Annotated in this window: 60 protein-coding genes (2 of these 60 cut by a window edge); all 60 read left to right on the top strand. The window is 38.8% G+C overall.

Features of this window, described 5'->3' with window-relative positions:
- Positions 1-2,058 carry the 3' portion of a type I DNA topoisomerase gene (gene topA, locus ACGLXV_RS20895; protein WP_119707527.1) on the top strand. It extends 18 nt beyond the left edge of the window, so 2,058 of the gene's 2,076 nt are visible here — the last part of the coding sequence; its start codon lies beyond the left edge, outside the window; it ends in the stop codon at positions 2,056-2,058.
- A gap of 155 nt (positions 2,059-2,213) precedes the next feature.
- Positions 2,214-3,521, top strand: a complete 1,308-nt coding sequence (trmFO, locus tag ACGLXV_RS20890) for an FADH(2)-oxidizing methylenetetrahydrofolate--tRNA-(uracil(54)-C(5))-methyltransferase TrmFO (protein ID WP_119707528.1) — start codon at positions 2,214-2,216, stop codon at positions 3,519-3,521.
- A gap of 61 nt (positions 3,522-3,582) precedes the next feature.
- Positions 3,583-4,485: a tyrosine recombinase XerC gene (gene xerC, locus ACGLXV_RS20885; protein WP_119707529.1), complete on the top strand. Its 903-nt coding sequence runs from the start codon at positions 3,583-3,585 to the stop codon at positions 4,483-4,485.
- A gap of 17 nt (positions 4,486-4,502) precedes the next feature.
- Entirely contained in the window at positions 4,503-5,045 is a 543-nt protein-coding gene (hslV, locus tag ACGLXV_RS20880; RefSeq protein ID WP_119707530.1) for an ATP-dependent protease subunit HslV, read from the top strand.
- Positions 5,046-5,055: 10 nt separating this feature from the next.
- On the top strand, positions 5,056-6,462 hold the full coding sequence (hslU, locus tag ACGLXV_RS20875) for an ATP-dependent protease ATPase subunit HslU (protein ID WP_391560168.1): 1,407 nt from the start codon (positions 5,056-5,058) through the stop codon (positions 6,460-6,462).
- 130 nt (positions 6,463-6,592) lie between these two features.
- Positions 6,593-7,372 (top strand): GTP-sensing pleiotropic transcriptional regulator CodY, encoded by a 780-nt coding sequence (gene codY / locus ACGLXV_RS20870; RefSeq protein ID WP_119707532.1) that lies wholly within the window; start codon positions 6,593-6,595, stop codon positions 7,370-7,372.
- 404 nt (positions 7,373-7,776) lie between these two features.
- Entirely contained in the window at positions 7,777-8,169 is a 393-nt protein-coding gene (gene flgB, locus ACGLXV_RS20865) for a flagellar basal body rod protein FlgB (protein WP_391560167.1), read from the top strand.
- Positions 8,170-8,172: 3 nt separating this feature from the next.
- Complete coding sequence (gene flgC, locus ACGLXV_RS20860) at positions 8,173-8,601, top strand: flagellar basal body rod protein FlgC (RefSeq protein WP_119707534.1); 429 nt, start codon at positions 8,173-8,175, stop codon at positions 8,599-8,601.
- Between the two features lie 14 nt (positions 8,602-8,615).
- Positions 8,616-8,921 (top strand): flagellar hook-basal body complex protein FliE, encoded by a 306-nt coding sequence (gene fliE, locus ACGLXV_RS20855; protein ID WP_119707535.1) that lies wholly within the window; start codon positions 8,616-8,618, stop codon positions 8,919-8,921.
- A 66-nt stretch (positions 8,922-8,987) separates the two neighbouring features.
- Positions 8,988-10,583 (top strand): flagellar basal-body MS-ring/collar protein FliF, encoded by a 1,596-nt coding sequence (gene fliF, locus ACGLXV_RS20850; RefSeq protein WP_391560166.1) that lies wholly within the window; start codon positions 8,988-8,990, stop codon positions 10,581-10,583.
- Between the two features lie 15 nt (positions 10,584-10,598).
- Positions 10,599-11,615 carry a flagellar motor switch protein FliG gene (gene fliG, locus ACGLXV_RS20845; protein WP_119710528.1) on the top strand — a complete coding sequence of 339 codons (1,017 nt, stop codon included), beginning with the start codon at positions 10,599-10,601 and terminating at the stop codon, positions 11,613-11,615.
- Positions 11,608-12,372, top strand: a complete 765-nt coding sequence (gene fliH, locus ACGLXV_RS20840) for a flagellar assembly protein FliH (protein ID WP_391560165.1) — start codon at positions 11,608-11,610, stop codon at positions 12,370-12,372. Before fliG ends, fliH begins: the two co-directional genes overlap by 8 nt.
- Position 12,373: 1 nt before the next feature.
- Positions 12,374-13,687: a flagellar protein export ATPase FliI gene (gene fliI / locus ACGLXV_RS20835; protein WP_391560190.1), complete on the top strand. Its 1,314-nt coding sequence runs from the start codon at positions 12,374-12,376 to the stop codon at positions 13,685-13,687.
- A 2-nt stretch (positions 13,688-13,689) separates the two neighbouring features.
- Positions 13,690-14,133, top strand: coding sequence for a flagellar export protein FliJ (gene fliJ / locus ACGLXV_RS20830; RefSeq protein ID WP_119707539.1), 444 nt, complete (start codon positions 13,690-13,692; stop codon positions 14,131-14,133).
- Between the two features lie 8 nt (positions 14,134-14,141).
- Positions 14,142-14,741 carry a MotE family protein gene (locus ACGLXV_RS20825; RefSeq protein ID WP_391560164.1) on the top strand — a complete coding sequence of 200 codons (600 nt, stop codon included), beginning with the start codon at positions 14,142-14,144 and terminating at the stop codon, positions 14,739-14,741.
- A gap of 36 nt (positions 14,742-14,777) precedes the next feature.
- On the top strand, positions 14,778-15,986 hold the full coding sequence (locus ACGLXV_RS20820) for a flagellar hook-length control protein FliK (RefSeq protein ID WP_391560163.1): 1,209 nt from the start codon (positions 14,778-14,780) through the stop codon (positions 15,984-15,986).
- A gap of 9 nt (positions 15,987-15,995) precedes the next feature.
- Positions 15,996-16,631, top strand: coding sequence for a flagellar hook assembly protein FlgD (gene flgD, locus ACGLXV_RS20815; RefSeq protein WP_119707542.1), 636 nt, complete (start codon positions 15,996-15,998; stop codon positions 16,629-16,631).
- Positions 16,632-16,644: 13 nt separating this feature from the next.
- Positions 16,645-17,028, top strand: coding sequence for a TIGR02530 family flagellar biosynthesis protein (locus ACGLXV_RS20810; RefSeq protein ID WP_119707543.1), 384 nt, complete (start codon positions 16,645-16,647; stop codon positions 17,026-17,028).
- Between the two features lie 79 nt (positions 17,029-17,107).
- On the top strand, positions 17,108-18,319 hold the full coding sequence (locus ACGLXV_RS20805) for a flagellar hook protein FlgE (RefSeq protein ID WP_391560162.1): 1,212 nt from the start codon (positions 17,108-17,110) through the stop codon (positions 18,317-18,319).
- A gap of 50 nt (positions 18,320-18,369) precedes the next feature.
- A complete protein-coding gene (locus tag ACGLXV_RS20800; RefSeq protein WP_251515710.1) occupies positions 18,370-18,594 on the top strand; it encodes a flagellar FlbD family protein in 225 nt (74 codons plus the stop codon).
- On the top strand, positions 18,581-19,009 hold the full coding sequence (fliL, locus tag ACGLXV_RS20795; protein WP_119707546.1) for a flagellar basal body-associated protein FliL: 429 nt from the start codon (positions 18,581-18,583) through the stop codon (positions 19,007-19,009). The genes ACGLXV_RS20800 and fliL overlap by 14 nt, the downstream gene beginning before the upstream one ends.
- Before the next feature lie 39 nt (positions 19,010-19,048).
- Positions 19,049-20,047: a flagellar motor switch protein FliM gene (gene fliM, locus ACGLXV_RS20790; RefSeq protein WP_119707547.1), complete on the top strand. Its 999-nt coding sequence runs from the start codon at positions 19,049-19,051 to the stop codon at positions 20,045-20,047.
- Complete coding sequence (gene fliY, locus ACGLXV_RS20785) at positions 20,037-21,326, top strand: flagellar motor switch phosphatase FliY (protein WP_391560189.1); 1,290 nt, start codon at positions 20,037-20,039, stop codon at positions 21,324-21,326. Before fliM ends, fliY begins: the two co-directional genes overlap by 11 nt.
- A gap of 21 nt (positions 21,327-21,347) precedes the next feature.
- The gene (gene cheY / locus ACGLXV_RS20780; protein WP_066053291.1) at positions 21,348-21,710 is read left to right on the top strand and encodes a chemotaxis protein CheY; all 363 of its coding nucleotides are present in this window, start codon (positions 21,348-21,350) and stop codon (positions 21,708-21,710) included.
- A 25-nt stretch (positions 21,711-21,735) separates the two neighbouring features.
- Positions 21,736-22,413 (top strand): flagellar biosynthetic protein FliO, encoded by a 678-nt coding sequence (locus tag ACGLXV_RS20775; protein WP_119707549.1) that lies wholly within the window; start codon positions 21,736-21,738, stop codon positions 22,411-22,413.
- Positions 22,410-23,075, top strand: a complete 666-nt coding sequence (gene fliP, locus ACGLXV_RS20770; RefSeq protein ID WP_119707550.1) for a flagellar type III secretion system pore protein FliP — start codon at positions 22,410-22,412, stop codon at positions 23,073-23,075. The genes ACGLXV_RS20775 and fliP overlap by 4 nt, the downstream gene beginning before the upstream one ends.
- 13 nt (positions 23,076-23,088) lie before the next feature.
- On the top strand, positions 23,089-23,358 hold the full coding sequence (gene fliQ / locus ACGLXV_RS20765) for a flagellar biosynthesis protein FliQ (protein WP_119707551.1): 270 nt from the start codon (positions 23,089-23,091) through the stop codon (positions 23,356-23,358).
- A gap of 3 nt (positions 23,359-23,361) precedes the next feature.
- Positions 23,362-24,138 (top strand): flagellar biosynthetic protein FliR, encoded by a 777-nt coding sequence (gene fliR / locus ACGLXV_RS20760; protein ID WP_391560161.1) that lies wholly within the window; start codon positions 23,362-23,364, stop codon positions 24,136-24,138.
- 1 nt (position 24,139) lies between these two features.
- A complete protein-coding gene (gene flhB, locus ACGLXV_RS20755) occupies positions 24,140-25,222 on the top strand; it encodes a flagellar biosynthesis protein FlhB (RefSeq protein WP_119707553.1) in 1,083 nt (360 codons plus the stop codon).
- A 33-nt stretch (positions 25,223-25,255) separates the two neighbouring features.
- On the top strand, positions 25,256-27,292 hold the full coding sequence (gene flhA / locus ACGLXV_RS20750) for a flagellar biosynthesis protein FlhA (protein ID WP_391560160.1): 2,037 nt from the start codon (positions 25,256-25,258) through the stop codon (positions 27,290-27,292).
- Entirely contained in the window at positions 27,289-28,503 is a 1,215-nt protein-coding gene (gene flhF / locus ACGLXV_RS20745) for a flagellar biosynthesis GTPase FlhF (RefSeq protein WP_391560159.1), read from the top strand. Before flhA ends, flhF begins: the two co-directional genes overlap by 4 nt.
- A 3-nt stretch (positions 28,504-28,506) precedes the next feature.
- Positions 28,507-29,370 carry a MinD/ParA family protein gene (locus tag ACGLXV_RS20740; protein WP_391560158.1) on the top strand — a complete coding sequence of 288 codons (864 nt, stop codon included), beginning with the start codon at positions 28,507-28,509 and terminating at the stop codon, positions 29,368-29,370.
- 9 nt (positions 29,371-29,379) lie between these two features.
- Entirely contained in the window at positions 29,380-30,459 is a 1,080-nt protein-coding gene (locus ACGLXV_RS20735) for a protein-glutamate methylesterase/protein-glutamine glutaminase (RefSeq protein WP_391560157.1), read from the top strand.
- A 19-nt stretch (positions 30,460-30,478) separates the two neighbouring features.
- Positions 30,479-32,524 (top strand): chemotaxis protein CheW, encoded by a 2,046-nt coding sequence (locus ACGLXV_RS20730; protein ID WP_391560156.1) that lies wholly within the window; start codon positions 30,479-30,481, stop codon positions 32,522-32,524.
- A gap of 45 nt (positions 32,525-32,569) precedes the next feature.
- Positions 32,570-33,040 (top strand): chemotaxis protein CheW, encoded by a 471-nt coding sequence (locus ACGLXV_RS20725; protein ID WP_119707559.1) that lies wholly within the window; start codon positions 32,570-32,572, stop codon positions 33,038-33,040.
- Between the two features lie 4 nt (positions 33,041-33,044).
- The gene (locus ACGLXV_RS20720) at positions 33,045-33,686 is read left to right on the top strand and encodes a chemotaxis protein CheC (protein ID WP_119707560.1); all 642 of its coding nucleotides are present in this window, start codon (positions 33,045-33,047) and stop codon (positions 33,684-33,686) included.
- Entirely contained in the window at positions 33,679-34,176 is a 498-nt protein-coding gene (locus tag ACGLXV_RS20715) for a chemotaxis protein CheD (protein WP_391560155.1), read from the top strand. The genes ACGLXV_RS20720 and ACGLXV_RS20715 overlap by 8 nt, the downstream gene beginning before the upstream one ends.
- Before the next feature lie 157 nt (positions 34,177-34,333).
- On the top strand, positions 34,334-35,095 hold the full coding sequence (locus ACGLXV_RS20710; RefSeq protein ID WP_251515684.1) for a FliA/WhiG family RNA polymerase sigma factor: 762 nt from the start codon (positions 34,334-34,336) through the stop codon (positions 35,093-35,095).
- A 51-nt stretch (positions 35,096-35,146) separates the two neighbouring features.
- Positions 35,147-35,455, top strand: a complete 309-nt coding sequence (locus ACGLXV_RS20705; RefSeq protein ID WP_391560154.1) for a hypothetical protein — start codon at positions 35,147-35,149, stop codon at positions 35,453-35,455.
- A gap of 9 nt (positions 35,456-35,464) precedes the next feature.
- Positions 35,465-36,082 (top strand): hypothetical protein, encoded by a 618-nt coding sequence (locus ACGLXV_RS20700; protein WP_391560153.1) that lies wholly within the window; start codon positions 35,465-35,467, stop codon positions 36,080-36,082.
- Positions 36,083-36,228: 146 nt separating this feature from the next.
- Positions 36,229-36,927: a 30S ribosomal protein S2 gene (rpsB, locus tag ACGLXV_RS20695; protein WP_119707565.1), complete on the top strand. Its 699-nt coding sequence runs from the start codon at positions 36,229-36,231 to the stop codon at positions 36,925-36,927.
- Positions 36,928-37,077: 150 nt separating this feature from the next.
- A complete protein-coding gene (gene tsf / locus ACGLXV_RS20690; protein WP_391560152.1) occupies positions 37,078-37,962 on the top strand; it encodes a translation elongation factor Ts in 885 nt (294 codons plus the stop codon).
- 93 nt (positions 37,963-38,055) lie between these two features.
- Positions 38,056-38,781: a UMP kinase gene (pyrH, locus tag ACGLXV_RS20685; RefSeq protein WP_119707567.1), complete on the top strand. Its 726-nt coding sequence runs from the start codon at positions 38,056-38,058 to the stop codon at positions 38,779-38,781.
- The gene (gene frr, locus ACGLXV_RS20680; RefSeq protein ID WP_119707568.1) at positions 38,781-39,338 is read left to right on the top strand and encodes a ribosome recycling factor; all 558 of its coding nucleotides are present in this window, start codon (positions 38,781-38,783) and stop codon (positions 39,336-39,338) included. The genes pyrH and frr overlap by 1 nt, the downstream gene beginning before the upstream one ends.
- A 279-nt stretch (positions 39,339-39,617) precedes the next feature.
- On the top strand, positions 39,618-40,391 hold the full coding sequence (locus ACGLXV_RS20675) for an undecaprenyl pyrophosphate synthase (RefSeq protein ID WP_391560151.1): 774 nt from the start codon (positions 39,618-39,620) through the stop codon (positions 40,389-40,391).
- A gap of 21 nt (positions 40,392-40,412) precedes the next feature.
- The gene (locus ACGLXV_RS20670; protein ID WP_391560150.1) at positions 40,413-41,204 is read left to right on the top strand and encodes a phosphatidate cytidylyltransferase; all 792 of its coding nucleotides are present in this window, start codon (positions 40,413-40,415) and stop codon (positions 41,202-41,204) included.
- 55 nt (positions 41,205-41,259) lie between these two features.
- Complete coding sequence (dxr, locus tag ACGLXV_RS20665) at positions 41,260-42,402, top strand: 1-deoxy-D-xylulose-5-phosphate reductoisomerase (protein WP_391560149.1); 1,143 nt, start codon at positions 41,260-41,262, stop codon at positions 42,400-42,402.
- Positions 42,403-42,420: 18 nt separating this feature from the next.
- Complete coding sequence (rseP, locus tag ACGLXV_RS20660) at positions 42,421-43,680, top strand: RIP metalloprotease RseP (protein ID WP_391560148.1); 1,260 nt, start codon at positions 42,421-42,423, stop codon at positions 43,678-43,680.
- Positions 43,681-43,780: 100 nt separating this feature from the next.
- Positions 43,781-45,478: a proline--tRNA ligase gene (locus tag ACGLXV_RS20655; protein ID WP_391560147.1), complete on the top strand. Its 1,698-nt coding sequence runs from the start codon at positions 43,781-43,783 to the stop codon at positions 45,476-45,478.
- A gap of 142 nt (positions 45,479-45,620) precedes the next feature.
- Complete coding sequence (locus ACGLXV_RS20650) at positions 45,621-49,937, top strand: PolC-type DNA polymerase III (RefSeq protein ID WP_391560146.1); 4,317 nt, start codon at positions 45,621-45,623, stop codon at positions 49,935-49,937.
- 194 nt (positions 49,938-50,131) lie between these two features.
- The gene (rimP, locus tag ACGLXV_RS20645) at positions 50,132-50,602 is read left to right on the top strand and encodes a ribosome maturation factor RimP (RefSeq protein WP_391560145.1); all 471 of its coding nucleotides are present in this window, start codon (positions 50,132-50,134) and stop codon (positions 50,600-50,602) included.
- A gap of 56 nt (positions 50,603-50,658) precedes the next feature.
- The gene (gene nusA / locus ACGLXV_RS20640) at positions 50,659-51,801 is read left to right on the top strand and encodes a transcription termination factor NusA (RefSeq protein WP_119707576.1); all 1,143 of its coding nucleotides are present in this window, start codon (positions 50,659-50,661) and stop codon (positions 51,799-51,801) included.
- Between the two features lie 17 nt (positions 51,802-51,818).
- A complete protein-coding gene (rnpM, locus tag ACGLXV_RS20635; RefSeq protein ID WP_119710529.1) occupies positions 51,819-52,091 on the top strand; it encodes an RNase P modulator RnpM in 273 nt (90 codons plus the stop codon).
- Between the two features lie 8 nt (positions 52,092-52,099).
- The gene (locus ACGLXV_RS20630) at positions 52,100-52,402 is read left to right on the top strand and encodes a YlxQ family RNA-binding protein (RefSeq protein WP_119707577.1); all 303 of its coding nucleotides are present in this window, start codon (positions 52,100-52,102) and stop codon (positions 52,400-52,402) included.
- A gap of 19 nt (positions 52,403-52,421) precedes the next feature.
- Positions 52,422-54,629: a translation initiation factor IF-2 gene (gene infB, locus ACGLXV_RS20625; protein ID WP_391560144.1), complete on the top strand. Its 2,208-nt coding sequence runs from the start codon at positions 52,422-52,424 to the stop codon at positions 54,627-54,629.
- The gene (locus ACGLXV_RS20620; protein WP_119707579.1) at positions 54,626-54,907 is read left to right on the top strand and encodes a DUF503 domain-containing protein; all 282 of its coding nucleotides are present in this window, start codon (positions 54,626-54,628) and stop codon (positions 54,905-54,907) included. Before infB ends, ACGLXV_RS20620 begins: the two co-directional genes overlap by 4 nt.
- Positions 54,908-55,042: 135 nt before the next feature.
- Entirely contained in the window at positions 55,043-55,414 is a 372-nt protein-coding gene (rbfA, locus tag ACGLXV_RS20615; protein ID WP_119707580.1) for a 30S ribosome-binding factor RbfA, read from the top strand.
- Between the two features lie 63 nt (positions 55,415-55,477).
- Positions 55,478-56,395, top strand: a complete 918-nt coding sequence (truB, locus tag ACGLXV_RS20610) for a tRNA pseudouridine(55) synthase TruB (protein ID WP_391560143.1) — start codon at positions 55,478-55,480, stop codon at positions 56,393-56,395.
- A 25-nt stretch (positions 56,396-56,420) separates the two neighbouring features.
- Positions 56,421-57,386 carry a bifunctional riboflavin kinase/FAD synthetase gene (gene ribF / locus ACGLXV_RS20605; RefSeq protein ID WP_391560142.1) on the top strand — a complete coding sequence of 322 codons (966 nt, stop codon included), beginning with the start codon at positions 56,421-56,423 and terminating at the stop codon, positions 57,384-57,386.
- Between the two features lie 104 nt (positions 57,387-57,490).
- A protein-coding gene (gene rpsO / locus ACGLXV_RS20600) for a 30S ribosomal protein S15 (RefSeq protein WP_119707582.1) crosses the window boundary here: on the top strand, positions 57,491-57,671 show its 5' portion. 89 nt of this gene lie beyond the right edge of the window; only the first 181 of its 270 coding nucleotides appear in the window; the start codon lies at positions 57,491-57,493; its stop codon lies off the right edge, out of view.

Raw genomic sequence — 57,671 nt, 5'->3', positions numbered from 1 at the left:
ATCGTTGAGTCACCAGCAAAGGCGAAGACGATCGAAAGATACTTAGGAAAAAAATATAAAGTTAAGGCGTCGATGGGGCATGTTCGCGATCTTCCCAAAAGTCAGATGGGAGTGGACGTTGAACATGAGTTCGAACCAAAGTATATTACTATACGTGGAAAAGGCCCTGTTCTAAAGGAATTAAAAACAGCTGCAAAAAAAGCAAAGAAAATATATCTAGCGGCTGACCCGGATCGTGAAGGGGAAGCGATCGCTTGGCATTTAGCTCATACGCTAGATGTGGATATCCATTCAGATTGCCGTGTAGTTTTTAATGAAATTACGAAGGATGCGATTAAAGAGTCTTTTAAGCATCCAAGACCAATTAACATGGATTTAGTAGATGCCCAGCAAGCACGTAGAATTTTAGACCGTTTGGTTGGCTACAATATTAGTCCGTTGTTTTGGAAAAAGGTGAAAAAAGGGCTTAGCGCAGGTCGAGTTCAATCGGTAGCTGTACGTTTAATTATTGACCGAGAAAACGAAATTAAAGAGTTTATCCCTGAAGAATACTGGACGATTGAAGGCGAATTTTTAAAGGGGACAACAGGTTTTGAAGCCGATTTCTATGGTATAGAAAATCAGCGAATGGAGCTAAAATCAGAAGAAGAGGTAAAGGCGATTTTAGCAAAAATGAAAGGGAATAAGTTCGAAGTAACCTCTGTGACCAAAAAAGAACGTAAAAGAAATCCAGCGGTTCCTTTTACAACTTCTTCTCTTCAGCAAGAGGCTGCTAGAAAATTAAACTTCCGAGCAAAAAAGACGATGATGCTAGCCCAACAGCTGTATGAAGGGATCAATTTAGGAAAAGAAGGCACCGTCGGGTTAATTACATACATGAGAACAGATTCAACTAGAATTTCTGAGGTAGCACAAGCAGAAGCAAGTCAGTATATTGAGTCAACTTACGGCGCCAACTTTTTACCTGAGGAAAAGCGTAAAGAAAAAAAAGGTGCAAACACCCAAGATGCTCATGAAGCGATTAGACCAACAAGTACGCTACGTGATCCTGCTAGTATGAAAGAATTCTTGTCACGGGATCAATTGAGGCTTTATAAGTTAATTTGGGAGCGTTTCGTAGCTAGCCAAATGGCACCAGCAGTCATGGATACGATGAGTGTGGATTTGAAAAATGGAGAGGTAATCTTTAGAGCAACTGGATCTAAGGTTAAGTTTCCAGGTTTTATGAAGGTGTACGTCGAAGGGACAGATGATCAAACAGAGGACAAGAACAAAATGCTTCCTGATCTAAAGGAAGGCGATACGGTCCTTAAAAAGGACATCGAACCGAAACAACACTTTACCCAACCGCCACCAAGATATACGGAAGCTAGATTAGTTAAGACATTGGAGGAACTTGGGATTGGTCGACCATCGACATTTGCTCCAACACTAGATACCATTCAAAAACGAGGATATGTTACTCTTGATAATAAACGATTCATTCCAACCGAACTTGGAGAGATCGTGCATGAACTCATGGTAGAATTCTTCCCAGATATTTTAGATGTCGAGTTTACCGCAAAAATGGAACAAGACTTAGATAATGTTGAAGAAGGAAAAACAAAATGGGTACGAATCATCGATGAATTTTATCGAGGGTTTGAGAAGCATTTAGAAAAGGCCGAAAAAGAAATGGAGCAGGTAGAAATTAAAGATGAGCCTGCTGGTGAGGATTGTGAGCAGTGCGGAAATGAGATGGTCTATAAAATGGGCCGCTATGGAAAGTTCATGGCATGCAGCAATTTCCCGGATTGCCGTAACACAAAAGCAATCGTAAAGGATATCGGTGTAAAATGCCCAAATTGTAAGACTGGAAATATAATAGAAAGAAAAAGTAAAAAGCGTCGAATCTTCTATGGATGTGATACATTCCCAGAATGTGATTTTATCTCATGGGATAAACCACTGCCTAGAAATTGCCCGAAATGTGAATCACTATTGATTGAGAAGAAGCTTAAAAAAGGTGTCCAGGTTCAATGCATTAGTTGTGACTACAAGGAAGAGCCACAAAGCTAAGGGTGAGCACTATGCTCACTCTTTTTATTGCGCTTGGCAGTGACTACGAAAATGCCTGAAACTTTTAAGTTTTTCATCCGTAGTGTAAAATGCAGAAGGAATATGGAGAAGCTAATACCAAAAAAGATACATACGAGCTATTGGAGGTTCATAAAATGATAGATGCAACAGTGAATGTTATAGGAGCAGGCTTAGCTGGAAGTGAAGCAGCTTGGCAACTTGCAAAAAGAGGAATAAAGGTTCGCTTGTACGAAATGAGACCAGTGAAGCAAACTCCAGCACACCATACAGATAAATTTGCTGAGTTAGTTTGTAGTAACTCCCTTCGTGCTAATAATTTAACAAATGCAGTTGGAGTCCTGAAGGAAGAAATGCGAAAGTTAGACTCTGTTATTATCGCTTCTGCGGATGCTTGTGCAGTTCCAGCAGGAGGAGCGCTTGCCGTGGATCGTCATGAATTTGCTGCACATGTAACAGATCAAGTGAAAAATCATCCCAATGTAACTGTCATCAATGAGGAAATAACAGAAATCCCAGAGGGACCTACTGTCATAGCGACTGGACCTTTAACAAGTCCTGGGCTTTCAGCCAAGCTTCAAGAATTAACGGGTGAGGAATATTTATACTTCTATGACGCTGCAGCACCTATCATTGAAAAAGATAGCATTGATATGGATAAGGTGTATTTAAAATCCCGTTACGATAAAGGGGAGGCAGCGTATCTAAACTGTCCTATGACTGAAGAGGAGTTTGATCGTTTTTACGAAGCCCTTGTTTCAGCAGAAACGGTTCCTTTGAAAGAGTTTGAAAAGGAAATTTTCTTTGAAGGTTGTATGCCGATTGAGGTAATGGCGAATCGAGGGAAGAAAACGATGCTATTTGGTCCGATGAAGCCAGTTGGTCTTGAGGATCCAAAAACAGGTAAGCGTCCGTTTGCTGTTGTTCAGCTTAGACAGGATGATGCGGCAGGAACACTCTACAATATTGTTGGATTTCAGACACATTTGAAGTGGGGACCACAAAAGGAAGTTCTTCAATTAATTCCTGGTTTAGAAAATGCTGAAATCGTAAGGTATGGTGTTATGCACAGAAATACATTCATTAATTCACCTAAAGTACTAGAGCCTACGTATCAATTCAAAAATCGTAAGGATCTATTCTTTGCTGGTCAAATGACAGGAGTAGAGGGCTATGTTGAGTCTGCAGCAAGTGGATTAGTTGCTGGACTTAATGCAGCCAGACTTGTTCAAGGCGAAGAGCTTGTTGTGTTCCCTGGAGAAACAGCAATCGGAAGTATGGCAAGATACATTACGAGTGCAAGCGCAAAGAATTTTCAGCCGATGAATGCGAACTTTGGTTTATTCCCGGAGTTACCGACTAAAATCAGAGGGAAAAAAGAAAGAGCAGAGCAACATGCAAATCGAGCTTTAGAAACAATTCAGAACTTTGTGAAAAATTTGTAAATTACTTGCAAGGGTATGTGAAGTGTGATACGATTTAGGAGCCTTTGTGAGGTGACGAATATTGTCAGAAGATGTGAACGTTTCAGCAAAGTTATTTTTTGAATATTTACAAATAGAAAGAAATTATTCACAATATACAATTGAGCATTATCAAGTTGATGTTAGGGATTTTACTCTTTTTATGAAGGAGCAATCGTTAGCAGATTATGCTGACGTCGAGTACTCCGATGTCAGGCTGTATTTAACGAAGCTTTTTGAAAAGAATTTGTCTAGAAAATCTGTTGCGAGAAAAATATCTAGTATGAGAAGCTTTTACCGGTTTTTATTAAGAGATAATCTTGTACAGAATAATCCTTTTGCACAAGTGATTATGCCGAAGCAAGAAAAAAGATTGCCTGATTTTTTTTATGAAGAGGAACTTAAAGCTTTATTTTCGAGTTGTGAGGCTAATACTCCTATTGGGCAGAGGGATCTTGCTTTGCTAGAAATTTTATATGCTACAGGAATGCGCGTTAGTGAATGTTGTCAGCTTCGTTTAAAAGATATTGATTTATACATTGGAACGGTACTTGTTCATGGGAAGGGCCAAAAGGATCGATATATTCCATTTGGTAGCTTTGCTCAAGAAGCAATTGATACATATATCAACAATGGCAGAAAAGCACTTCTTGGAGAAAAGCATTCACATGATTCCTTGTTTGTTAACTTTCGTGGAGAACCACTTACAACAAATGGAGTTAGACATATTCTCGATCGAATGATAAAAAAATCATCTTTAAACGGGTCCATCCATCCGCATAAACTAAGGCATTCCTTTGCGACACATCTCCTTAATAACGGAGCAGATATGAGGAGTGTACAAGAGCTTTTAGGGCATTCGTTTTTGTCTTCTACACAAATTTATTCACATGTTACAAATGATTACTTGCGAAAAACATATATGGCCCACCACCCCCGGGCTTAAGCTTTAGGAGGAATAATATGACGCAATTTCATGCAACAACTATTTTTGCTGTTCGTCATAATGGTCAATGTGCCATGTCTGGAGATGGTCAAGTAACCTTTGGCAATGCTGTTGTGATGAAGCACACAGCTCGTAAGGTTAGAAAGTTATTTAACGGCAGAGTTTTAGCAGGATTTGCCGGCTCTGTTGCGGACGCCTTTACCCTTTTTGAAATGTTTGAAGGTAAGTTAGAGGAGTATAATGGCAATCTGCAACGAGCATCTGTTGAACTTGCGAAACAGTGGCGAAGCGATAAAGTTCTTCGGCGTCTTGAAGCAATGCTAATTGTTATGAACGACACGGATATGCTATTGGTTTCTGGTACGGGGGAAATCATTGAACCAGATGATGGAATCCTTGCGATTGGATCAGGTGGGAATTATGCACTATCTGCGGGAAGAGCATTAAAGAAGTATTCTGGAGAGCATCTAACGGCAAAGGAAATCGCAAAGGCTTCTCTTGAAATTGCCGCTGAAATTTGCGTATATACAAATCACAATATTATCGTTGAAGAGCTTTAGGAGGGATCGAATGGTCACTAAAGGGACAAATCTAACCCCACGTCAGATTGTTGAACGATTGGATCAGTATATCATTGGGCAGAAGGATGCAAAGAAAGCAGTAGCGGTTGCGCTGAGAAATCGTTATCGACGTAGTTTGCTTGACGAAGGTTTAAGGGATGAAATCAATCCTAAGAATATATTAATGATTGGACCAACGGGTGTCGGAAAGACAGAAATCGCTAGACGAATGGCAAAGCTTGTATCAGCTCCGTTTGTAAAAGTAGAAGCTACGAAGTTTACGGAAGTGGGCTACGTGGGTCGTGATGTTGAATCAATGGTAAGAGATCTCGTTGAAACAGCAGTTAGGCTTGTAAAAGAAGAAAAAATGCAAAAAGTGAAAGAGCGAGCAGAGGACAATGCAAATAAACGACTAGTTGATTTGTTAGTACCTTCTGCGAAAAAAGCAACAGGCTATAAAAATCCTTTAGAAATGCTATTCGGTGGAGGCGGTACACAGGAACAAGAACCAACACCTACTGAAGACATGAATATCGTTGAAAAAAGGAAGGTTGTTGCCGAAAAGCTTTCTAAGGGAGAGCTTGAAAATGAAATGGTTTCTGTTGAAGTGGAAGAACAGCAACCATCCATGTTTGATATGCTTCAAGGTTCAGGTATGGAGCAAATGGGGATGAATATGCAGGATGCCTTAAGTGGCTTAATGCCGAAAAAACGAAAAAAACGGAAGCTTTCGGTTCGAGATGCTAGAAAGGTGTTAACGAATGAGGAAGCCTCGAAGCTGATTGATATGGATGAAGTCACATCAGAAGCTGTGTTCCGTGCTGAGCAAACAGGAATCATCTTCATTGATGAAATTGATAAAATTGCTAGTAAAAACGGAAGCGGATCATCTGCGGATGTATCTCGAGAGGGAGTACAAAGAGATATTCTTCCGGTTGTTGAAGGTTCAACTGTCGTTACAAAGTATGGATCAGTGAAGACAGACCATATTCTGTTTATGGCTGCAGGTGCCTTCCATATCGCCAAGCCGTCTGATTTAATACCGGAGCTTCAAGGACGTTTTCCAATTAGAGTAGAACTAACAAAGCTAACGGTAGACGATTTTTATAAAATACTAATCGAACCTGACAATGCACTAATTAAGCAATATCAAGCATTGTTAGTGACTGAAGGTATAGAAATTGAATTTTCTGACGATGCTATTCGTAAGATTGCAGAAGTTGCTTATGATGTAAATCAAAATACGGATAACATTGGAGCAAGAAGATTGCATACCATCTTAGAAAAGCTTCTAGAGGACTTGTCCTTCGAAGCACCAGATATCACAATGGAAAAAATCACAATCACACCACAATACGTAGAAGAAAAGCTCGGACCCATTTCGCGTAATAAAGATTTAAGTCAATTTATTTTGTAATTCATGGGTTTGATTCCCTCGCGATGGGGGAATCAAACGTATATTACGTTACACACAACAGTTCAATACATATGCAGAATTCATAGTAAGTGCTACTGCAATGGTTTTAGCTAATTAGGAGGAAGAACAAATGGATTTACTGTCAAAAACAAGAAAGATTAATGCCTTACTTCAAAAGGCAGCAGGAAAACCGGTTAACTTTAAGGAAATGTCAGAAACACTAAGTGAAGTCATTGAAGCAAATATTTTTATCGTAAGTCGCCGTGGGAAATTATTAGGCTTTGCGGTAAACCAACAAATTGAAAACGAGCGTATTAAGAAAATGCTTGAAGATCGTCAATTCCCTGAAGAGTACACGAACAACCTATTTAACATTAACGAAACCTCGCCTAACCTAGATGTAGATAGCGAGTACACAGCTTTCCCGGTGGAAAACAAAGACCTATTTAAAAACGGTTTAACGACGATCGTTCCTATCATCGGCGGAGGAGAGAGACTAGGAACATTAATCCTAGCTAGAACGCAAGAGCAATTCCATGATGATGACCTAATTCTTGCAGAGTATGGATCTACAGTAGTAGGGATGGAGATTCTAAGAGAAAAAGCAGAAGAAATTGAAGAAGAAGCAAGAAGCAAGGCAGTTGTACAAATGGCAATTAGCTCGTTATCTTATAGTGAGCTAGAAGCAATCGAGCATATTTTTGAAGAGCTTAGTGGAAAAGAAGGGTTATTAGTTGCTTCGAAAATTGCTGATCGTGTAGGAATTACAAGATCTGTGATTGTAAATGCACTTAGAAAACTAGAAAGTGCTGGTGTTATTGAATCACGTTCGTTAGGTATGAAAGGAACATATATTAAAGTACTAAACGACAAGTTTTTAGTTGAACTAAGTAAATTAAAATCAAACTAATGAAAAACTCCTTATTTCGATAAGAAATAAGGAGTTTTTTTATGGTACATTTCGACAAAATTCCACTTTAACTTTACAATAAAAATGTCTTCCCGTATGCTAAATACACAATTACAATATAAGACATTCTTACTAGTTCATTTTTCTTAGAAGACAAATGGATCGGATGAACTGAAAAAATGACAAAAAAATGTACATGATTGCAATCTTTTCAGTGTTTTGCTAGTAGGACGATTTGAGTAAAATAGGACTTATAGATTAAGTATTTCGCCCTTATTGAGATAGACATCCTATATGCGATTCATTAAAATTAGTAGTATGATTGTTTTGCAGAATCCGACGTAAAACTACAAGTTTCTGCACCAATCAACAAAATATATATATTTATATATGAGGTGGAGAACTTGAAGCTCTTTTCAAATACAATTAATACGCTTGAAAATGCGTTAAATTATTCTTCTACAAAACAAAAAGTGATAGCACAAAATATATCGAACGCTGATACTCCTGGGTATAAGGCTAAAAACGTTAGTTTTAAGTCAGAACTTAATGATGCGATGTCGACTGTTACAGGGAAACAAACGAACAGCAAGCATATTGCCATCCAAAGCTCTGGACGAGCGGGAGTAACAATAACTACTGATCGTACCACATCATACAACCATACGGGAAACAATGTTGATATTGATAAAGAAATGTCAGACCTTGCAACTAATCAAATTTATTATAATGCCATGATCGAACGAATTAGCGGAAAGTTTAACTCGCTAGAAACAGTCATAAAAGGAGGAAGATAATACATGTCGATATTCCATAGTATCAATACTTCTGCTTCTGCTTTAACAGCACAAAGATTGCGCATGGATGTTATCTCTTCCAATATGGCTAATGTTGACACAGCGGGTTATAGAAGGAAATCAGTCGTGCTTCAACCGAAGGAGGGAAACTTCTCTTCGTTTATGAGTCAGGCTATGTCAAAACAAACGACAGGTGCTGGAAACGGTGTGAAGGTCTCAAAAATTGTTGAGGACACAGAAACACCTTTTAAACTTGTGTATGACCCTGAACATCCTGATGCGGATGAGAATGGCTATGTAGAACTACCAAATGTCGATCCACTCCGTGAAATGGTGGATTTGATTAGCGCTACTAGATCATATGAAGCAAACGTGACTGTATTGAATGCATCTAAAGGAATGCTTATGAAAGCATTAGAGATCGGTAAATAAAAGGAGAATAAATCATGACTATATCTATTCCGTCTGTATCTAAAGTTTTTCAATCAAATGCAGCAGTTTCTGCTCCATCTACTACACCATACGAAGCACAAAAGAGTTTTGCGTCCGTATTAAAGGATTCAATTGAAAAAGTTAATCAAGCGCAAAATCAATCGGATGTAATGACAGAAAAATTGGCAAGAGGCGAAAATGTAGATCTTCACCAAGTGATGATTGCAAGTCAAAAAGCAAGCATCACCATGTCAGCAACGATTGAAGTGCGAAATAAAGTAATTGAAGCATATCAAGAAGTAATGAGAATGCAAGTTTAATAGCTTTTGTGTTGGAAAGGTGCTAAAGGCACCTTTTGGCATGACACACTGAACCGGAGGAACGTGATGAACCAATTGCAGAAACAATTACATGCAATAAAAGAATATTGGACAAGTCGTTCTAAAAAGCAAAAAATGTTCTTTGTGGGCGGTTTAGTGTCTTTAGTGACACTGATTTCATTAGTAACGTTTTTTGCAACTAGAACGACTTTAGAACCTTTATATAGTAATCTGTCGCCAGCTGAAACAGGAGCTATTAAAGAAAGCTTGGATGCAAGAGGAATTGTATCTGAGATTGCTGATAATGGAACGACGATATTAGTTCCAAAAGAGAGCATTGATACGTTAAAGGTTGAGCTTGCGGCGGAAGGTATACCTAATTCAGGAAGCATTGATTATTCATTTTTTAGTCAAAATGCTGGAATTGGAATGACTGAGAATGAGTTTAATGTGATGAAGCTTGATGCGATGCAAACAGAGTTAGCGAATTTAATGAAGGGTATAGAAGGGATTAATGATGCGAAGGTTATGATTAATCTTCCAGAGAAAGGGATCTTTGTAACAGATGCATCAGAAGCGGCCAGTGCTTCTATTGTACTTAGTACGAAACCTGGTTATGAATTTGAGGAAAGCCAGATTAAAGCGTTGTACCATCTAGTTTCAAAGAGTGTTCCCAATCTCCCTACAGATAATATCGTCATTACGAACCAAAACTTTGAGTACTTTGACTTAAATAATGAAGAAAATTCATCAGGTTCAACTTTTGCTGCTCAAAATGATATCAAGAAACAGATTGAACGTGATGTTCAACGCCAAGTACAAAGCATGCTAGGTACCTTAATGGGACAAGACAAAGTAGCAGTAATCGTTACTGCTGATGTTGACTTTACACAGGAAAATCGTGAAGAAAATCTTGTGACTCCTGTAGATGAGGAGAACATGGAAGGTATTGCGGCAAGTGCTCAAAAAATTACAGAAACCTTTACTGGTGACGCAGCGGATGTTGGTGGTGAACCAGTTACTGAAGATGCAGCAGACTCTCTTGGTACAGGTTACCTAGAGGGAGCAACTGGAACAGGGGATTATGAAAGAATTGAAGAGACGATCAACTATGAAGTGAATAAAATCCGTAAAGAAATTGTTGAAAGTCCTTATAAAATTAGAGATTTAGGTATTCAAGTAATGGTAGAACCTCCAACTGCGGATGATCCTACTACATTACCTCAAGAACGTGTGGATGATATTACGCAAATGCTTGCTTCAATCGTTCGTACTTCTATTGATAAAACAACCGTTGATGGAGAACTAACGGATGAAGCAATTCAGGACAAAATTCTAGTGTCCGTTCAACCATTTAACGGAAAGGTAGAATTTGAAGATACTCAAACAGCATCTATTCCATGGTGGGTATACGCAATCGGTGGAGTCCTTCTAGCTACTATAATCGTGTTAATTATTCTGTTTATGCGTGCAAGAAAGAAGAAGGCAAAAGAGGAAGAAGATATGGCATTTGATAATTACACGCCTATTTCTATTCGTGACCTTGATGAAGACAAGGAAGAAACAGAAGGATCGTTGAGAAAGAAGCAACTAGAAAAAATGGCGAAAGAAAAACCAGAGGATTTCGCAAAACTATTGCGTTCATGGATTGCTGAAGACTAGGAGGAGTGAGTGAAGGTGGCAAAAAGAGATCAAAAGGAATTAACAGGTAAACAAAAAGCAGCCATTCTTCTCATTTCACTTGGGCCGGATGTGTCTGCATCAGTATATAAACACTTAAGTGAAGAAGAGATAGAAAAATTAACGTTAGAAATTTCTGGAGTAAAAAAAGTGGAATCTACCGCTAAAGAAGAGATTCTAGAGGAATTTCATAATATTGCTCTAGCACAGGACTATATTTCACAAGGTGGTATCGGATATGCAAAAACGGTTCTTGAAAAAGCGCTGGGGACTGAACAGGCAGCTGTTATCATTAACCGTTTAACTTCATCCCTCCAAGTTCGACCTTTTGACTTTGCTCGAAAAGCTGATCCTGGACAAATTTTTAATTTTATTCAAAATGAACATCCACAGACAATTGCACTTATTTTATCTTATTTGGATTCGGCCCAAGCAGGTCAAATTTTATCTGAGCTTCCTCAGGAAGTTCAAGCTGATATTGCAAGAAGAATTGCGGTAATGGATAGTACATCTCCTGAAATTATCAATGAAGTTGAGCAAATTTTAGAGCGGAAGCTGTCTGCATCTGTGACACAGGACTACACACAAACGGGCGGTATTGAGGCTGTTGTGGAAGTGTTAAATGGTGTCGATCGTGCAACCGAAAGAACGATTCTAGATGCACTTGAGATTCAAGACCCAGAGTTAGCGGAAGAAATTAAGAAAAGAATGTTTGTATTTGAAGATATTGTTACACTTGATAGCCGTGCGATTCAAAGGGTTATTCGTGACTGTGATAATGAAGATCTAAAGCTGTCTCTAAAAGTATCAAGCGACGAAGTCAAAGATATCGTGTTTGGAAATATGTCGAAACGTATGGTTGAAAGCTTTAAGGATGAAATGGAGTTTATGGGACCAGTTCGTCTACGTGATGTGGAAGAAGCACAGTCAAGAATTGTTGCCATCATTCGTCGTTTAGAGGAAGCAGGAGAAATTGTGGTTGCTCGTGGCGGAGGTGACGATATCATTGTCTAGGCTCATTAAATCAACGTGGGTACCACAAGAATTTTCCAACGAAAACAAAGTGATTTCGATTAAAGCAATCAAGAATTACACCGATGAAATAGAAGAAGAGTCATCTTTTGTAAGTTATCAAGAGAGAGAGAGAATTCTTGCGGCAGCGCAAAGTGAAGCGGACAGAATCGTTCAGGAAGCTAGGGAATATGCGGCTCAAATTAGAGAACAAATGGAGCAAGAGCAACAATCGTTTCAACTGGAGTTACAAGCAATGGCTGAACAAGCCCAAACTTCAGGCTTTATGCAAGGTCATGAAGAAGGAAAACGGCTTGGATATAATGAAGCGCAAGCCATCATAGAACAAGCGAAGGAAACGGTTACCTTATCAAAGCATGACTATGAGAAGAAGATTGATTCAAGTGAACGAACGATTCTGTCTCTTGCCCTTAAGGTCGCTGAAAAAATTATTGCTGATACACTAACAGGGGATTCGGAGCAGTTTTTACCGATAGTGAAAAAAGCATTAAAAGAAGCAAGAGAATATCGTGAAATTCAGCTTCATGTTCATCCATCACACTACGAATTTTTACTTGTCCAAAAGGAAGATTTAATTCGAATCTTTCCAAAGGAGACGGAATTATATATATTTCCTGATAGTGAGCTAACAGAACAAAGCTGTATTATTGAATCCGCAAATGGTCGTATTGATGCAAGTGTGGATCAACAGCTCGATGAAATCAAAAGAAAACTTTACGAACTATTGGAGAGTGAATAGAGTGCTAGCTGCCGATTTGTTGGGACAAATTGATCAGATGAAAACGTTTAAGCGCTATGGAAGAGTGAAGCGTGTCGTAGGTCTAATGATTGAATCGCAAGGACCAGAAAGCTCAATCGGTGATGTTTGTTACATTCATATCGGCAAAAACAACAGGAAAATTCAAGCTGAGGTTGTTGGTTTTAAGGATGAAAATATACTGCTTATGCCGTATACAAGCTTAAATGAAATTTCCCCGGGCTGTTTGGTAGAGGCAACATTGAAGCCATTAGAGGTGAAGATAGGTCCAGCTTTAATTGGTAGCGTACTAGATTCTTTAGGTCAACCTCTTGATGGGAGTCAACTTCCAAAAGGGCTTGGCTCGGTTGAGACAGACCAGGATCCACCTAATCCAATGACACGACCACCGATATCTGAACCTGTAGAAGTAGGAGTTCGATTAATCGATAGTCTTCTCACAGTCGGTATGGGTCAGCGTGTAGGAATATTCGCCGGAAGTGGTGTAGGTAAAAGTACATTACTTGGAATGATTGCGCGTAATACAAATGCTGATTTGAATGTGATTGCATTAATTGGTGAACGTGGTCGTGAGGTTCGAGAGTTTATCGAAAAGGATTTAGGACCTGAGGGGTTAGCAAGGTCAATCGTTATTGTCGCAACTTCTGATCAGCCAGCACTGATGAGAATCAAGGGTGCTTTTACGGCAACCGCGATTGCTGAATATTTTCGTGACAGGGGTTTAAACGTCATGATGATGATGGACTCAGTGACAAGGGTTGCGATGGCACAGCGTGAAGTAGGATTGGCCATTGGGGAACCACCGACAACGAAAGGGTATACACCTTCTGTCTTTGCAATTTTACCAAGATTATTAGAGAGAACAGGAACGAATAAGCATGGATCAATTACGGCGTTTTATACGGTACTAGTTGATGGGGATGACATGAATGAGCCGATTGCGGATACCGTTCGTGGGATATTGGACGGACACTTTGTTCTGGATCGCTCATTAGCTAATAAGGGGCAGTATCCGGCCGTTAATGTGCTGAAAAGCGTGAGTAGAATCATGAATAATATAGTACCTGAAGCCCATAAAAAATCTGCTGAAAAACTGAGAGAGTTGTTAAGTACCTATATCAATTCTGAGGATTTGATAAATATCGGTGCCTATAAACGAGGCTCATCAAAAGAAATAGATGATGCCATTGCATCGTATCCTAAAATTATTTCGTTTATTAAGCAAGCAACAGATGAAAAGGTATCCTTTGAAGAAGGTGTCCAATCGTTATATGAATTACTTGGAAGAAGTGACTAATAATGAGATATGAGTTCAAGTTTCATAAAATCCTCGCTGTAAAAGAACGTGAAAAAGATGAAGCCGTTTCTATCTACCAAGATTCAGTTCGAAAGTTTGAGGAAGTGGCAGAAAAGCTGTATGAGTTGTTAAAAAGGAAAGAGGATCTTGAAGTTTATCAGTCTGAGCGGCTTCATGGAGGACTATCCATTCAAGAGATTCGTCATCACCAACAGTTCATCAGTAATATTGAAAAGATGATTGATCACTATCAAAAGATGGTTATCAACGCAAGAAACAGAATGCTGCTATTTCAAGAAAAATTGTTAGAAAAAAATATAGAAGTAAAGAAGTACGAAAAAATCCGTGAAAAGGATTACTTGAAATTTACCGAGGATATTAAAGTGATTGAAGGTAAACAAATGGACGATATCTCGATACAAATGTACATGAATCGAGAAGGTTAGGTGATAGAATGGCAAAGGAAATCGAAGAAATAGAAGAAAAGAAATCGAATAAATTTCAAATGTTCATTTTTGTCTTTCTTATTCCCTTCTTGTTTTTAGTCACAGTTGCGTTAGTCGTTTTAAGCTTTGCTGGGGTAAATGTATTTGAAAAGTCCAAAGAGCTTGGTGCACAGATTCCGTTTGTTTCCTCGCTAATTACAGAAGAAGGAACACAATCGGAGGAAGAGTGGGAAAAGAGCGTAATTGCATTAGAAGGTGAGATCAAGGATCGAGAGGCAAAGATTGAAAAACTGGAATCTGAAATTGAAGGTAAAGATGCTCAGGTAGAGCGGTCAAATCTTGAAAAAGAACAACTACAGCAACAAATTGATGAACTTTTGGCAATTCAAGAGGAAAACAAACGAGCGTTTAAAGATATTATTAAAACGTATGAAACGATGTCTGCGAAAAAGGCGGCACCAATTATTACAGCTATGAGTGAACAAGAAGCACTAAAAATACTAACAACCATTAAATCAGATCAACTCGCTGCGATTATGGAAAATATGACAGCAGAGGATGCTGCCAAATATACAGAGCTTCTAACAGCTGAAAGCAACGAAGAGTAACCTTTTATTTCATTAGAAGGAGGTGAAAATGAAAACATGCAAATCGAGAGCCTAGGTTTCACGCAAAAGCTTGCTTCACAGTTGAACAAGGCTTCTACGAGCCAGGAGAAATCATCCTTCTCAAATTTTCTCCAATCAGTTACTGCTCCTATAGAAGAGACATTGAATGATAACGCGGTTGTGAAACTAACTGCTACCGACGTGAAAGACCTTTTAGCTTTTTTATCTAAGGATGATCTCTTAGATGTGGAAGAGGGTTTACAACTGCTAGATCAATTGATTTCAAATAGTAACGAAGATTTACTTACGATGATTGAGAATTATTTAGGAATGAGTCATATCCAATTTCAAAATCTGTTGTCTAACGTAATGGAGAAGCTTCAAATTGAAGGTGGAGAAGGTCAAAGTGATTTAGCCAAACTACTTCAAGTCATAGAAAAAATGGGTGATTTAACAGCGAGCCAGCTAGGGAACGTTCTTGATAAGGACTCGTTAAAACTAATAAGGGCATCAAAGCTTTATGAACTTATGGCCAAAAATCAAGACTCTTTGAATGAGGAATCTAGCAAACTAGATTTTAAGGCGTTAAGTGCAAAGTTAACAAGCTTCCTTGAGGGAAACACGTTAAAAAGTGACCAAGCTGCTTCGAGACTAGCCTTTTTAAAGCAAACTTTTTCAAGTATTAGTACAAGCTCCTCTTTGAAAGAAGAACCAACGAGTACGAGTTCTACTACAAAGACAGATATAATCACTGGTTCCGTTCAATTTATGCAGATGTCAAGACCGGAACAATTGACGCTAACTCTTCCAAATGGAACAAAGCAAGTTCAAACGGAACAATTAATAAAGCAGTTTGAGAGTATTTTAGCTAGAAGTCAATTTTCAAATGTAAATGGTGTTCAAAGATTGTTTCTACAGCTAAATCCAGGTCATTTAGGTTCGTTGAGAATTGAGATTATTCAACAGGATTCTGTTATGGTTGCGAAAATTGTCACATCAACGCAGGCGGCAAAGGAAGCGATTGAAGGACAACTAAACCAATTGAAACAAGCGTTTAATTCTCAAAACATTCAGGTTGAACGTGTCGAGATATCTCAGCAAACAGCAGGTCAAGAGCGATTCTTAAACCGAGATGGTGAACAAGAACAAGCAAGGCAGGAACAAGCAGAACGAAAGGAAGAGCAAACATCTGATCAAGATTTTATCTCATCCTTTGAAGAAGCACTCTTAAATACGGAAGTGTAGGTGAAACAAATGGCAAACACGATTAATTCATCCCTTTTACTATCAAACTATCAAGCTACTCAGCGTCAAACTGGGTCAGATTCATTAGGAAAAGATGATTTCTTAAAAATCTTAATGACTCAGTTGCAAAATCAAGACCCTTTAAATCCAATGCAGGATAAGGACTTTATTGCGCAAATGGCTACCTTTACGAGCCTTGAACAAATGACGAATATGAATAAGTCAATTGAATCATTAGTTAGCGCTCAAGAACAAAACCAATTGATTTCGTACAGTCAATTCATTGGGAAAGAGGTTAGTTGGCATAAGCTTACTGAATCTGAAGATGGCAGTACGTCAGAAATTGAACAAGGAACGGGGAAAATTGTCTCCTTAAAATTTACTGATGGAATAGCAGAGTTCCTATTAGAGGACGGGACGAGCTTAACATCTGGAAACATCTCGCAGATCAACGATACAAAAGGTGACACCATGCTTTTACAAGCAAGTATGATGATAGGCAAAACCGTTACTTATTCTTCTGAAAACAATGAAGTAAAGCAAGCCAAAGTAACATCCGTTACTTTTAAAGACGGGAAATCTTTATTTCAGCTAGAAAATGGAGAGAGTGTGTCAAGCACAAGCATTACAAAAATAGAAGCGTAAAGGAATGGTTTGAATGGACAAGTCTATGTTTAGACCGATTCATTCGCAGCCGATTAGTAACCATCCACTAAGATCGGTTACATCTAAACCTACGAGCACGGACTCTTTCTCTCAGCATTTACAGAAAGCATTACAACCAGAAAAACTAACGTTAAGTAAACATGCAAAAGAACGAATGTCCCAAAGGGGAATTCAAATTGATGAGGCCAAGTGGGGTCAAATTCAAGAGAAAGTAAATGAAGCGAAGAAAATGGGTGTCAAAGATTCGCTCGTATTGTTACAGGATGCAGCCCTTATTATCAGTGCAAAGAATAATACAGTGATAACGGCTATGGATCGGCAGGAAGCAACAACACAAATTTTTACAAATATCAATGGAACGATTATTTTAGAATAAATATTTTGGCTGGACCAAATGGAGGCCAACAAGCTACTGACCGATAGAAGTAGCTTACTATGAAAGGGGAAACGAAATAATGCTACGTTCAATGTATTCAGGAATTAGTGGAATGAAAAACTTCCAAACTAAGTTAGATGTTATTGGTAACAATATTGCAAACGTAAATACGTATGGCTTCAAAAAAGGTCGTGTAACATTTAAAGACACAATGAATCAAACAATTTCTGGGGCAAGTGCAGCACAAGACAACCGAGGTGGTAAAAACCCATTACAAGTTGGTCTAGGATCAACACTAGCAACGATCGATACAATTCACACACAATCAAGCTTACAAACAACAGGTCGCTCACTTGACTTAGCGATCTCAGGTGATGGCTACTTTATGGTGAATCAAGGAGATGCACAGTTCTATACAAGAGCTGGAAACTTCTATCTAGATGATAATGGTACATTAGTGAATGGCGATGGCTACAAAGTACAAGCATTCACAGTCGATGCAAACGGAAACGCTACGAATCAGCTTGGTGATGTGGCAGTTAACGTAAATGCTGTTTTACCACCTGTTACTACAAGTAATATATCGATTTCTGGTAATTTAGCGAGCAATTCAGTTAGCAATGGAACTCCGTTTACTCAACAGGTTCAAGTGGTAGATAATACAGGACAAGCCCACAGAATCGATGTTCATTTTGCAAAGACAGGTGATAATGAGTGGGGTGTTTATGTAAATAAGCCAGCTCAATTAGCTGACGGCACATTTGATACGCCTACAATGACTCTAGATTTTAGTTCAGGTACTGTAGACCCGCAAAGTGGATCTACTGATATTACCATTGGAACTACTACAATTAACGATGTTAACCTAGATTTCTCACAATTAACACAAGTAGCAGGCTCAACTAGCGCACTAGTTAACCCTAACGGTAACACAGAAGGTTCACTAGAAAGCTTTAACATCGGTTCACTTGGTGAAATCAATGGAGTATACTCAAACGGTCTAGTAAGAACTCTAGGTATGCTTGCTCTAGCTAAATTCAGCAACTCATCAGGTTTAACAAAGGCTGGCGGAAACCTTTTCCAAGAGTCCATTAACTCTGGTGTGGCAAATATTAATGTTGCAGGTGAAGGTAGAGGTTCAATCGCAGCTGGAACATTAGAAATGTCAAACGTTGACCTCTCGGAAGAATTTACTGAAATGATTTCTGCACAAAGAGGATTCCAAGCAAATACACGTATTATTACAACTTCAGATGAAATCTTACAAGAGCTTGTAAACTTAAAACGATAAGCTAAGGGAGGGATAGGGTTGAGACCAAACTTTCAACCCTAATAATAGCCGTGATTAAAGTAACCCGTCTAAATGGCAAACCATTCATGTTAAATGCTGTTTATATAGAAACAATCGAATCTTTTCCCGATACGACCATCACGCTTTCAAACGGGCGGAAATATGTCGTAAAAGAGGCAGAGGATCAAGTTTATGAAGCAATACAGAAGTTTTACCAATCTGTCAACCTTTTAGGACGGCTTCAGGTGGAGGATAAAGAAAATGAAGAAAAATAAGCTAGTCATGATTATGGCAATCTTGCTAGTCGCAATTACACTGGTTGGTGCCATAGCCGTTGTAGTGATTCTTAAGGTAACTGGGGAAGATAAAGAAAAGGAATTAACCATTGATGAAGTGTTAGAAGCGTCAGTAGACATTCCGCAAATGACAGCAAATCTTGCTAGTAATGACTTTATTCGTATCTCATTCAAAATTCAAACAGATAGTGTAACAGCAAAAGAAGAATTAGAAAAAAGAGATTTCCAGGTGAAAAATATCATTATTTTAGAGCTGTCTGAAAAAACAGCTGAGGATTTAAAAGGTAAAGAAGGTCAGCAAAAGCTGGAGAATGACTTGAAAACAAAGATTTCTGAGATCATGCAAGAAGGAAAAGTAGAGCATGTGTATATTACTGAATCTCTCCTCCAGTAAAATTGCAACCTTAGAGAGGAAGAACGGAGGTGAGGAAATTTGTCAGGTGAAGTACTCTCACAGAGTGAAATAGATGCTCTCCTATCGGCACTTTCAACAGGGGAAATGGATGCGGATGAGTTAAAAAAGGAGCAATCCGAGAAGAAAGTTCGTGTGTATGACTTTAAAAGAGCACTAAGATTTTCGAAAGATCAAATCCGTAGTTTAACGAGAATACACGAAAATTTTGCTCGTTTGTTAACCACGTACTTCTCTGCTCAATTACGTACGTATGTGCAAATATCTGTTGCATCAGCAGACCAAATTCCTTATGAGGAATTTATTCGCTCCATTCCGAAAATGACAATCTTAAACGTTTTCGAGGTTCCGCCACTTGAAGGAAGAATCCTAATGGAAGTGAATCCAAATATTGCTTATGCCATGCTAGACCGCCTAATGGGTGGAAGAGGGTCCAGTATCAATAAAGTAGAGAATTTAACAGAAATCGAAACAAAGATCATGTCCAATACGTTTGAAAAATCCTTTGAAAACTTACAGGAAGCGTGGTCAACGATTTCAGAAATTGATCCTTATTTAGCTGCGTTTGAGGTGAATCCTCAATTTCTGCAAATGGTATCTCCAAATGAGACGGTTGTCGTAATCTCACTTAATACCGTGATTGGGGAAACAACTGGAATGATCAATATTTGTATTCCTCATGTTGTGTTAGAACCAATCATTCCAAAGCTTTCTGTCCACTATTGGATGCAAACAGAAAAGAAGGAAAGAGAGCCACAGGAGATTGCTCAATTAGAAAAAAGAATTCAAACAGCTACCGTGCCTATTTCAGCAGAGCTTGGACATTCGGAAATTTCCATCCAAGATTTCCTTATGCTAGATATAGGTGATGTGATTGAGTTGAATCAGGCAATTGATGGAGCATTAACGATAAAAGTTGGAGATATACCTAAATTCTTAGCTCAACCAGGAAAAGTAAATAAAAAGCTTGCAGTGCAAGTATTAGACACATTGAAGGGAGGAGACGATGATGGTGAGTGATGGCATGCTTTCACAAGATGAAATAGATGCTCTTCTAAGAGGAACAGATGAACCTGATAATGATATGGCTACGGAAGAAGAAGCCATTAATGTGGAAGATTATCTTTCTTCGATGGAACAAGATGCTCTTGGGGAAATTGGTAATATTTCGTTTGGTAGTTCAGCAACAGCACTATCAACTCTTCTAAATCAAAAAGTAGATATTACAACACCTACTGTAGTTGTCATACCAAAGAGTAGACTAGCAGAGGAATTCCCACAACCATATGTTGCGATACAAGTGAGTTATACAGAAGGATTTTCAGGAACTAATCTTTTAGTTATTCAACAGTCCGATGCAGCGATAATAGCTGATTTAATGTTAGGTGGGGATGGGATACAACCAGCCGATCTAATGGGAGAAATTCAATTAAGTGCAGTGCAAGAAGCGATGAATCAAATGATGGGATCTTCAGCCACATCGATGTCGACCATTTTTAGTAAAAAGGTAGATATTTCACCGCCTTCAATTGACATATTAAATGTACTTGAAGGGGAAGGGACAGACAGACTTCCAGTCGATGATATGTTAGTAAAGATATCTTTCCGACTAAAAGTGGGAGATTTAATCGACTCAAGTATCATGCAATTGGTACCATTAGAATTTGCAAAAGGACTAGTGGAAGAATTGTTAAATCCGAGTCCCACAAATGAAATGGAATCAGGTAAAATAGAGGATACGAATGCTAATAGGGCTAATGACCTAGTGGAACCTACACCAATTCCTAATGCATCACATCAACCTCCAATGCAAGGAGGGTATGGTGGGCAAATGCAACCACCTACACAAGCTCATCCGAACCAAGAGCAATGGGCCCAAGTACCACCACCAGGCTATTACCAAGCGCCACCAAGTCAGGCGTATCCACAAGGACCACAGCATTTTGGGTCACCATATGCTTCAATCGGGGCACAGCCAAATGTTCAGCCAGCAAGTTTTTCAAGTTTTGAGCAATATCCACCACTTCAGCAATCAGAGTCTAAAAACCTTGATATGCTGTTAGATATTCCTCTTCAGGTAACAGTTGAGCTTGGTCGTACAAGACGGTCAGTTAAAGAAATTCTTGAGTTATCTTCAGGTTCAATTATTGAATTGGACAAACTAGCAGGAGAACCAGTGGATATTCTTGTAAATAATCGCCTAATTGCAAAAGGTGAGGTTGTTGTCATTGATGAAAACTTTGGTGTTCGCGTAACAGACATCATTAGTCAGAGTGATCGAATAAAAAAATTAAGATAATCTTTTGGGGGTAAAATTTTTATGGCACATAAAATTCTTATTGTTGACGATGCTGCATTTATGCGAATGATGATAAAGGACATACTATCGAAGAATGGATATGAAGTTGTTGGAGAAGCGGCTGACGGAGCTCAAGCAGTTGAAAAATACAAAGAGACAAGCCCAGACCTAGTGACAATGGATATCACGATGCCAGAAATGGATGGAATTACTGCATTAAAGGAAATTAAAAAAATTAATCCAAATGCAAAGGTCATTATGTGTTCTGCTATGGGTCAGCAAGCAATGGTTATTGATGCAATCCAAGCGGGAGCAAAGGACTTTATCGTAAAACCTTTCCAAGCGGATCGTGTAATTGAAGCTATCTCAAAGACACTTGGTTAATAATTAAAATTAGAGGTGCAGCGCATTGCAAAAAGGAAAGTTATTCTTCAAAGTGTTGCTTCTAGTACTTATTGCTTTGCTGGGCTCCAATCAAGGAGCCTTCGCAGAGCAATTTAACAGTATTAAGGACTGCTTAGAGGACGAAAGCAAATGTAGTGAAGATCAATTGAAAGAAGTAGAAAATAATGAGGAAACTACGACTGATAATAATGAAAATACACCAACTGTTGGTTTGACCTTCTGGGACTTCTTAAAAATGATTTTTGCAACAATATTTGTCATTGCATTATTGTATGCAATATTAAAATTTATCAATAAAAGAAGTCGTTCCTTCTCAAGTAATCAACTTGTGGAGAATTTAGGTGGAACAGCGCTAGGAACCAATCGTTCCATTCAAATTGTGAAAATAGGCAATCGTGTGTTAGTGGTAGGAGTAGGCGAGGATGTAAAGCTTCTAAAAGAGATCGATGATGAGGAAGAAGCACGTCAAATCATTGAAGACTATAACAATCGTATGGACCAGCTTGTTCAACCAAGCGATATTGTGACAAAGTTAATTGAAAGAACGCGAAATATAAAACAAGGTACTAGTAGGGAAGAAACGTCATTTTCCTCTACGTTAAAAGCTCAGCTTGAGGAACTCTCTAAAGGGAGGAAAAAGCTTTTTGATGAAATGGAAAAGAAAGGGTCAGACAAGCGATGAATGAATTTATGGAGTTTTTTAACGGCAGCGATCCTGAAAATGTGTCTACCTCAGTTAGGCTACTGTTAATGCTTACCGTTCTTTCCTTGGCACCTAGTATTTTGGTTCTGATGACTTCCTTTGTCCGAATTGTAATCGTTCTTTCCTTTGTCAGAACGGCGCTTGCTACGCAACAAATGCCACCGAATCAGGTGTTAATTGGATTAGCTTTATTTTTAAGCTTTTTTATCATGGCGCCAACCTTTCAAGAAGTCAATGATCAAGCGTTAACACCTTTATTTAATGAAGAAATCAATCTTGAAGAAGCTTATTCAAGAGCTTCCTTGCCACTAAAAGAGTTCATGAGTGCACATACGAGGCAAAAGGATTTGGCTCTTTTTCTCGAATATTCAAAGGCTGAGCGACCAGAAACGGTGGCTGATATTCCTTTAACCACTCTTGTACCAGCGTTTGCAATCAGTGAGATAAAGACAGCGTTTCAAATAGGTTTTATGATTTTTATTCCATTTCTAGTAATTGATATGGTCGTTGCAAGTGTCTTAATGTCAATGGGTATGATGATGCTTCCACCGGTTATGATTTCTTTGCCATTTAAAATATTGCTATTTGTTTTAGTAGACGGTTGGTACTTAGTGGTTAAATCACTACTAGATAGCTTCTAAGAAGGTGATTGGATTGACTCCAGATAGTGTAATTACCATTGCTGAACAGGGGATTTGGATGGTCATAATGATTTGTGGTCCCTTGCTTGCATTGGCTTTAATAGTAGGGTTAATTGTAAGTATATTCCAAGCGACGACGCAAATTCAGGAACAAACCCTTGCTTTCGTTCCAAAAATTGTTGCAGTTTTGCTAGGATTAGTATTTTTTGGACCTTGGATGCTAAGTCATATGCTATCCTATGCAAACGAAATCTTTACTAATTTAACAAGGTATGTGGGATAACCTATGGTAGACTTTCTTCCAACGTTCCCGGCATTTTTATTAGTGTTTGTAAGAGTTACATCTTTTTTCTTATTAATGCCATTATTTTCTTATCGTTCGATTCCGACTACTCATAAGGTCGGTCTTGGGTTTTTCTTGTCATGGATTATGATTTTTACATTTGATGCACCGGTTTTAGAAATAAACGGTGCTTACTTTTTATTGATTATAAAAGAAGCAATGATTGGTATTATGTTAGGTTTTATTGCTTATGTCATTATGGCGGCCATCCAAATAGCAGGCGGCTTTATTGATTTCCAGATGGGGTTGGCGATTGCAAATGTTATTGACCCTCAGACGGGCACGCAGAGTCCATTAATGGGGCAATATTTATATACGATATCATTGTTCTTTTTATTGGCATTAAATGGACATCATCTTTTACTTGATGGAATTTATTTTAGTTATCAATTTATTCCATTGGAGCAAGCTTGGATTCCATTAGGAGATGCAAGCATACCTAATTACATACTTTCATCCATTTCAAAAATGTTTGGTGTTGCCCTCCAATTATCTTTACCGGTTGTTGGAAGCCTCTTTTTGGTCGATGTTGCCCTCGGAATTGTAGCAAGGACAGTACCACAGCTAAATATTTTTGTAGTGGGTCTTCCCTTAAAATTAGGTGTTGGTTTTATTGTTCTTATTGCTGTAATGAGTATATTAATGGGTGCTGTTGCAACACTATTTGAAACAATGTTAACAACGATGAGAGGGTTAATGGAATTGATTGGGGGTCTGTAGCTTGAAAACCCTTCGTTTAGATTTACAGTTCTTTTCAGGGGAAAAAACAGAAAAAGCTACCCCAAAGAAACGGCAGGAGTCTCGGAAGAAAGGTCAGGTTGCTAAAAGTCAGGATGTGAACACAGCCGTCGTCTTACTTGCTGTTTTCTTGTTCCTTTTCTTTGCAGGTGGATATATAAAGGATATCATTTTTCGATTATTTCAACATTCGTTCCAAGAATATATGAAGCTAGAGATAACCGAAAGCAATATTCAAATGATGTTTCTCGAAATTCTTAGTGAAATGGTTCTTATTTTAGCACCAATTATGGCAGTAGCTATGGTGGCTGGTGTCGCATCGAATTTTGCTCAGTTCGGATTTCTTTTCTCGACAGAAGCGATTCAGCCTAAGCTTGAGAAGCTTGATCCGATAAAGGGAGCAAAGAATATCTTTTCGATGCGTGCGATTGTAGAGCTACTAAAGTCTATGTTGAAAATTAGTTTTGTCGGTGGAGTCACCTTTGCTGTACTTTGGAATCGGAAAGAAGACATCTTAATACTGTCACAAAAATCCATAGGCGCTTCTATGGTTACGTTAGCAGGTTTAACCGTACAAATGGGACTAATTGCTTCTGCTGCCCTTTTATTTCTCTCCATACTTGATTATATGTATCAAAAATACGACTTTGAAAAAAAGATTCGAATGTCTAAACAAGATATAAAAGATGAGTATAAGAACATCGAAGGGAATCCCGAAATAAAAGGGAAAATTAAGCAAAAACAACGTGAAATGGCGATGCGAAGAATGATGCAGGATGTTCCAACTGCGGACGTTGTTATTACGAATCCAACTCATTATGCTATTTGCTTAAAATATGATGAAACAAAGCAGGATGCTCCATTTGTAGTAGCCAAGGGAGTAGATTTTATGGCTCAAAAAATTAAGATGATCGCTAAAGAGCATGATGTCGTTATGATGGAAAACCGCCCATTAGCAAGGGCATTGTACAGTCAAGCTGAGATTGGAGAAGCAATTCCAGAGGAGTTTTTTAAGGCAGTTGCAGAAATTCTAGCATTTGTTTATAAAACAAAGCAAAAGATATAAAGATATTATTGTATTACTTGAGGAGAGATAGTGATGTCAGGACGAGATTTATCGGTAGTGGTAGGCGTATTATTAATTGTCGCGATGCTCATTATCCCTTTCCCAACATGGCTATTAAGCATACTAATTATGCTGAATATTTCATTGGCTCTTATTGTGCTGTTAAATAGTATGAATATGAAGGAACCTCTACAATTTTCTGTTTTCCCATCCTTGTTATTACTGTTAACTCTTTATAGATTGGGGCTTAACGTATCAACAACAAGGGCAATCCTTACACATGGGGAAGCAGGTGGAGTGGTTGAAACCTTTGGGTCTTTCGTAGTTGGTGGAAATGTAATTGTTGGGATTGTTGTGTTTATTATTCTTGTTATTATTCAATTCATTGTTATTACAAAAGGGTCAGAGCGTGTATCTGAGGTTGCGGCAAGATTCACACTTGATGCTATGCCTGGTAAGCAAATGAGTATAGATGCAGACTTAAATGCAGGAATGATATCTGAACATGAGGCAAAAGATCGTCGTGAAAAAGTTAGTAGGGAAGCAGATTTTTATGGAGCGATGGACGGAGCAAGTAAGTTTGTTAAGGGAGATGCCATTGCAGGGATCATTATTGTAATGATCAACTTGATTTTCGGAATTGTTGTTGGTGTGACTCAACTTGGTTTACCAATAGCTGATGCTGCAAAACAATTCTCTTTACTTACTGTAGGAGATGGAATTGTTAGTCAGCTGCCCGCATTATTAATATCAACTGCGACAGGTATTGTTGTGACAAGAGCTGCGTCAGATGGGAATTTAGGAACAGATATTACGGGTCAGTTAATGGCCTATCCAAAAATGCTATATATTACCGGTGGAACAATCTTTATACTTGGTCTATTTACGCCGATAGAAGATATATTAACCATTCCAATCGCAGGACTTTTAATATTTGGTGGGTATATGTTCTCTAGAGTTCCTAAGCAGGACATCACAGAGATTCAAGAAATGGAAGAAGAAATACAGACAGATGAAATGAAAAAGCCAGAAAGTGTGGTAAGTCTACTTAATGTAGATCCAATTGAATTTGAATTTGGTTATGGGCTTATTCCTTTAGCTGATTCGAATCAGGGCGGAGATTTACTCGATCGAATTGTCATGATTCGCAGACAGCTGGCAATTGAACTTGGTCTGGTGATACCAGTTGTGCGAATCCGTGACAATATTCAGCTTCAACCAAATGAGTATCGATTAAAGATTAAGGGGAGCGAAATGGCAAGAGGTGAGCTGTTATTGGATCATTACTTAGCGATGAGCCCTGGCATTGATGACGATAGTATCGAGGGAATTGATACGGTAGAGCCTTCGTTTGGCTTACCAGCTAAATGGATTACTGAGGAAGTAAAAGAGCAAGCGGAAATTTTCGGATATACAGTCGTCGATCCCCCTTCAGTTGTATCTACCCATATTACTGAGGTAATAAAAAACAACGCACATGAGTTACTGGGTCGCCAGGAAACGAAGCAGTTAATCGATCATTTAAAAGAAAGCTATCCGATATTAGTAGAAGAGGTTACACCTAATCCTTTAACAGTAGGTGAAATCCAAAAAGTACTTGGAAAGCTTCTTCGTGAAAATGTATCTGTCAGAAACTTACCAATTATATTTGAAACACTTGCCGACTTTGGAAAGGTAACTACCGATACCGATTTGCTAACTGAATACGTTCGACAAGCATTAGCGCGACAAATTACCAATCAATACCGTGCCGGTGGTCAAACGATTCGAGTGGTGACTGTTTCGGGGAAAATTGAAAAGCTAATTGTCGATAACATTCAACAAACAGAGCATGGGAATTACTTAGCACTTGATCCTTCTGTATCACAATCTATTTTAGAATCACTGGCTACTCAGGTAGAACAGTTATCTATTATGGAACAATCGCCAATTGTGCTATGTTCACCAGCTGTAAGAATGTACGTTAGACAGTTAACAGAGCGATATTTTCCACAGATACCGATTCTCTCATACAATGAGCTTGAAGCGAATGTAGAAGTACAAAGCGTTGGGGTGGTGAATATAGATTGAAGGTAAAAAAATATACAGCTCCGACTATGCCTGAAGCTATGAAGCAGATTCGAGCGGAGCTTGGAAACGATGCAGTTATTTTAAATTCTAAGATTGTCACAACCGGGGGATTCTTAGGTTTTTTTAAAAAGGAAAATATTGAAGTCATTGCGGCCATTGATGAAGTGATTCAAGCCGAAAGAAAAATGCAATTTGAACAGCCGAAGGTAAAGGTAAAGCCTATTGTAAAGCCGATGCCTACAATAGTAGATAGAGAAGTGATTCCATTACCGATCAGGAATGCAGAACCCTCTATCACTAAGCCCTTACCGAAACAACCGATTAGCGAAGGGGATATAAAGGTTGACGAAGACATGCTTGCAGAAATTGCAGGTTTAAAGAAGATGCTACAAACAATCACGGAGCAGCAACCAGATCTCCCTCTTCCAGAACCTATACAAAAGTGTGGGCAGCTGTTGCTTGATCAGGAAGTTCCAAAACACATAAGAGATGAACTCATTTCTTCCCTTTTACAAAAATGGTATTCAAATGGTTCGGGGGCAAACGAAAGAGAAGTAAATAAGTGGTTGCGCCAAGAATTATATGATCGGTTAAGTACTCTCTCATTTGGTGGGATTACCTTTACGAAAAAATATATAAACCTTGTCGGACCAACAGGTGTTGGAAAGACGACAACGTTAGCCAAAATTGCTGCTGAGTGTGCTCTTAAGTATAAAAAAAGGGTAGCGTTAATCACTACCGATACGTATCGAATTGCAGCCATTGACCAGTTAAAAACATATGCGAAAATTTTAAATGTCCCATTAGAAGTTTGCTACAGTCTGGAAGATTACAAGCAAGCGTGTGAAGCATTTAAGGACTACGATATTGTATTGATTGATACTGCAGGCAGAAACTTTCGGAATCAACAATATGTTGAGGACTTAAAAAAGGTTGTTGATTTTGAACATGACATGGAAACATTTCTTGTGTTAGCTTTAACAGCCAAACAAAAAGACATGATTGATATTTACAAACAATTTTCGTTAATAAAAATTAATAAATTTATTTTTACAAAAGCTGATGAAACATCTACATATGGTGCCATGCTCCATATGATGAAAACCAGTCATATCGGTGTGGCCTACATTACAAACGGACAAAATGTACCAGATGATATGATTTCAGCTAATCGTGAGCAAGTAACGAATTTGATACTTGGGGTCGAATAAGCCATGAAAGATCAAGCAGAAATGTTAAGACAAAGAATTCAACAAATGAGTGGAAAGCCATCTCCAAAATCCCTAGCAGTCGTGAGTGGAAAGGGTGGAGTTGGGAAATCAAATTTCTCATTAAACTTTTCCATTTCTTTAGCGAGTCGAGGATACAAGGTCCTCCTTTTTGATATGGATGTTGGTATGGGGAATATAGATATTTTGATTGGCCAGTCTGCATCTTACTCGATCGTGGACTATTTTGAAGGACGTAAAACACTGTCCGAAATTGTTTCTACTGGTCCGCATGGATTACATTATGTTGCGGGGGGAACAGGTTTAACTCATTTTGTTAATATGGACAAGCCGGTTCACATGAAGTTTACAGAGGATTTGTCGAATCTTCTTTCAGATTATGAATACATCCTTTTTGATATGGGGGCAGGTGCCACAAAAGAAACGGTGCCTTTTATCCTCGCAGTTGATGAAGTTCTAGTGGTTACAACACCAGAACCAACGTCAATTACAGATGCATATGCGATGATGAAGCATATTCATTTGCATGATTCGAGTCTGCCATTTTTGCTTATCGTTAATAGAGTACATTCTGAAAATGAAGGAATGGAAACATTTAAACGATTACGAACCGTAGTCAATCGATTTTTAAACCGTGAAATCATCGAGTTTGGTATGATACCGGATGATCGGCAGGTCCATCAAGCGGTAACGAAACAAACGCCATTTATTTTTAACGAGAAAGCACCAGCTGCTAAAGCGTTACAACAAATGACGAGTCGTTTTGAGGCAAGACAATTTGAATCAATTTCTGATAAGCCTAAGACGCATTTTGTTTCAAAATTAAAGAGATTTTTGTTTGAAAGGTAGTGCTTGTTTATGAGCAAAATTAAAGTGCTTATTGTGGATGATTCGGCATTTATGAGAAAGCTCATTCAAGACTTTTTAACCGAGGATCCAAGAATGACTGTTGTTGGCTCAGCAAGAAATGGTGAAGACGCAATAAAAAAAGTAATAGAACTTGAGCCAGATGTAGTAACATTGGATGTTGAAATGCCGATATTAAATGGGATTGAGGCATTAAAACGAATCATGACTGAGAAACCAACTCCAGTCGTCATGCTCTCGAGTACAACTAAACAGGGAGCCGAAAACACGATACTAGCGATTCAATATGGAGCAACTGATTTTATTACAAAGCCATCAGGTGCGATATCTCTAGACTTGCATAAAGTGAAGGAAGAGTTGGTAGAAAAGGTAGTTTCTGCAAGTAAAGCCAATATAAAGCAACTTGTGAAGCGGGATAGTCAGGAAAAAAACACTGTAAAAAAGCATATTGATTATAGTAAAATGGAACCAAGTAAAAAGAATCAATTCAATGCTATATCAGGAAAAAAACTAGTGTGTATAGGTACATCTACGGGTGGACCACGTGCGCTACAACAAGTGATAACAAAGCTACCGAAGACGATTGATGCCCCTGTTTTAGTAGTGCAGCATATGCCAGCAGGATTTACGAAAAGTCTGGCTGTAAGATTAGACTCACTCTCAGAGGTCCATGTCAAAGAAGCTGAAGAAGGGGACATTATCCAAAAAGGAACTGTTTATATTGCACCGGGTGGATTTCATATGAAACTCAAATGGGTTGGAGCAAACTTAGCGATCCAATTAGATCAGTCCCCACCAAGAAATGGCCATCGTCCCGCTGTGGATGTGATGTTTGAGTCCTGTAGTGAGCTATCTACCTATGCAAAGATTTCTGTTATCATGACTGGAATGGGATCAGATGGTACAAAAGGACTAATCAAGCTAAAAGAGTCGGGGAATGTAGTTGCTATCGCAGAATCAGAGGAAACATCCATCGTTTTTGGAATGCCGAAAGCAGCTATTGCAACAAAGCTAGTAGATGAAGTCAAAAACGTTGATAATATTGCAGAAACAATAATGAAATACGTATAACTCCAAGGAGCTGTTGGGCATGGAAATGAGCCAATATTTAGAGGTTTTTATCGAGGAAAGTAAAGAGCATCTTCAGAACTGTAATGAACGATTACTTGATCTTGAGAAAAATCCAAGTGATCTTAGCATTGTTAATGATATTTTTCGCTCAGCACACACGTTAAAAGGAATGTCAGCAACGATGGGTTACGAAGACTTAGCTAGTCTAACTCATCAAATGGAAAACGTTTTGGACGCCATTCGAAACCAAAAAATTTCTGTTACACCTGAGACTCTTGATGTTGTGTTTGAAGCTACAGATGATTTAGAGGCAATGGTGTTTTCGATTGCTGATGGAGGCGACGGAAAACGGGATGTTGCTATCGTAGTGGAAAAGCTTAAGTTGATTGAAAAGGGAGAAAGTCCTGCAGTGTCTCAAGGGGCAAAGGAGGTAGCTGCAACATTAGCTCCAGATGCTCCTCGTGCATTAAAAGGTGAATACGATGAGTTTGAGTATACGGTACTACAACAATCAATCGAACAAGGGTTCCAAACGTATGAAATTACGATTGCACTGAGAGAAGACTGCTTGTTGAAAGCTGCAAGAGTTTTCATGGTATTTGAAGTGATTGAGAAACTAGGAGAAGTAATTAAATCTACTCCTTCGGTTGACCAGCTAGAAGAGGAACAATTTGATCAAGAGTTCACGGTAACGATTGTATCAAAAGAACCAATGTCTGATATTCAAAGCAAGGTGATGAAAGTATCCGAGGTTGATAGAGTAGACATTCACTCTCTATCCATGGAACAACTCCGTCCAACCGCGGAAACAATTTCTGAGCCAATCAAACAGGAAATAATCATTACAGAAGAAGTAAAAATAGAAGAACCTACTCAACAAGAGGAACAGAAAAAACAAACATCGGTGAAACAGGCTAGTAATAAAACAATTCGTGTAAATATTGAGAGACTAGATATTTTAATGAATTTGTTTGAAGAGCTTGTCATTGACCGAGGTAGATTAGAGCAAATATCTAGGGATCTAAATAATTCAGAGCTTCATGAAACCGTTGAGCGAATGAGCCGAATTTCTGGAGATCTTCAAAATATTATCTTAAATATGCGAATGGTACCAGTTGAGACGGTCTTTAACCGTTTCCCAAGAATGGTACGTCAATTAGCGCGGGATCTAGGGAAAAAGATTAATTTAGAAATTGTTGGTGCAGAAACGGAACTAGATCGTACCGTAATAGATGAAATAGGTGACCCGCTTGTTCACCTAATTCGGAATGCGTTAGACCATGGTGTGGAAACACCTGAGGTAAGAAAAGCGAAAGGCAAGAGTGAAGAGGGAACCGTTATCTTAAAGGCTTTCCACAGCGGAAACCATGTGTTTATTGAATTATCTGATGATGGTGCAGGAATTAACCGTGAAAGAGTATTAAATAAAGCATTAAAGAACGGTATTATTACAGAACAAACGGCTGCAACGTTAACAGACAAGCAAGTATATGAACTGATCTTTGCATCAGGTTTCTCAACAGCGGAAAAAATCTCCGATGTATCTGGAAGAGGCGTTGGTCTTGATGTTGTGAAAAACACAATTGAATCACTTGGTGGTACCGTGTCAATTGATTCGAAAGAAGGAGAAGGATCAGTATTCTCCGTTCAACTTCCTCTTACTCTTTCTATTATTTCTGTTATGTTAGTAGAAATTCAGAAGGAAAAATACGCAATCCCGCTTTCTTCAATTATTGAGACAGCAATTGTTAAAAAGGAAGATATTCTGAACGCACACAATCAAAAGGTAATTGATTTCAGAGGGAAAGTAGTCCCACTCTTATTCTTAAAGGATATATTTGAAGTTCCTGTTTTTGAAGAAGAGGATGAGTTTTTCTCCGTGATTATCGTAAGAAAAGGCGACAAGATGGCAGGGCTTGTAGTTGATTCCTTTATTGGACAGCAAGAAGTAGTGTTAAAGTCGCTAGGAAACTATTTAACAAATGTATTTGCTATTTCAGGAGCAACTATTCTTGGAGACGGACAAGTGGCACTCATTGTAGATTGCAATGCACTAATTAAATAACAACTTCTAGTGTGTCTAGCATGTTAGGAAAGAGGGGGAAGTCTCATGAGTGAGACATCAGTAGCAGATTTAAAGCTTATTATCTTCCAATTAAAAGGAAAAGAATATGCGATTCCAGTGAGCAAGGTTCGTTCCATTGAAAAGGTACAGCATATTACTAGAGTCCCTAGTAGCTCGCACTTTGTAAAGGGTGTTATTAATTTAAGAGGAGTTGTTACTCCTATTATAGATTTAAGAAGTCGCTTTGGAATCGAAGAGGAAGCCTATTCTGACAGTACAAGAGTTATTATTGTTACTTTAGAAGATATGGAGGTTGGCTTAATCGTAGATGCCGCCAATGACGTTCTAGATGTCCAAACAGAAGCCATTGAACCTCAGCCAGAAGTGGTCGGAACAGAAGAGACGAACTATATTAGTGGAGTAGTAAAGGTCGACAAGCGTTTAATGATCTTACTTGACCTTGAAATGGTCTTAAATCCAGAAGAAGTTAAAGCAACTCAAGGAATTGAAGGATAACCAAATGGGATTTATTAGTAATCTTTCTTCTATTCATTTGGACATATTAAAAGAAATCGGCAATATTGGTGCGGGCCACGCAGCAACTGCTCTTTCTAAACTTTTAAATAAAAAGATAGATATGCAGGTTCCCAATGTTAAAATTGTAACTTTTGATGAAATGATGGAGCTCTCGGGTGGAGCGGATCATGTGGTTGCTGCGGTGTTTCTCCGTATTGAAGGGGAAGCACCTGGCAGTATGTTTTTTGTCCTACCTCCTGAACAGGCAACTGTCTTCATTAAGCAGATGATTGGTGATGAAGAATTTACTTTTGATCAATTAGCAGAGAATGAAATTGCTACCTCTGCCTTGCAGGAGCTTGGAAATATCTTATCTGGTTCCTATTTGTCTTCATTATCCGATTTTACTGGCCTGGCTTTGTATCCATCCGTTCCTGCATTAAGCATTGATATGGTTGGCGCTATCATAAGCTTTGGATTGATTGAACTATCACAGGTAAGTGATTATGCAATAGTTATTGATACAGCGTTAAATGAGGATGATGTTGTAATAAGTGAAAGTGTACGAGGCCACTTCTTCCTGTTGCCTGACCCGGACTCCTTTCATATTATCTTTGAATCTTTAGGAGTTAGGGATAATGGATGAAAAAGTTGAGATTATTAAGGTTGGCATAGCGGATATGAATGTAGTATCTGCTCCTAACCGAATTAGAACATCTGGCCTTGGGTCATGCGTGGGAGTCGTCATTTATGATCAAATAAAAGAGATTGCAGGCCTTGTTCATATTATGCTCCCTGATTCATCCCTTTCTAAAGCCGGTACGATGAATCTTGCAAAGTATGCTGATACCGGGGTGAAGGAGCTTGTAAAAAAGCTCGTTCAAATAGGCGCAAGACCTTCTATGCTAAAAGCCAAAATTGCAGGTGGAGCGCAAATGTTTCAATTTAGCAATACAAGTGACATGATGAGAATAGGTCCAAGAAATGTAGAAGCGGTAAAAAGAGAGTTGGCTGAGTTAAAAATTGCTATCATGGCAGAGGATGTTGGAGGAAATAGTGGACGAACGATTGAGTTTTGTCCGAAGTCAAAAATCTTACACATTCGAACGGTTAACAAAGGCACTCAGGAATGGTAGAATGGAAAACAATGAACGATCAGCCTTTTATTGGAATGGCTGATTTTTTTTGCAACTAAAAAATCGATTATTGTTTGAAAGAAATTAGGACTGTTTATATTAAGAAAGTATTTAATTTAACGATTGATTTGAACAATGTCGTTTGGAGGAGGAAACCATGGGACAGGCACCTTCGATCGAGGAACAAAACATATGGGAAAAATGGACTTCCAAAAGAGACAGTGATGCAGGTGATTATTTAGTAAGAAAATATATGCCGCTTGTTAGCTATCATGTCCAAAGGATTTCCGTTGGTTTACCGAAGAATGTTTCACGAGATGATTTAAAGAGCTTAGGAATGATTGGTTTATATGATGCGCTTGAAAAATTTGATCCAACAAGGGACTTGAAATTTGATACATATGCGTCCTTTCGTATTCGAGGAGCCATCATTGATGGATTAAGAAAGGAAGATTGGCTCTCTAGGAATACAAGAGATAAAGCCAAACGAATTGAGCAAACCATTGAAAAATTAGAACAAAAACTAATGAGAAATGTGACTTCTAAAGAAATAGCAGAAGAGCTAAATATGAGCGAAGACGATGTTCACAATACGATGAACGAGCATTTTTTTGCTAATGTATTATCAATAGATGAGCAACCGGATGGTGAGGAAAAAGACGGAGCTGGTTTCTCGTTAAAGGATGAGCGCGCAGAAATACCAGAGGAAACAATAATTAAAAATGAGTTGATTTCAGAGCTATCATCTATGATTTCTCATTTAAATGATAAAGAACAGCTCGTATTAAGCTTGTTTTATCAGGAAGAGTTAACATTAACTGAAATTGGACAAGTGATGGATTTATCGACGTCAAGAATATCGCAAATACATTCCAAAGCTATATTTAAACTAAGACAAACATTACAAAAAATCGTTTAATAGACGTTATTTTCATCTGTACATAATTAGACAGGGAGATGGCAACCGGGTATGAGTCTAAAAGCAATAGAAATGCAAATTGCTCTTCCTAGGATGCAAGATGCTAGCAAGCTTCAAGAGCAAATGCAGCAGCGTGGTCAGCAACAAAATGATGTTGCTGCAAACAGCGTCGCAAAAGAAGTGAAAAAAAATAGAAACTCAGTTAATAAGCATGAACATAAGGAACAGGTTCGCCTAAAGGATCAACAACGTGATAAGAATGGGAACCAACAGGGGAAGAAAAATAGAAAAAATAAAGAGAGTCAGTCAGTGAAAGAAGTTCATCCATATAAAGGAAACTTTTTTGACTTTTCCGGATAGAGGGATGATATGACGAGTGTGTTTTTGTTTATCAGTATCGTATTAAATATAATTGCGCTGTTTTCCATTGTGATCTTATACCTTCGCCAGTCAAAGCTATTTGAAGTGGAGAAGAAGCAACAACGAATGATTGAGGAAATGGAAGATGTCATTTCAACATATTTGGCTGAAATGAAAGAAGAGAACGAAAGCTTTATTGAGAGAATGACAAAAGCAGCTACCAATCAGTCCAACAAGAAGGAAAATAGAAAGAAGAAAGAAGTTAGCATAGAAACAATACTTCCGAGTACAGAAGAAGAGAAGGTTTCGGTTCCAATTAAGAGTTTAAAGAGCCATGCTGCTAAAGCTTACAAGATAGGTGCTATTCAGCCATTAACAGACGAAGATGTTGAGGTACTTCTTCCAGACTTTAATGACGCAGAAGGCCCTACTGGGGACCTCAAAGTGGAAAAGGAAGTAGAGGAAACTGTACAAGAAGTTACTGAACCGAAAGAAAAGAGCTTGCTGGAGGAAGTGGTACATTTACAAAAGCAAGGCCTTTCATATGAAGAAATTGCTAAAAAGCTCCATAAAGGTCAGACAGAGATTGAACTTTTACTCAAATTTCGTCAAAATAATCAAGAATAAACTTGATTGTAAGATTTGATTATGCTATATTAACTTTTGGTGTTAATACACACGTTCATGGATTTGGACAAAGGGTGCTGTTTCGACAGTTTTGTCTAAAGTTGAAATGGGCGGAGGAAAATAAAAACCATTAGGAGGAAACAAACATGTCAGTAATTTCAATGAAGCAATTACTTGAAGCTGGTGTACACTTCGGACACCAAACTCGCCGCTGGAACCCTAAGATGAAGAAATATATCTTCACTGAGCGTAACGGCATCTACATCATCGATCTTCAAAAAACAGTTAAGAAGGTTGAAGAAGCTTATAACTGGGTAAAAGAACTAGCTGGAAACGGTGGAACAGTTCTTTTCGTTGGTACAAAGAAGCAAGCTCAAGACTCTGTAAAAGAAGAAGCAATCCGCTCAGGTCAGTACTATGTTAACCAACGTTGGTTAGGTGGTACTTTAACAAACTTCGAAACAATCCAAAAGCGTATTGCACGCCTTAAAGATATCGAAAGAATGGCTGAAGATGGTACATTTGATGTTCTTCCTAAGAAAGAAGTTGTTCAACTTAAGAAAGAGCAAGAGCGCTTAGAAAAGTTCTTAGGCGGAATTAAAGATATGAAGCAACTTCCTGATGCTTTATTCATTATCGACCCTCGTAAAGAGCGTATTGCAGTTGCTGAAGCACATAAATTAAACATCCCTATCGTTGGTATCGTTGATACAAACTGTGATCCAGACGAAATCGATGTTGTTATCCCTGCAAACGACGACGCTATTCGTGCTGTTAAGCTATTAACTGCTAAAATGGCAGATGCTATTTTAGAAGCGAAGCAAGGCGAAGAAGTTACAGCGTAATACGTTTTGACCTGAGGAAACACTAGTTACTAAAAGGTGATAAGAGGGACCCCCTTTATCACCTTTTTTTAAAGAATGAACTCGAATCTTGACTAGCTTTTTCATAGCTAGTTAACACTAAAATACATAGCTTTTAAGGAGGAAACTCACATGGCAGTAACGGCTCAAATGGTAAAAGAATTACGTGAAAGAACAGGCGCAGGTATGTTAGATTGCAAAAAAGCACTTCAAGCAACTGAAGGTGATATGGAAAAAGCAATCGACTTCTTACGTGAAAAAGGTATGGCTAGCGCTGCGAAAAAGGCAGACCGTGTAGCAGCTGAAGGAACTACTTATATCCTTACTCAAGGAAACGAAGCAGTTATTCTAGAAGTTAACTCTGAAACAGATTTCGTTGCTAAGAACGAAGGTTTCCAAGTACTAGTTAAGGAACTTGCTGAACACATTCTAACTAACAAGCCAGCTTCAGTTGAAGAAGTAAATGCACAAACAATGGCTAACGGTGCAACAGTTGAGTCTTACGTAAACGCAGCTATCGCAAAAATCGGTGAGAAAATCTCTCTTCGTCGTTTTGAAATCAAGTCTAAAGGCGACAACGATGCATTCGGTGCTTACCTACACATGGGTGGACGCATTGGTGTGTTAACAGTATTAGAAGGAACAGCTGACGACGCTGCTGCTAAGGATGTTTCTATGCACATTGCTGCACTAAACCCTAAGTATGTATCTCGTGACGAAGTTTCTGCTGAAGAAATTGAGCGTGAGCGTCAAGTTCTTACTACACAGGCACTTAACGAAGGTAAGCCAGAAAACATCGTAGCGAAAATGGTTGAAGGCCGCCTAAGCAAATACTTCCAAGACGTTTGTGTGAACGATCAAGCATTCGTTAAAGACCCAGATCAAAAAGTAAAAGCATTCGTAGAATCAAAAGGTGGAAAGATTCGCGAATTCGTACGTTACGAAGTAGGAGAAGGTATCGAAAAGCGTGTTGATAACTTCGCTGAAGAAGTAATGAACCAAGTAAAAGGGAATTAATTTTTAAAAATGTAATACATTCCTAGGGAACACACCTGTGTTCCCTATTTTTAAAGAAAGCTTAAAAGTAGCAATATACATATGGAGGTTTCTATGACCAGTCCGAAATATAAACGCGTCGTACTAAAACTAAGTGGTGAAGCACTTGCTGGTGAGCAAGGCTTCGGAATTAATCCGAAAGTGATTAAATCGGTTGCCGATCAAGTAAAGGAAATTGCGGATTTAGATGTTGAAGTTGCCGTTGTTGTTGGTGGCGGAAATATCTGGCGAGGTAAAATTGGTGAAGAGATGGGTATGGACCGTGCGAATGCAGACTATATGGGGATGCTAGCAACGGTCATGAATTCATTGGCCCTACAAGATAGTCTCGAACAATCAGGTGTGGAAACGCGTGTACAAACTTCTATTGAGATGCGACAAGTAGCGGAACCTTATATTCGCAGACGAGCAATTCGTCATCTTGAGAAGAAGCGAGTTGTTATTTTTGCAGCAGGTACTGGAAATCCTTATTTCTCAACCGACACAACAGCTGCATTACGTGCTGCGGAAATTGAAGCAGAAGTCATCTTAATGGCGAAGAATAATGTCGATGGAGTATATTCTGCTGACCCACGTATTGATAAAACAGCGAAGAAATATGATGAGCTTTCTTATTTAGATGTACTTAAGGAAGGATTAGCTGTCATGGATTCAACGGCTTCTTCTTTATGTATGGATAATGATATACCACTTCTTGTTTTCTCTATTATGGAGAAAGGAAATATCAAACGTGCCGTAATGGGCGAATCCATTGGGACTATTGTGAGGGGGAAAAAATAATGCCGAAACAAATCGTTGCAAATGCGAAAGAACGTATGAATAAAGCAATCGGAGCTTACACTCGTGAACTTGCTGGAATTCGTGCAGGACGTGCGAATGCATCTATGCTTGATCGAATTACGGTCGATTATTACGGAGCACCAACTCCAATTAACCAACTTGCAGGTGTTTCTGTACCAGAAGCGCGTATGCTTGTCATTCAACCGTATGATAAATCTATTTTAAGCGATATTGAAAAAGCAATCTTAAAATCAGATATCGGTATTACTCCTTCAAATGATGGAAGCATCATTCGCCTTGCGATTCCGCAGTTAACTGAAGAGCGTCGTAAGGAATTGGTGAAGGTGGTAAAGAAAGAATCTGAAGATGCAAAAGTTGCCGTCAGAAATATCCGTCGTGATGCGAATGACGACTTGAAAAAGCTTGAAAAGAATGGTGAAATTACTGAAGATGACCAACGTGGTTATTCTGATGACATTCAAAAATTAACGGACGAGTATATTACAAAGGTTGACCAGCTAACAAAAGACAAAGAGAAGGAAATTTTAGAGGTTTAATGAACAGAGAGAATACCCTCTATTTATAGGGGGTTTTTCTGTTCTAATGAATTTGATTTCTTTTCCAAGTAGTGCTTTAGTTTTTTAGAGATATCTCTTCTCTTTTTTGGTATGATAAAAGCAGGCAAAATTAGGTACCTGCTTTTTTCATTACGCTCTTTTCTAGCGGTACAGTGTACAATCATTAAAAAAATAAATACATTGTGACTAGAGAAGAAGCATTATTACAACTAAATGTAGTCTTTTAGCCACATGATTACATTTTGGAGGAGCCGTCTTATGTTAGAGAAAATAAAGCTTTGGAAGAATAAACCGTCTTCTGAACTCGGGAGTCGGATAACAACAATAAAAAATCAATCCGTACCAGCTCATATTGCTATTATTATGGATGGAAATGGACGTTGGGCGAAAAAACGGGCCTTGCCTAGAATCGCTGGTCATCATGAAGGGATGAAGGTTGTCCGTAAGATAACGAAGCTTGCAAACGAATTGGGAGTGTCCACGTTAACTTTATATGCCTTTTCAACAGAAAACTGGAAGCGACCGAAAATGGAAGTTGACTATTTGATGAAATTACCTGAGGAGTTTTTAGGAACCTTTCTCCCAGAATTGATAGAGGAAAATGTCCAAGTACGTATGATCGGATATAAGGAAAGTCTTCCCGCTCATACGCTAAATGCAATTAATCGAGCTATTGAAGATACGAAGGACAATGATGGGTTAGTGTTGAATTTTGCTCTTAACTATGGAAGCAGGGCAGAAATCTTAGAAGCAGTAAAGAACGTCTTAAAAGACCACAAAAGTGGTATACTGACAGAGAATAATATAAATGAAGAAGTATTTTCTAACTACTTAATGACGAGTGAGTTAAGTGATCCGGACTTACTCATTCGTACGAGTGGTGAAATACGGTTAAGTAACTTTATGCTCTGGCAACTAGCTTATACAGAATTTTGGTTTACAGACGTACTGTGGCCAGACTTCTCAGAAGAACACTTAGTCGAAGCAATCGAAGTATTCCAAAACCGTCAAAGGCGGTTTGGGGGAGTATAATAAAGGTGTTGACACAATAAGATGAAACAAAGAATTATCTCGGCAATTATATTTGGGGCCATATTTATCCCTTTAGTAATTTTGGGTAAATTACCCTTTGTTCTATTAGTGTATGTTTTAGCAACTGTTGCACTGTATGAACTGTTAAAAATGAGAAATATCCAATTAGCCTCTATTCCGGGGCTCATTTCAATGCTTGTGCTTTGGATCTTTTTAATACCGAAGCAGCTGCAAAATATTTTTGGCCCAATGCACTATACGAAGGTCGAATTTGCCCTTTTAGCGGTTTTGCTGCTGTTAACTTACACGGTTGTAACAAAAAACCGCTTTACTTTCGATGATGTTTCCTTTTCAATAATGGCAACCTTATATATAGGAATGGGATTTTTCTATTTTATTGAAATTAGAGAAACAGCAGGGCTGATGTTTATTTTTTATTCCTTATTTATCGTTTGGGCCACAGATTCTGGTGCGTATTTTATCGGGCGAGCGATGGGGAAAAGTAAGCTATGGCCTGACATAAGCCCAAATAAAACGGTTGAAGGATTTATCGGTGGTATCGTATGTGCGGTTATTGTAGCTATCTTTTTTGCCTTGTTCTCTCTTGAAACGGTATCCACAATAAGACTTCTTATTGTGACAGTTTTCTTATCTGTTTTTGGACAGGTTGGCGATCTTGTCGAATCCGCGCTGAAACGACATTATAATGTAAAAGATTCAGGCAATATCATGCCTGGACACGGTGGCATCCTAGATCGATTTGATAGCTTGCTGTTCGTTTGGCCGGTGTTATATTTTATTTTGCTACCGTAACATCATATCGGGGAATCTTTTAGAAGGTTCTCGCTTTTGAATCGGAGTTGGAAAAATGAAGTACATAAGTTTATTAGGTGCAACTGGTTCTATCGGAACACAAACTCTTGATATAATAAAAGAGCACCCTACAGAGTTCGGATTGGCAGCCATGTCAGTAGGTAGAAATATTGATTTAGCTAGAAAGCTGATAGCTGAATTTCATCCTGAATTAGTATGTCTGTTAAATAAAGAAGACGCTGAGAGTTTGAAGCTGGAATTTCCGAAAATAAGCTTTACCTATGGGCTCGAAGGGTTAAGTGAAGTAGCGGTATATAAGAAATCTACCATTTTGGTGAATGCAGTAATGGGTAGTGTGGGACTAGAACCTACATTGCATGCGATTGAAGCTGGTAAAGCGATTGCTTTAGCCAATAAAGAGACACTAGTCACAGCTGGTCATATCGTAATGAATGCTGTTCGTCGAAATCAAGTCCCATTATTGCCCGTAGATAGTGAGCATTCTGCTATTTTTCAGGCGCTCCAAGGAGAATTTGAAAAGAATATTGGGAAGTTAATTTTAACCGCATCGGGTGGCAGCTTCCGTGACCGAACTCGAAGTGAGTTGGAAAATGTAACGGTACAAGATGCGCTCAATCATCCAAATTGGTCCATGGGTGCAAAAATCACGATTGACTCTGCTACTATGATGAACAAAGGGTTAGAAGTTATTGAAGCACATTGGCTGTTTGATATTCCTTATGAAAAGATTGATGTTGTTTTACATAAGGAAAGTATTATTCACTCTATGATTGAGTTTCATGATAGTAGTGTCATGGCACAGCTAGGGACTCCAGATATGAGAGTACCGATCCAATATGCTTTAACATATCCAGATCGGTTACCATTAAAAACAGCGCAAACATTAAACTTAGCGAAAGTCGGTCAACTCCATTTTGCAGAAATGGACTTTGATAGATTTCGCTGCCTAAAATTTGCCTATGAAGCAGGAATTGCTGGAGGGACACTTCCGACCGTTCTTAATGCGGCAAATGAAATAGCGGTTGAGGCGTTTCTAAAAGGAAAGATCACCTTTTTGCAAATTGAAGATTTAATTGAAAATGCGTTAACGAAGCATCAATCAATAATGGAGCCAAGTTTAGCAGAAATTAAAGCGGTTGACGACGAGACACGCAAGTATGTGAATTCACTTCTATAAAAAAAGGGTGGTTATAATTTGAACACAGTCATAGCCTTTATCATTATTTTTGGGGCACTCGTATTTTTCCATGAATTAGGACATTTTATCTTTGCAAAACGAGCAGGTATTCTTTGTCGTGAATTTGCAATAGGAATGGGTCCGAAAGTCTTCTCATATAAAAAAGGAGAGACTCTCTATACGATTCGTTTATTGCCGATTGGCGGATATGTTCGCATGGCTGGAGAAGATCCCGAGATGGCTGAAATTAAACCAGGCTATCGTGTAGGACTAATACTGGACAAAAATGAAGTGATCGAGAAGATCATACTAAACAACAAAGAAAAGTATCCGGATGCTAGGATCATTGAAGTGGAATATGCCGATATTGAACAAAAATTACAAATAAAAGGCTATGAAGAGGGAGAAGAAGATGTTTTAAAAACCTTCTCTATTAGTCGAAATGCATATTTAGTGGAAAACGGTGCAGAAACACTGATCGCGCCATATGATCGTCAATTTGTTTCTAAAACTTTAGGTCAAAGAACAATGGCCATTTTCGCTGGACCGATGATGAATTTTGTATTAGCCTTTCTTATTTTTGTTATTATTGCTTTATGGCAAGGAGTACCGACAAATGAGCCCATCTTAGGTAAGTTAACTCCAGATGGAATGGCTATGCAATCCGGTTTACAAGAAGGGGACGAGGTTCAAAGTATCGATGGCGGTGAAATTTCTACTTGGGAAGATGTAGTAGAAATTATTCGCCAAAACCCTGAAAATGAATTAGAGTTTTTGGTTTCTAGAAACGGTGAGGAGCTTGAGATTCCAGTTACACCAAAAGCTCAAGACGTGGATGGTACAGAAATCGGAATCATTGGCGTATATAACCCAATGGAAAAATCTCCAGTAAAGTCTGTGACGTACGGATTTAAAGAAGTATACTATTGGACAGTTGAAATTTTCTCTATGCTTGGAAAATTAATCGTTGGGCAATTTTCAATTGATGCACTGTCTGGTCCAGTTGGTATTTATGAATCAACAGCCACCGTTGCTAAATCTGGAGTTATGTACCTGATGAAGTGGGCGGGAATTTTAAGTATTAATCTTGGTATTATGAACTTGCTTCCAATTCCTGCTTTAGACGGTGGAAGATTGATGTTCTTTGCAGTAGAAGCATTGAGAGGAAAGCCGATTGATCGTCAAAAAGAAGGCATGGTTCATTTCATTGGATTTGCTCTTTTGATGCTCCTAATGCTAGTAGTTACTTGGAATGATATACAAAGGATATTCCTTTAATCTGACATGAGGCTGTCCCATAAAGAGGTGTCAGACACTTCAAGGGGCAGCCTTAAAATATAAATTTATTAAAATGAATTGGTCGAAGAGGTGCTAGTAGATGAAACAGAGTATGACGCTAATCCCAACTTTAAGGGAAGTTCCAGCAGATGCCGAAATTAAAAGTCATCAGCTATTATTAAGAGCTGGTTTTGTTAGACAAAACGCTAGTGGAATTTATAGTTATTTACCAATGGCTCAGCGAGTACTAAAAAAAATTGAGACGATTGTTCGTGAAGAGATGGACAACGCAGGTGCTGTGGAACTGCTTATGCCTGCTCTGCAACAAGCAGAGCTTTGGCAGGAATCAGGTCGTTGGTACACTTACGGACCTGAATTGATGAGATTGCATGACCGCCATGATAGAGAGTTTGCTCTTGGTGCAACTCATGAGGAAGTAATTACCAGCTTAGTAAGAGACGAAGTAAAATCCTATAAGCGATTGCCGTTAACACTTTACCAAATTCAAACGAAGTTTAGAGATGAGAAAAGACCACGTTTTGGTTTACTGCGTGGAAGAGAGTTTATCATGAAGGATGCTTATTCATTCCACTCTTCTCAAGAAAGTCTTGATGAAGTATATGATCGTTTATTTACTGCCTACTCTAATATTTTTAGTCGTTGCGGTTTGGACTTCCGTGCAGTTATAGCGGATTCTGGAGCAATGGGTGGAAAGGATACGCATGAGTTTATGGTGCTATCTGATGTTGGGGAAGATACGATTGCGTACTCTGACACTTCTAACTATGCGGCTAATATTGAAATGGCACCAGTAGTGAATACGTATGAAAAATCAGATGAGCCACAAAATGAGATGGAAAAGGTTCTGACTGAAAATAAGAAGTCAATTGAAGAAGTGGTAGGATTTTTAAATGTTGATGCATCAAAATGCATTAAATCACTTCTGTTTAAAGTAGATGATCAATATGTACTTGTGCTTGTTCGTGGCGACCACGAAGTGAACGATATTAAGTTAAAGAACTTATACTCAGCGAGCATCGTTGAACTAGCAACTCCGGAAGAGACGAAGGAAATCCTTGGTTGTTCTATTGGTTCATTAGGACCAGTTGGAGTAAATAAAGTGGAGATCGTTGCTGACCCAGCCGTTCAAGCAATTGTTAACGGAGTATGCGGAGCAAACGAAGAACACCATCACTTCATTAACGTAAATGCTGATAGAGATTTTTCGGTAACAAAGTACGCTGATATTCGTTTTATTCAAGAAGGAGATCTATCTCCAGACGGTCAAGGCAAAATTGTTTTTGCAAAGGGAATAGAAGTAGGGCATGTATTTAAGCTTGGAACTCGTTATAGTGAAGCTATGAATGCTACCTATTTAGATGAAAACGGAAAATCACAGCCAATGATTATGGGTTGTTATGGTATTGGTGTATCTAGAACGTTAGCTGCTGTGGCCGAGCAATTTAATGATGAAAATGGTCTCGTATGGCCAGCTCAAATTGCACCTTTCGAAGTACATTTGATTCCAATCAACTTGAAAGATGAAGCTCAAGCGAAACTAGCATCAGAGTTATATGAACAATTAAAAGCTCAGGCGTTCGAAGTTCTTATGGACGACCGTGCCGAAAGACCAGGAGTAAAGTTCGCTGATTCAGACTTAATCGGTCTACCTGTACGTGTAACCGTTGGTAAAAAAGCAGCTGATGGAATTGTAGAACTAAAAGTTCGTAAAACTGGTGAAATGTTAGAAGTTCACAAAGATGACCTACAACAAACAATTGCTGACTTATTAAAATAAATGATTAGTTATTCGGATCCGCTCAACACGGATCCGATTTTTTTCCCATTGATTGGTTATCTGTTAAAAAGGCTTTCAATAATTTCTTTATGATATAATAACTACTAGTTTGACTAGAGATGAAATGGAGAGGAGAGAGTTGATGAACGGATCATCAGGTAAGGAACGATTCCAACTATTGCTCCAGCAGCTACAACTAACGGATGACAGAATCATGCCGTATTTTCAAGATGCTATAATTGACAAAGTATTAATTGAAAAATCTAAAAGACAATGGAGTTTTTATTTTTCGTTTGAGAAGATTTTACCTATTAACGTCTATCAAACGTTCACCAATAAATTACAAACAACCTTCTCACATATTGCCTCAATCTCCTACAACATACAGGTAAGGGATCAGCAAGTGACTGAGGATTTAATACTAGAATATTGGAACAGTTGCATACAGCAAATTGATGGTATATCACCACCATTAATTAAGCTATTAAATGAACAAAAGCCAAAAGTCCAAGGTTCAAAAATCACCATCTTTGTTGGCAATGATCTCGAAGGCTTGGCCATAAAAAGGAAATATGCAAGCTTTATTTCTGATGCCTACGGCTTTTTCGGATTTCCTCAAGTTGTGATTGATACCGAGATTAGCACAGAAGCCTCTACAGAACAATATGAGCAATTTCTCGAGGCAAAAATGAGGGAAGACAAGGAAAGAGGTATGCAGGCAGCGATCGAAATGGATAAGCAGGAAGCAGAGAAAGAAGCTGCTGGCGGTACGGGTGAATACACCGGTCCATTAACCATTGGATTAACTATTAAAGATGATTCTGATTTTAGAAAAATCCAAGAAATTGTTGATGAAGAACGTAGAGTCGTTGTGGAAGGGTATATTTTTGCTGCTGAAACAAGAGAGCTTCGCAGTGGGAGAACTCTATTAACCTTTAAAGTTACTGATTATACAAGCTCGATCATGGTAAAAATGTTCTCTCGTGATAAAGAGGATGCCGCTCTATTCCAAAACGTGAAAAAGGGTATGTGGGTGAAAGTAAGAGGAAGTATCCAAAACGATACATTCGTACGTGATCTAGTGATGATTGGAAATGATATTAATGAAATTAAGCCAATTGAGCGTCAGGACACATCATCTGAAAAGCGTGTAGAGCTCCATCTCCACACACCTATGAGTCAGATGGACGCTGTGTCACCAGTTAGTACATTAGTATCTCAAGCAAAAAAATGGGGACATAAAGCAATTGCAATTACAGACCATGCGGTAGCACAGTCCTTTCCGGAAGCATTTGGAGCAGGGAAAAAGAACGATATTAAGATTCTGTACGGGGTGGAAGTAAATCTCGTAAATGATGGTGTTCCGATTGCGTATAACGAAGCAGAGAGACTGTTAGCAGAAGAAACGTATGTGGTATTTGACGTTGAAACAACTGGTTTATCAGCCGTTTACAATACGATTATTGAACTTGCTGCGGTAAAGATTAAAAATGGAGAAATAATCGACCGATTTGAAGCGTTTGCTAACCCGCATCATCCTTTATCAGCCACGATTATGAATTTAACGGGAATTACCGATGATATGCTAAAGGATGCTCCAGAGGTAGAAGAGGTGCTCGGTAAATTTAAAGAGTGGACGGGCAATGACATACTAGTTGCCCACAATGCTTCTTTCGATATGGGATTTTTGAATGTTGGCTACAAGAAATATGGTCTCGGACGTGCAGAAAACCCGGTCATCGATACGTTAGAACTAGCTCGTTTTTTATATCCTGATATGAAGAATCATCGATTAAATACGTTAGCTAAGAAATTTAATATAGAGTTAACACAGCATCACCGTGCGATTTACGACACAGAAGCAACGGGTTATCTGCTATTAACGATGCTGAAGGATGTAATGGAGAAAGGAATACAGTATCATAATCAACTGAATGACAATATGGGTCAAGGAAATGCCTATCAACGGGCACGACCATACCACTGTACGCTTTTAGCACAAAATGATGTAGGGTTGAAGAACTTATTTAAGCTCATTTCTATATCTCATTTAAACTATTTTTACCGTGTTCCGAGAATTCCACGCTCTGTATTACAAAAGCATCGCGAAGGAATTTTAATTGGTTCTGGTTGTGATAAAGGCGAAGTATTCGAGGGTATGATGCAAAAGGCTCCTGAAGAAGTAGAAGAGCCAGCGCGTTTCTACGATTACATCGAGGTACATCCGAAAGCGGTATATGCTCATTTATTAGAGTTAGAGTTAGTTAATGATGAAAAATCATTAGAGGATATTATAGCTAATATTGTGAAACTTGGTGAAAAGCTAGAGATTCCTGTTGTTGCTACTGGAAATGTACATTACCTAAACCCAAATGATAAAATTTATCGAAAAATATTAGTGAACTCTCAAGGTGGAGCCAATCCTCTTAATCGTCATAATCTGCCTGATGTTCATTTCCGTACGACGAATGAAATGCTAGATGCATTTTCGTTTCTAGGAAAAGATAAAGCGCGTGAGATTGTCATTACGAATACCAACAAGATTGCCGATATGATAGATACGATTAAGCCGATTAAAGATGACTTGTACACTCCGAAAATTGAGGGCGCAGACGAAGAAATGCGTCAAATGAGTTACGATATGGCAAGAAGCATTTACGGTGATGAACTTCCAGAAATTGTGGAGGCAAGACTTGAAAAAGAACTAAAGAGTATTATCGGTCATGGGTTTGCTGTTATCTATTTGATTTCGCATAAGCTCGTGAAAAAATCGCTTGATGATGGGTACCTAGTTGGTTCGCGTGGATCGGTTGGTTCGTCCCTTGTTGCCACGATGACAGAGATAACAGAAGTAAACCCATTACCGCCACATTATGTCTGTCCGACATGTAAGCATTCGGAATTCTTTAATGACGGTTCCGTTGGTTCAGGATTTGACTTACCGGATAAGGACTGTCCAAATTGCGGAAGCAAGTACAAAAAAGATGGACACGATATCCCGTTCGAGACTTTCCTAGGGTTCAAAGGTGATAAAGTTCCCGATATAGATTTGAACTTCTCCGGTGAATACCAACCTCGTGCGCATAACTATACGAAGGTGCTGTTTGGTGAAGATTATGTATATCGTGCCGGTACAATTGGTACGGTAGCTGATAAGACCGCGTTCGGGTATGTGAAGGCGTATCAGCAAGATAATAATCTTCAAATCCGTGGAGCGGAGATTGAAAGATTAGCAATGGGGTGTACCGGTGTAAAAAGAACAACTGGTCAGCATCCAGGCGGAATTATCGTTGTTCCAGATTATATGGAAATTTATGATTTCTCGCCTATACAATTTCCAGCAGATGATAAGACCTCTGAATGGAAAACAACCCATTTCGACTTCCACTCGATTCACGATAACTTATTAAAGCTCGATATTCTAGGGCACGATGATCCGACCGTGATTCGTATGCTTCAGGACTTAAGCGGAATTGATCCCAAGACCATTCCGACCGATGATCCTGAAGTAATGAAGATATTTAGTGGGACAGAAGCGCTAGGAGTTACCGAAGATCAGATTATGTGTAAAACGGGAACACTTGGTATACCAGAGTTCGGAACGCGTTTCGTAAGACAAATGCTAGAAGATACAAAACCTACCACTTTCTCGGAGTTGGTCCAAATTTCAGGACTCTCCCACGGAACGGACGTATGGTTAGGAAATGCGCAAGAGCTAATCCATAACAACATCTGTAACCTGAGTGAAGTTATTGGCTGTCGTGACGACATCATGGTTTATCTAATCTATCAAGGATTAGAGCCATCTTTTGCCTTTAAGATCATGGAGTCAGTTCGTAAAGGAAAAGGCTTAAGTGATGATATGGAAGAAGAGATGCGAAAGAATGAAGTACCAGAATGGTATATTGATTCTTGTAAAAAGATCAAATACATGTTCCCGAAGGCCCACGCCGCTGCTTACGTTCTAATGGCCGTAAGGATTGCTTACTTTAAAGTGCATCATCCAATCCTTTATTACGCAGCCTATTTTACAGTTAGAGCTGAGGATTTTGATATTGATGCGATGGTGAAAGGTTCTTCAGCAATCCGAGCAGTAATTGAAGAAATCAATGCAAAAGGGTTAGATGCTTCAACCAAGGAAAAAAATACCTTAACCGTCCTTGAATTGGCATTAGAGATGAACGAGCGAGGGTTCTCTTTTGCAAAGGTAGATTTGTACCGTTCGAGTGCAACAGAATTCATTATTGAAGGAAATAAGCTGATTCCTCCATTTAATTCCATTCCTGGTTTAGGAACGAATGCCGCTCTCAACATTGTAAAAGCACGTGAGGATGGAGAGTTCCTATCTAAGGAGGACCTGCAGCAAAGAGGGAAGGTTTCAAAGACTATTATTGAGTATCTCGATAACCACGGATGTCTAGAAGCGTTACCTGATCAAAACCAACTTTCCTTATTTTGAAAATGTTGTCAACGAAGGTGCAACCCTAGTGAAACAGCTATTGCATTTGCATAAACGGTATGGTTATGGTATAGTTTTATTGGAAATACTAAGAATAACTCTCGTTTACAAGAGTGGGGACTTCCCCGCTCTTTCGTGTTGTATGGACTCTATTTTAGGAGATTAGCTACTTTAGGTTGGTTAGGAGGAATAAAATGAGCAAGGTAATTGAAGTAGTTGAACAAATCGTAGAACCAATTGTTAATGACCTCAACCTTGAATTAGTTGATATTGAATATGTGAAGGAAGGAAAAAGCTGGTTTCTTCGCGTATTTATAGATAAAGAGCAAGGCATTGACATTGAAGAGTGTGGAATGGTAAGTGAAAAATTAAGCGAAAAGCTTGATGAGCTAGATCCTATTCCTTATAACTATTTCCTTGAAGTTTCTTCTCCTGGTGCAGAGCGTCCATTGAAGAAACAGAAGGACTATGAAAAAGCGGTTGGGAAAAATGTACATATTAAGACGTACGAGCCTATCGATGGTGAAAAAATATTCGAAGGCGTGTTAACGAACTTTACGGGAGACACCGTAACAGTTGAAGTAAAGATTAAGACGAGAAAGAAAACGATTGAAATACCTTTTGAAAAGGTAGCAAGTGCTCGCCTAGCGGTTACTTTCTCATAATTCATATAACAAATTCACATGAGAGACATTTAGAGTGTTAAAGGGGGACCATTTTCATGAGCAGTGAACTATTAGATGCTCTTATTTTGCTTGAAAAGGAAAAAGGAATTTCACGAGATGTGATTATTGAGGCAATTGAAGCGGCGCTTATCTCTGCCTACCGTAGAAATTTCAATCAAGCACAAAACGTTCGAATCGACCTAAATTTAGGTGTTGGAACGATGCGTGTTTTTGCTCGTAAAGAAGTCGTTGATGAAGTATTCGATCCAAGACTTGAAATTTCTATAGAAGAAGCTAGACGAATCAATCCGAATTACATGATTGAAGATGTGGTAGAGCTTGAGGTAACACCAAAGGATTTTGGACGCATTGCTGCACAAACAGCGAAACAAGTCGTTACTCAACGTGTTCGTGAAGCAGAAAGAGGAATTATTTACTCTGAATTTATCGACCGCGAAGAAGATATAATGACTGGTATCGTCCAACGTTTGGACTCAAAGTTTATCTATGTGAGCTTAGGGAAAATTGAAGCGATTCTCCCGGCGAACGAACAAATGCCAAACGAGCGTTATAAGCCACATGATCGTATTAAGGTGTTCATAACGAAAGTAGAAAAAACTACTAAAGGCCCACAAATTTTTGTTTCAAGAACACATCCAGGTCTTTTAAAGAGACTGTTTGAGATTGAAGTTCCAGAAATTTATGATGGGACAGTTGAAATCAAATCTGTTTCTCGTGAAGCAGGTGACCGCTCAAAAATCTCTGTTCATTCTGATAATCCAGAAGTTGATCCAGTAGGAGCATGCGTAGGCCCAAAAGGTGCTCGTGTTCAAGCAATTGTCAACGAGTTAAAGGGAGAAAAGATCGATATTGTTAAATGGTCGGATGATCCTTTTGTATTTGTAGCAAATGCGCTCAGCCCATCTAAAGTACTTGATGTAATCGTCAATGAAGAAGACAAGGCAACAACAGTAGTTGTTCCAGATTATCAACTGTCACTTGCGATTGGTAAAAGAGGCCAAAATGCACGTTTAGCAGCTAAGTTGACCGGTTGGAAAATTGATATTAAATCAGAAACAGATGCAAGAGAAGCTGGTATCTTCCCTCGTGAAGAAGGAATTCTATCGTTCGATGATGAAGAGGAAGACGTCCACGCAGATACAGATTTACATTTAGAGTACGTAGAAGAGCAGGAGTAAGAAAGGGGTGGATGATGGTGAACACGAATAGGAAGGTTCCATTAAGAAAATGTGTTGCTACCGGAGAAATGCGACCGAAGAAAGAACTTGTTCGCATCGTTCGCTCGAAGGAAGGCGAGGTCTCCATCGACTTAACCGGTAAAAAGTCGGGTCGAGGTGCCTACCTTACGAAAGACAAAGAAGCTATTCTTTTAGCGAAGAAAAAGAATATTTTATCGAATCAATTGCAAGTTCAAGTAACCGATTCTGTGTACGAAGAATTATTGGAGCTTGTTGAGAAGGAGAATTGACAATCCGAATGAAGCAAAATCAATGGATGTCATTGCTTGGCTTAGCCAATCGAGCGCGTAAAGTGATTTCTGGGGAGGAACTTTCCATTAAGGAGGTTCGCAGCAATAAAGCAAAATTAGTTTTGCTTTCAGCAGATGCATCCCAAAACACACAGAAAAAAGTGACAGATAAATGCAAATCCTATAACATTCCTTGTAAAATAGTTGAGAACCGCTTTTTACTCGGTCAAGCGATCGGAAAAGAAGCCCGTGTAGTCGTGGCCGTTCTAGATGAAGGATTTGCCAAGAAGCTAAAGACGTTGCTCGATTAATTCTAGCGGGGGTGTAAACATGAGTAAAATGCGAGTGTATGAATATGCAAAAAAACATAATGTTTCTAGTAAAGAACTCATTACAAAATTAAAAGATATGAATATCGAGGTTTCTAACCATATGACAATGATTGAAGACGATACAGTTAAAAAGCTTGACGAACAATATGCTAAGGGTGGTAACGGGGAAAAGAAGGAAGCTCCAAAGCAGACATCAGAACAAAAGCCTGCTGCCGTTCAAGTACAATCCAAGACAAAGGCTAGTGCTTTTGATGAGGATGACGATCGTAATGTGGCTCCTGCGAAAGTAAAAGTGAAAACAGGTCCGAAGGCTATCCAAGGGAAAAAAGGTGCCCAAGAAAACCAATCAAAAGAAACAAAAGCTTTTAATGGTAAAAAGGGGAAAAACAACCAACAAAGAGGCCGTGTTCAACACCAGTCGCAGCCACCACAGCCACCTAAAAAGAAAGAATTACCTGCAAAAATCACTTTTACTGAATCGCTTACAGTTGCCGAGTTAGCTAAAAAGCTTCACCGTGAACCATCTGAAATCATTAAGAAATTGTTCTTATTAGGTGTAATGGCTACCATTAACCAATCACTAGACAAGGATGCAATTGAACTAATTGCGGCTGAATATGGTGTGGAAGTTGAAGAAGAAATTAAGATCGATGTTACTGATCTTGAAGTATACTTCACAGAAGATAATGATGCAGATTTAGTGGAAAGACCTTCTGTTGTAACTATTATGGGTCACGTTGACCACGGGAAAACGACTTTACTTGATTCAATCCGTAACACAAAGGTTACTGCAGGAGAAGCCGGTGGAATCACTCAGCATATCGGTGCTTACCAAGTAGAAGAAAACGGTAAGAGAATTACATTCCTTGATACACCAGGTCACGCTGCTTTCACAACGATGCGTGCGCGTGGAGCAAAAATTACGGATATTACGATTTTAGTAGTTGCAGCAGATGATGGGGTTATGCCACAAACAATCGAAGCAATTAACCACGCAAAAGCGGCAGAGGTTCCAATTATTGTTGCTGTGAACAAAATGGATAAAGAAAGTGCAAACCCTGATCGCGTCATGCAGGAGTTAACAGAATATGGTTTAGTTCCTGAAGCTTGGGGTGGAGACACGATTTTCGTTCCGCTTTCAGCTTTAAAAGGAGAAGGAATCGACAATTTATTAGAAATGATCCTTCTTGTTGGAGAAGTAGAAGAATATAAAGCAAATCCAAATCGTAAGGCAATCGGTACAGTTATCGAAGCTCAACTAGATAAAGGTAGAGGTTCGGTTGCTACACTTCTAGTTCAAAACGGTACATTACGAATTGGTGATCCAATCGTAGTTGGTACAACTTTTGGACGTGTTCGTGCAATGGTTAATGACCTTGGTCGTCGTGTGAAAGAAGCTGGTCCATCTACTCCTGTTGAAATTACAGGTTTAAATGATGTACCGCTTGCAGGAGACCGCTTTGTAGTTTTTGAAGATGAAAAGACAGCTCGTCAAGTGGGAGAAGCTCGTTCACAGCTTGCTATCCAAGCATCTCGTTCAGAAAAGACACGTGTAAGTCTAGATAACTTATTTGAGCATATGAAGCAAGGGGAAATGAAGGACCTTAATCTGATCGTGAAAGCTGACGTACAAGGTTCAGCTGAAGCACTTGCAGCTGCTCTTCAAAAAATTGAAGTAGAAGGTGTAAATGTAAAAATCATTCACACTGGTGTTGGTGCGATTAATGAATCAGATATTACTTTAGCAGCTGCATCAAATGCGATTGTTATTGGATTTAACGTTCGTCCTGATAATAATGCGAAGCGCGCTGCAGAAGCGGAAGATGTAGATGTTCGCTTGCACCGTATTATTTATAAAGTAATTGAAGAAATTGAAGCAGCGATGAAAGGAATGCTTGATCCTGAATTCGAAGAGAAGATCACTGGGCAAGCTGAAGTTCGTCAAACATTCAAAGTATCGAAGGTTGGTACGATTGCTGGATCTTACGTTACGGATGGAAAAATCGCTCGTGGCAGTGGAATTCGTGTAATCCGTGATGGAATTGTTGTATTTGAAGGTGAAATTGACGCGCTTAAGCGTTTCAAGGATGACGCAAAGGAAGTATCTCAAGGGTATGAGTGCGGAATTACCATCAAAAACTATAATGATGTAAAAGAAGGGGACGTAATCGAAGCCTTCGTTATGCAAGAAGTGGAACGTAAATGATCATTGGCTTAGCCGCCTGTGAATGCCTCATTTATGATGCCCATTCTTTAAAAGACAAAAGAGCTGTCCTTCAACGTATTATCACGAGACTTAGACAACGATACAATCTGTCTGTAGCAGAGGTTGATTATCAAGATACATGGCAGCGTACCAAAATCGCTATTGTATCGGTAGCATCCTCAAAAGTAGCCGTTGAAAGAGAGCTGCAACATGCATTAAAGTTAATTGATTCATTTCCAGAAATCGAACGCACAATAACGGACTTGGAATGGATATAATAACATAAACGAGGGGGATATCACTCTTCCTCATATGCATGTATATCATGCGTAAAACAAATAGATAAATCGTTCCCTATAGACAGTGCTTATTTTTCAGCATTGTTTTCTAAGGATGACAAAGAGGTGACTACCATGAGCCTTAGATCTAATCGAGTTGGAGAACAAATGAAGAAAGAACTTGGGGAAATTATTGGTCGAAAAATAAAGGACCCACGTATTGGCTTTGTGACTGTTACAGATGTACAAGTAACAGGTGATCTTCAACAAGCAAAGGTGTTTATTTCTGTGTTAGGTGATGACCTTCAAAGAGAGAATACACTGAAGGGGTTAGCTAAAGCAAAAGGATTTATTCGTTCGGAAATCGGGCAGAGAATTCGTCTTAGAAAGACTCCTGAAATTACATTTGAATTTGATGAATCGATTGACTATGGAAATCGAATCGAAAATCTTCTGTATCAAATTAAGGAAGAGACGAAGGAAGAACGGACCGAACGTGAAGATTGATCAAAGGGGATAGACATCATGTCTATCCTTTTTTTCTAATTGAAAAAACCAGGAGGATCAGAAATGGAAGGGATTTTGCCATTATTTAAGCCTAAAGGGATGACATCTCACGATTGTGTCTTTAAGCTTAGAAAAATACTGCGGATGAAGCGGATAGGGCATACAGGTACACTTGACCCTGAGGTAGATGGAGTCTTACCGATTTGCCTTGGACGAGCAACAAAGGTTGCAGAATACATAACAGATGCAGGAAAAGTATACGAGGGTGAAGTAACGCTTGGCTTTGCTACAACAACCGAGGATGCTACGGGTGAAGTGGTTGAAAGGAAAGTCATTGAAACTTTGATTACTCGCGAGCAAATAAAAGCTGTGTTATTGGAACTGACAGGTGAGATTTCTCAAACCCCACCTATGTTCTCAGCGGTCAAGGTAAATGGAAAACGTTTGTATGAGTATGCAAGAAAAGGAATTGAAGTGGAACGCCCTACAAGACAGGTGACAATCTATTCAATTGAGCTTTTAGACGACCGTGAAATGTTTGAAGGAGAAACCATTTCTTTTCGATTTCGTGTTGCTTGTAGCAAGGGAACATATATTAGAACGTTAGCGGTTATGATCGGAGAACGACTAGGTTACCCTGCCCATATGTCTGACTTAAGACGCACCGAGTCAGCCTCATTTTCTCTAGACGACTGTAAGACACTTTCCGAAGTAGAGGAAATGGTAAACAACGGAACAATATTAAACGCTTTATATCCCATTGAAAGAGCGCTTATTCATTTGCCGAAATATCAAATAAGTGATAAATTAGTTGAGAAAGTGAAAAATGGAGCTGTTCTTGAAATACCTGAAATACTACAGGATATTAAACAACCCATTGTTCTTGAAACGATGGATCATAAGGCGCTAGCTATATACATGCACCATCCTCATAAGCCTAATCTAATGAAGCCAACAAAGGTACTACATATAGAGAATTAGGTTGGTAAAGAAAGGGAGAAAGCTTGTGGAAGTTTTAAATATTACACATCCTCATCAATTCTCAAAGGATATGTTTCAACCAATGGTCGTTGCTCTTGGTTATTTTGATGGGGTACATTTAGGACATAAGAGAGTGATCGATACGGCTTCGAAAATAGCCAAGGAAAAGGGAATAAAAAGTGCGGTTATGACATTTACTCCGCATCCATCAGTTGTACTTAAAAAGGTGGAAAAGGTTGAGTATATTACCCCGTTAGAAGAAAAGATCAAAATTATTTCTGAACAACAGGTTGATTACTTATTTGTTGTCAATTTTACAAGCGAATTTGCCAACCTACTGCCACAGGAGTTTGTCGACCAATACTTAATCGAACTAGGTGCTGTTCACGTTGTCGCTGGCTTTGATTATTCTTACGGAAAGCTTGGTAAAGGTACGATGGAAACTCTACCGTTTCATTCAAGACAAGCTTTCACCTTTACCGTTGTTCCTAAGCTCGAAAGCCATGATGAAAAAATTAGTTCAACTTTAATCAGAAATAATATAAAAAATGGTCAACTTGAGACTCTTCCGGAGTTACTCGGCCGTTACTATACGACAACAGGAATAGTTGTTCACGGTGACAAAAGAGGAAGAACGATAGGGTTTCCAACAGCAAATATTGACTTAAATGAGGAATATATTTTACCGCCACTAGGTGTTCACGCTGTACGAATGCTTGTAAATGGAAAATGGCAAGAAGGTGTGTGTAACATCGGGTTTAAACCAACTTTTAATAAGGAAAAATCCAATAGGCCAAGTGTCGAAGTCCATATTTTTGACTTTGATGATCAAATTTATGGAGAGTATGTAACGATAGAATGGCATAAATACCTCCGTTCGGAACAGAAATTTTCTGGAATTGATGAACTTGTGGCGCAAATCGAGCGAGATAAACAAAATTCACTGCTTTACTTTGAAAATTCAAAGACTAAGCCTTGCAATTTGTCATAAAAAAGTGTATTCTAAGAAACGTACGAAATGAACCTTTGCTTGGCTAGTCGATTCACCGACGCTGGCTCAGTTACAGGGGATTGAAATAATAGGAGGTGAAACGGATGGCAATCACTAAAGAACGTAAAAATGAACTTATTAATGAGTACAAAACTCATGAAAGCGACACTGGATCTCCAGAAGTTCAAATCGCTGTCCTTACTGAGGAAATCAACAACTTAAATGAACACTTACGTACTCATAAGAAGGACCACCACTCACGTCGCGGTCTTTTAAAAATGGTAG

Source organism: Robertmurraya sp., from assembly GCF_036676585.1.
In the GTDB taxonomy this organism is placed as follows: domain Bacteria; phylum Bacillota; class Bacilli; order Bacillales; family Cytobacillaceae; genus Robertmurraya_A.
The sequence above is the reverse complement of the archived record's forward strand: the minus strand, read 5'-3'. Positions and strand labels throughout refer to the sequence as shown.

Bases quoted from the DNA above. Each gene is read 5' to 3' on its own strand.
- trmFO (WP_119707528.1), top strand. From the start codon at position 2,214: ATGATAGATGCAACAGTGAATGTTATAGGAGCAGGCTTAGCTGGAAGT.
- hslV (WP_119707530.1), top strand. From the start codon at position 4,503: ATGACGCAATTTCATGCAACAACTATTTTTGCTGTTCGTCATAATGGT.
- hslU (WP_391560168.1), top strand. From the start codon at position 5,056: ATGGTCACTAAAGGGACAAATCTAACCCCACGTCAGATTGTTGAACGA.
- codY (WP_119707532.1), top strand. From the start codon at position 6,593: ATGGATTTACTGTCAAAAACAAGAAAGATTAATGCCTTACTTCAAAAG.
- flgC (WP_119707534.1), top strand. From the start codon at position 8,173: ATGTCGATATTCCATAGTATCAATACTTCTGCTTCTGCTTTAACAGCA.
- fliE (WP_119707535.1), top strand. From the start codon at position 8,616: ATGACTATATCTATTCCGTCTGTATCTAAAGTTTTTCAATCAAATGCA.
- fliF (WP_391560166.1), top strand. From the start codon at position 8,988: ATGAACCAATTGCAGAAACAATTACATGCAATAAAAGAATATTGGACA.
- fliJ (WP_119707539.1), top strand. From the start codon at position 13,690: ATGAGATATGAGTTCAAGTTTCATAAAATCCTCGCTGTAAAAGAACGT.
- ACGLXV_RS20825 (WP_391560164.1), top strand. From the start codon at position 14,142: ATGGCAAAGGAAATCGAAGAAATAGAAGAAAAGAAATCGAATAAATTT.
- ACGLXV_RS20820 (WP_391560163.1), top strand. From the start codon at position 14,778: ATGCAAATCGAGAGCCTAGGTTTCACGCAAAAGCTTGCTTCACAGTTG.
- flgD (WP_119707542.1), top strand. From the start codon at position 15,996: ATGGCAAACACGATTAATTCATCCCTTTTACTATCAAACTATCAAGCT.
- ACGLXV_RS20810 (WP_119707543.1), top strand. From the start codon at position 16,645: ATGGACAAGTCTATGTTTAGACCGATTCATTCGCAGCCGATTAGTAAC.
- ACGLXV_RS20805 (WP_391560162.1), top strand. From the start codon at position 17,108: ATGCTACGTTCAATGTATTCAGGAATTAGTGGAATGAAAAACTTCCAA.
- fliL (WP_119707546.1), top strand. From the start codon at position 18,581: ATGAAGAAAAATAAGCTAGTCATGATTATGGCAATCTTGCTAGTCGCA.
- fliY (WP_391560189.1), top strand. From the start codon at position 20,037: ATGGTGAGTGATGGCATGCTTTCACAAGATGAAATAGATGCTCTTCTA.
- cheY (WP_066053291.1), top strand. From the start codon at position 21,348: ATGGCACATAAAATTCTTATTGTTGACGATGCTGCATTTATGCGAATG.
- fliP (WP_119707550.1), top strand. From the start codon at position 22,410: ATGAATGAATTTATGGAGTTTTTTAACGGCAGCGATCCTGAAAATGTG.
- fliR (WP_391560161.1), top strand. From the start codon at position 23,362: ATGGTAGACTTTCTTCCAACGTTCCCGGCATTTTTATTAGTGTTTGTA.
- flhA (WP_391560160.1), top strand. From the start codon at position 25,256: ATGTCAGGACGAGATTTATCGGTAGTGGTAGGCGTATTATTAATTGTC.
- ACGLXV_RS20740 (WP_391560158.1), top strand. From the start codon at position 28,507: ATGAAAGATCAAGCAGAAATGTTAAGACAAAGAATTCAACAAATGAGT.
- ACGLXV_RS20735 (WP_391560157.1), top strand. From the start codon at position 29,380: ATGAGCAAAATTAAAGTGCTTATTGTGGATGATTCGGCATTTATGAGA.
- ACGLXV_RS20730 (WP_391560156.1), top strand. From the start codon at position 30,479: ATGGAAATGAGCCAATATTTAGAGGTTTTTATCGAGGAAAGTAAAGAG.
- ACGLXV_RS20725 (WP_119707559.1), top strand. From the start codon at position 32,570: ATGAGTGAGACATCAGTAGCAGATTTAAAGCTTATTATCTTCCAATTA.
- ACGLXV_RS20720 (WP_119707560.1), top strand. From the start codon at position 33,045: ATGGGATTTATTAGTAATCTTTCTTCTATTCATTTGGACATATTAAAA.
- ACGLXV_RS20715 (WP_391560155.1), top strand. From the start codon at position 33,679: ATGGATGAAAAAGTTGAGATTATTAAGGTTGGCATAGCGGATATGAAT.
- ACGLXV_RS20710 (WP_251515684.1), top strand. From the start codon at position 34,334: ATGGGACAGGCACCTTCGATCGAGGAACAAAACATATGGGAAAAATGG.
- ACGLXV_RS20705 (WP_391560154.1), top strand. From the start codon at position 35,147: ATGAGTCTAAAAGCAATAGAAATGCAAATTGCTCTTCCTAGGATGCAA.
- ACGLXV_RS20700 (WP_391560153.1), top strand. From the start codon at position 35,465: ATGACGAGTGTGTTTTTGTTTATCAGTATCGTATTAAATATAATTGCG.
- rpsB (WP_119707565.1), top strand. From the start codon at position 36,229: ATGTCAGTAATTTCAATGAAGCAATTACTTGAAGCTGGTGTACACTTC.
- tsf (WP_391560152.1), top strand. From the start codon at position 37,078: ATGGCAGTAACGGCTCAAATGGTAAAAGAATTACGTGAAAGAACAGGC.
- pyrH (WP_119707567.1), top strand. From the start codon at position 38,056: ATGACCAGTCCGAAATATAAACGCGTCGTACTAAAACTAAGTGGTGAA.
- frr (WP_119707568.1), top strand. From the start codon at position 38,781: ATGCCGAAACAAATCGTTGCAAATGCGAAAGAACGTATGAATAAAGCA.
- ACGLXV_RS20675 (WP_391560151.1), top strand. From the start codon at position 39,618: ATGTTAGAGAAAATAAAGCTTTGGAAGAATAAACCGTCTTCTGAACTC.
- ACGLXV_RS20670 (WP_391560150.1), top strand. From the start codon at position 40,413: ATGAAACAAAGAATTATCTCGGCAATTATATTTGGGGCCATATTTATC.
- dxr (WP_391560149.1), top strand. From the start codon at position 41,260: ATGAAGTACATAAGTTTATTAGGTGCAACTGGTTCTATCGGAACACAA.
- ACGLXV_RS20655 (WP_391560147.1), top strand. From the start codon at position 43,781: ATGAAACAGAGTATGACGCTAATCCCAACTTTAAGGGAAGTTCCAGCA.
- ACGLXV_RS20650 (WP_391560146.1), top strand. From the start codon at position 45,621: ATGAACGGATCATCAGGTAAGGAACGATTCCAACTATTGCTCCAGCAG.
- rimP (WP_391560145.1), top strand. From the start codon at position 50,132: ATGAGCAAGGTAATTGAAGTAGTTGAACAAATCGTAGAACCAATTGTT.
- nusA (WP_119707576.1), top strand. From the start codon at position 50,659: ATGAGCAGTGAACTATTAGATGCTCTTATTTTGCTTGAAAAGGAAAAA.
- ACGLXV_RS20630 (WP_119707577.1), top strand. From the start codon at position 52,100: ATGAAGCAAAATCAATGGATGTCATTGCTTGGCTTAGCCAATCGAGCG.
- infB (WP_391560144.1), top strand. From the start codon at position 52,422: ATGAGTAAAATGCGAGTGTATGAATATGCAAAAAAACATAATGTTTCT.
- ACGLXV_RS20620 (WP_119707579.1), top strand. From the start codon at position 54,626: ATGATCATTGGCTTAGCCGCCTGTGAATGCCTCATTTATGATGCCCAT.
- rbfA (WP_119707580.1), top strand. From the start codon at position 55,043: ATGAGCCTTAGATCTAATCGAGTTGGAGAACAAATGAAGAAAGAACTT.
- truB (WP_391560143.1), top strand. From the start codon at position 55,478: ATGGAAGGGATTTTGCCATTATTTAAGCCTAAAGGGATGACATCTCAC.